55 protein-coding genes and 1 pseudogene (1 of these 56 only partly in view) are annotated in these 57,429 nt (G+C 65.6%); 21 read left to right on the plus strand and 35 right to left on the minus strand.

All coding sequences use genetic code 11. The annotated features are described in order from the left end of the window. The 5 genes and pseudogenes from ABD050_RS09070 to ABD050_RS09090 form a co-directional block, all read right to left on the minus strand. A partial coding sequence (locus ABD050_RS09070) for a transposase (protein ID WP_425542429.1) occupies window positions 1–437 on the minus strand: 437 nt, incomplete at its 3' end. A 409-nt stretch (window positions 438–846) separates the two neighbouring features. Beyond that, window positions 847–1,062, minus strand: a pseudogene (locus ABD050_RS09075) (IS481 family transposase); the annotation flags it as partial. A gap of 103 nt (window positions 1,063–1,165) precedes the next feature. Continuing rightward, window positions 1,166–1,573, minus strand: a complete 408-nt coding sequence (locus ABD050_RS09080) for a ribbon-helix-helix domain-containing protein (RefSeq protein ID WP_343888966.1) — start codon at window positions 1,571–1,573, stop codon at window positions 1,166–1,168. Between the two features lie 106 nt (window positions 1,574–1,679). After that, entirely contained in the window at window positions 1,680–3,626 is a 1,947-nt protein-coding gene (rlxS, locus tag ABD050_RS09085) for a relaxase/mobilization nuclease RlxS (RefSeq protein ID WP_343888967.1), read from the minus strand. A 314-nt stretch (window positions 3,627–3,940) separates the two neighbouring features. Next, window positions 3,941–4,312, minus strand: coding sequence for a hypothetical protein (locus tag ABD050_RS09090; RefSeq protein WP_343888968.1), 372 nt, complete (start codon window positions 4,310–4,312; stop codon window positions 3,941–3,943). A gap of 521 nt (window positions 4,313–4,833) precedes the next feature. On the opposite strand from ABD050_RS09090, the gene ABD050_RS09095 reads away from it, so the two are divergent. Both ABD050_RS09095 and ABD050_RS09100 read left to right on the plus strand, forming a co-directional pair. Further along, on the plus strand, window positions 4,834–5,052 hold the full coding sequence (locus ABD050_RS09095; protein ID WP_343888969.1) for a hypothetical protein: 219 nt from the start codon (window positions 4,834–4,836) through the stop codon (window positions 5,050–5,052). Window positions 5,053–5,117: 65 nt separating this feature from the next. After that, window positions 5,118–6,002, plus strand: coding sequence for a S1/P1 nuclease (locus ABD050_RS09100; protein ID WP_343888970.1), 885 nt, complete (start codon window positions 5,118–5,120; stop codon window positions 6,000–6,002). Here the strand turns inward: ABD050_RS09100 and ABD050_RS09105 are convergent. The 15 genes from ABD050_RS09105 to ABD050_RS29010 form a co-directional block, all read right to left on the minus strand. After that, window positions 5,999–6,610 carry a lytic transglycosylase domain-containing protein gene (locus tag ABD050_RS09105; RefSeq protein WP_343888971.1) on the minus strand — a complete coding sequence of 204 codons (612 nt, stop codon included), beginning with the start codon at window positions 6,608–6,610 and terminating at the stop codon, window positions 5,999–6,001. The genes ABD050_RS09100 and ABD050_RS09105 overlap by 4 nt on opposite strands. Then, on the minus strand, window positions 6,598–7,170 hold the full coding sequence (locus tag ABD050_RS09110) for a S26 family signal peptidase (RefSeq protein WP_343888972.1): 573 nt from the start codon (window positions 7,168–7,170) through the stop codon (window positions 6,598–6,600). The genes ABD050_RS09105 and ABD050_RS09110 overlap by 13 nt, the downstream gene beginning before the upstream one ends. Further along, a complete protein-coding gene (locus ABD050_RS09115) occupies window positions 7,163–7,417 on the minus strand; it encodes a helix-turn-helix domain-containing protein (RefSeq protein WP_343888973.1) in 255 nt (84 codons plus the stop codon). The genes ABD050_RS09110 and ABD050_RS09115 overlap by 8 nt, the downstream gene beginning before the upstream one ends. 133 nt (window positions 7,418–7,550) lie before the next feature. Continuing rightward, the gene (locus ABD050_RS09120) at window positions 7,551–7,871 is read right to left on the minus strand and encodes a DUF736 domain-containing protein (protein WP_343889138.1); all 321 of its coding nucleotides are present in this window, start codon (window positions 7,869–7,871) and stop codon (window positions 7,551–7,553) included. A gap of 506 nt (window positions 7,872–8,377) precedes the next feature. Continuing rightward, the gene (locus ABD050_RS09125; protein WP_343888974.1) at window positions 8,378–8,503 is read right to left on the minus strand and encodes a hypothetical protein; all 126 of its coding nucleotides are present in this window, start codon (window positions 8,501–8,503) and stop codon (window positions 8,378–8,380) included. A 75-nt stretch (window positions 8,504–8,578) separates the two neighbouring features. Then, on the minus strand, window positions 8,579–8,827 hold the full coding sequence (locus tag ABD050_RS09130) for a hypothetical protein (protein ID WP_343888975.1): 249 nt from the start codon (window positions 8,825–8,827) through the stop codon (window positions 8,579–8,581). 247 nt (window positions 8,828–9,074) lie between these two features. After that, window positions 9,075–9,221, minus strand: coding sequence for a hypothetical protein (locus tag ABD050_RS09135; protein WP_343888976.1), 147 nt, complete (start codon window positions 9,219–9,221; stop codon window positions 9,075–9,077). Between the two features lie 165 nt (window positions 9,222–9,386). Next, window positions 9,387–9,854 carry a DUF2958 domain-containing protein gene (locus ABD050_RS09140; RefSeq protein WP_343888977.1) on the minus strand — a complete coding sequence of 156 codons (468 nt, stop codon included), beginning with the start codon at window positions 9,852–9,854 and terminating at the stop codon, window positions 9,387–9,389. Window positions 9,855–10,854: 1,000 nt separating this feature from the next. Beyond that, window positions 10,855–11,871 carry an LLM class flavin-dependent oxidoreductase gene (locus ABD050_RS09145; protein ID WP_343888978.1) on the minus strand — a complete coding sequence of 339 codons (1,017 nt, stop codon included), beginning with the start codon at window positions 11,869–11,871 and terminating at the stop codon, window positions 10,855–10,857. 310 nt (window positions 11,872–12,181) lie between these two features. After that, window positions 12,182–12,589: a MarR family transcriptional regulator gene (locus ABD050_RS09150; RefSeq protein ID WP_343888979.1), complete on the minus strand. Its 408-nt coding sequence runs from the start codon at window positions 12,587–12,589 to the stop codon at window positions 12,182–12,184. Then, window positions 12,558–13,037 carry a hypothetical protein gene (locus ABD050_RS09155; protein WP_343888980.1) on the minus strand — a complete coding sequence of 160 codons (480 nt, stop codon included), beginning with the start codon at window positions 13,035–13,037 and terminating at the stop codon, window positions 12,558–12,560. Before ABD050_RS09155 ends, ABD050_RS09150 begins: the two co-directional genes overlap by 32 nt. A gap of 34 nt (window positions 13,038–13,071) precedes the next feature. Next, window positions 13,072–13,452 (minus strand): hypothetical protein, encoded by a 381-nt coding sequence (locus ABD050_RS09160; protein WP_343888981.1) that lies wholly within the window; start codon window positions 13,450–13,452, stop codon window positions 13,072–13,074. A 60-nt stretch (window positions 13,453–13,512) separates the two neighbouring features. Further along, complete coding sequence (locus tag ABD050_RS09165; RefSeq protein WP_343888982.1) at window positions 13,513–13,944, minus strand: helix-turn-helix domain-containing protein; 432 nt, start codon at window positions 13,942–13,944, stop codon at window positions 13,513–13,515. A 69-nt stretch (window positions 13,945–14,013) separates the two neighbouring features. Beyond that, entirely contained in the window at window positions 14,014–14,436 is a 423-nt protein-coding gene (locus tag ABD050_RS29005) for a DNA -binding domain-containing protein (protein WP_425542430.1), read from the minus strand. Then, the gene (locus ABD050_RS29010) at window positions 14,351–14,806 is read right to left on the minus strand and encodes a transcriptional regulator domain-containing protein (RefSeq protein ID WP_425542424.1); all 456 of its coding nucleotides are present in this window, start codon (window positions 14,804–14,806) and stop codon (window positions 14,351–14,353) included. The genes ABD050_RS29005 and ABD050_RS29010 overlap by 86 nt, the downstream gene beginning before the upstream one ends. 160 nt (window positions 14,807–14,966) lie before the next feature. Between ABD050_RS29010 and ABD050_RS09175 the strand changes: the two genes are divergently transcribed. From ABD050_RS09175 to ABD050_RS09195, 5 genes are all read left to right on the plus strand, one after another. Continuing rightward, a complete protein-coding gene (locus tag ABD050_RS09175; RefSeq protein ID WP_343888984.1) occupies window positions 14,967–15,731 on the plus strand; it encodes a helix-turn-helix transcriptional regulator in 765 nt (254 codons plus the stop codon). Between the two features lie 150 nt (window positions 15,732–15,881). Next, complete coding sequence (locus ABD050_RS09180; RefSeq protein ID WP_343888985.1) at window positions 15,882–16,484, plus strand: GntR family transcriptional regulator; 603 nt, start codon at window positions 15,882–15,884, stop codon at window positions 16,482–16,484. A gap of 199 nt (window positions 16,485–16,683) precedes the next feature. Next, on the plus strand, window positions 16,684–16,803 hold the full coding sequence (locus tag ABD050_RS09185) for a benenodin family lasso peptide (RefSeq protein WP_343888986.1): 120 nt from the start codon (window positions 16,684–16,686) through the stop codon (window positions 16,801–16,803). 42 nt (window positions 16,804–16,845) lie between these two features. Continuing rightward, a complete protein-coding gene (locus tag ABD050_RS09190) occupies window positions 16,846–17,508 on the plus strand; it encodes a lasso peptide biosynthesis B2 protein (protein WP_343888987.1) in 663 nt (220 codons plus the stop codon). After that, a complete protein-coding gene (locus ABD050_RS09195; RefSeq protein ID WP_343888988.1) occupies window positions 17,505–19,244 on the plus strand; it encodes an asparagine synthase-related protein in 1,740 nt (579 codons plus the stop codon). Before ABD050_RS09190 ends, ABD050_RS09195 begins: the two co-directional genes overlap by 4 nt. Here ABD050_RS09195 and ABD050_RS09200 read toward each other — a convergent pair. From ABD050_RS09200 to ABD050_RS09220, 5 genes are all read right to left on the minus strand, one after another. Then, window positions 19,233–21,320, minus strand: coding sequence for an Atxe2 family lasso peptide isopeptidase (locus ABD050_RS09200; protein ID WP_343888989.1), 2,088 nt, complete (start codon window positions 21,318–21,320; stop codon window positions 19,233–19,235). The two genes, ABD050_RS09195 and ABD050_RS09200, sit on opposite strands and share 12 nt — an antisense overlap. A 35-nt stretch (window positions 21,321–21,355) precedes the next feature. Further along, window positions 21,356–23,938: a TonB-dependent receptor domain-containing protein gene (locus tag ABD050_RS09205; protein ID WP_343888990.1), complete on the minus strand. Its 2,583-nt coding sequence runs from the start codon at window positions 23,936–23,938 to the stop codon at window positions 21,356–21,358. A gap of 80 nt (window positions 23,939–24,018) precedes the next feature. After that, on the minus strand, window positions 24,019–24,981 hold the full coding sequence (locus tag ABD050_RS09210) for a FecR family protein (protein ID WP_343888991.1): 963 nt from the start codon (window positions 24,979–24,981) through the stop codon (window positions 24,019–24,021). Beyond that, the gene (locus tag ABD050_RS09215) at window positions 24,978–25,562 is read right to left on the minus strand and encodes an RNA polymerase sigma factor (RefSeq protein WP_343888992.1); all 585 of its coding nucleotides are present in this window, start codon (window positions 25,560–25,562) and stop codon (window positions 24,978–24,980) included. The genes ABD050_RS09210 and ABD050_RS09215 overlap by 4 nt, the downstream gene beginning before the upstream one ends. A 344-nt stretch (window positions 25,563–25,906) precedes the next feature. Beyond that, window positions 25,907–26,116 (minus strand): helix-turn-helix transcriptional regulator, encoded by a 210-nt coding sequence (locus ABD050_RS09220; protein ID WP_343888993.1) that lies wholly within the window; start codon window positions 26,114–26,116, stop codon window positions 25,907–25,909. A 440-nt stretch (window positions 26,117–26,556) separates the two neighbouring features. On the opposite strand from ABD050_RS09220, the gene ABD050_RS09225 reads away from it, so the two are divergent. The 3 genes from ABD050_RS09225 (at window position 26,557) to ABD050_RS09235 (ending at window position 31,728) form a co-directional block, all read left to right on the plus strand. Next, the gene (locus tag ABD050_RS09225) at window positions 26,557–27,192 is read left to right on the plus strand and encodes a hypothetical protein (protein WP_343888994.1); all 636 of its coding nucleotides are present in this window, start codon (window positions 26,557–26,559) and stop codon (window positions 27,190–27,192) included. Continuing rightward, window positions 27,192–28,523: a CsgG/HfaB family protein gene (locus tag ABD050_RS09230; RefSeq protein WP_343888995.1), complete on the plus strand. Its 1,332-nt coding sequence runs from the start codon at window positions 27,192–27,194 to the stop codon at window positions 28,521–28,523. Before ABD050_RS09225 ends, ABD050_RS09230 begins: the two co-directional genes overlap by 1 nt. Before the next feature lie 64 nt (window positions 28,524–28,587). After that, window positions 28,588–31,728, plus strand: coding sequence for a beta strand repeat-containing protein (locus ABD050_RS09235; protein ID WP_343888996.1), 3,141 nt, complete (start codon window positions 28,588–28,590; stop codon window positions 31,726–31,728). A 211-nt stretch (window positions 31,729–31,939) separates the two neighbouring features. Here the strand turns inward: ABD050_RS09235 and ABD050_RS09240 are convergent, their stop codons facing one another. The 3 genes from ABD050_RS09240 to ABD050_RS09250 all read right to left on the minus strand — a co-directional run bounded on the left by ABD050_RS09240 (window position 31,940) and on the right by ABD050_RS09250 (window position 35,270). After that, window positions 31,940–32,896 (minus strand): polysaccharide deacetylase family protein, encoded by a 957-nt coding sequence (locus ABD050_RS09240; RefSeq protein ID WP_343888997.1) that lies wholly within the window; start codon window positions 32,894–32,896, stop codon window positions 31,940–31,942. A 347-nt stretch (window positions 32,897–33,243) separates the two neighbouring features. Continuing rightward, a complete protein-coding gene (locus ABD050_RS09245) occupies window positions 33,244–34,599 on the minus strand; it encodes a sensor histidine kinase (protein ID WP_343888998.1) in 1,356 nt (451 codons plus the stop codon). Next, the gene (locus ABD050_RS09250) at window positions 34,596–35,270 is read right to left on the minus strand and encodes a response regulator (protein WP_343888999.1); all 675 of its coding nucleotides are present in this window, start codon (window positions 35,268–35,270) and stop codon (window positions 34,596–34,598) included. The genes ABD050_RS09245 and ABD050_RS09250 overlap by 4 nt, the downstream gene beginning before the upstream one ends. A gap of 91 nt (window positions 35,271–35,361) precedes the next feature. Between ABD050_RS09250 and ABD050_RS09255 the strand changes: the two genes are divergently transcribed. From ABD050_RS09255 to ABD050_RS09275, 5 genes are all read left to right on the plus strand, one after another. After that, window positions 35,362–36,621: an efflux RND transporter periplasmic adaptor subunit gene (locus ABD050_RS09255; RefSeq protein ID WP_343889000.1), complete on the plus strand. Its 1,260-nt coding sequence runs from the start codon at window positions 35,362–35,364 to the stop codon at window positions 36,619–36,621. Continuing rightward, complete coding sequence (locus tag ABD050_RS09260) at window positions 36,618–39,800, plus strand: efflux RND transporter permease subunit (protein WP_343889001.1); 3,183 nt, start codon at window positions 36,618–36,620, stop codon at window positions 39,798–39,800. The genes ABD050_RS09255 and ABD050_RS09260 overlap by 4 nt, the downstream gene beginning before the upstream one ends. Further along, complete coding sequence (locus ABD050_RS09265) at window positions 39,797–41,230, plus strand: efflux transporter outer membrane subunit (protein ID WP_343889002.1); 1,434 nt, start codon at window positions 39,797–39,799, stop codon at window positions 41,228–41,230. The genes ABD050_RS09260 and ABD050_RS09265 overlap by 4 nt, the downstream gene beginning before the upstream one ends. Window positions 41,231–41,233: 3 nt before the next feature. Next, complete coding sequence (locus ABD050_RS09270; protein WP_343889003.1) at window positions 41,234–41,965, plus strand: hypothetical protein; 732 nt, start codon at window positions 41,234–41,236, stop codon at window positions 41,963–41,965. 293 nt (window positions 41,966–42,258) lie between these two features. Then, window positions 42,259–42,531: a hypothetical protein gene (locus ABD050_RS09275; RefSeq protein ID WP_343889004.1), complete on the plus strand. Its 273-nt coding sequence runs from the start codon at window positions 42,259–42,261 to the stop codon at window positions 42,529–42,531. Between the two features lie 660 nt (window positions 42,532–43,191). Here the strand turns inward: ABD050_RS09275 and ABD050_RS09280 are convergent. The 7 genes from ABD050_RS09280 to ABD050_RS09310 form a co-directional block, all read right to left on the minus strand. Further along, window positions 43,192–43,779: a DUF4337 family protein gene (locus ABD050_RS09280; protein ID WP_343889005.1), complete on the minus strand. Its 588-nt coding sequence runs from the start codon at window positions 43,777–43,779 to the stop codon at window positions 43,192–43,194. Between the two features lie 91 nt (window positions 43,780–43,870). Next, the gene (locus ABD050_RS09285; protein ID WP_343889006.1) at window positions 43,871–44,413 is read right to left on the minus strand and encodes a DUF1003 domain-containing protein; all 543 of its coding nucleotides are present in this window, start codon (window positions 44,411–44,413) and stop codon (window positions 43,871–43,873) included. A 404-nt stretch (window positions 44,414–44,817) separates the two neighbouring features. Beyond that, window positions 44,818–46,209, minus strand: coding sequence for a hypothetical protein (locus tag ABD050_RS09290; protein WP_343889007.1), 1,392 nt, complete (start codon window positions 46,207–46,209; stop codon window positions 44,818–44,820). A 3-nt stretch (window positions 46,210–46,212) separates the two neighbouring features. Next, window positions 46,213–46,497: a hypothetical protein gene (locus ABD050_RS09295; protein ID WP_343889008.1), complete on the minus strand. Its 285-nt coding sequence runs from the start codon at window positions 46,495–46,497 to the stop codon at window positions 46,213–46,215. Between the two features lie 871 nt (window positions 46,498–47,368). Beyond that, window positions 47,369–48,463 (minus strand): magnesium transporter CorA family protein, encoded by a 1,095-nt coding sequence (locus tag ABD050_RS09300; RefSeq protein ID WP_343889009.1) that lies wholly within the window; start codon window positions 48,461–48,463, stop codon window positions 47,369–47,371. Then, a complete protein-coding gene (locus ABD050_RS09305) occupies window positions 48,444–49,544 on the minus strand; it encodes a sensor histidine kinase (RefSeq protein WP_343889010.1) in 1,101 nt (366 codons plus the stop codon). Before ABD050_RS09305 ends, ABD050_RS09300 begins: the two co-directional genes overlap by 20 nt. Window positions 49,545–50,171: 627 nt before the next feature. Further along, window positions 50,172–50,465, minus strand: a complete 294-nt coding sequence (locus ABD050_RS09310) for a metal/formaldehyde-sensitive transcriptional repressor (protein ID WP_343889011.1) — start codon at window positions 50,463–50,465, stop codon at window positions 50,172–50,174. Between the two features lie 446 nt (window positions 50,466–50,911). Here ABD050_RS09310 and ABD050_RS09315 point away from each other — a divergent pair, with 446 nt between their 5' ends. The 6 genes from ABD050_RS09315 to ABD050_RS09340 form a co-directional block, all read left to right on the plus strand. Continuing rightward, entirely contained in the window at window positions 50,912–52,264 is a 1,353-nt protein-coding gene (locus ABD050_RS09315; RefSeq protein ID WP_343889012.1) for a carbohydrate porin, read from the plus strand. Between the two features lie 12 nt (window positions 52,265–52,276). Continuing rightward, window positions 52,277–52,537, plus strand: a complete 261-nt coding sequence (locus ABD050_RS09320) for a hypothetical protein (protein WP_343889013.1) — start codon at window positions 52,277–52,279, stop codon at window positions 52,535–52,537. Window positions 52,538–52,574: 37 nt separating this feature from the next. Further along, the gene (locus ABD050_RS09325; protein WP_343889014.1) at window positions 52,575–54,272 is read left to right on the plus strand and encodes an ABC transporter permease; all 1,698 of its coding nucleotides are present in this window, start codon (window positions 52,575–52,577) and stop codon (window positions 54,270–54,272) included. Window positions 54,273–54,299: 27 nt separating this feature from the next. Then, window positions 54,300–55,604 (plus strand): ABC transporter ATP-binding protein, encoded by a 1,305-nt coding sequence (locus tag ABD050_RS09330; RefSeq protein ID WP_343889016.1) that lies wholly within the window; start codon window positions 54,300–54,302, stop codon window positions 55,602–55,604. Window positions 55,605–56,015: 411 nt separating this feature from the next. After that, entirely contained in the window at window positions 56,016–56,861 is an 846-nt protein-coding gene (locus ABD050_RS09335; protein WP_343889017.1) for a universal stress protein, read from the plus strand. A gap of 132 nt (window positions 56,862–56,993) precedes the next feature. After that, window positions 56,994–57,429, plus strand: partial view of an NRAMP family divalent metal transporter gene (locus ABD050_RS09340; protein WP_343889018.1) — the beginning only. 764 nt of this gene lie beyond the right edge of the window; only the first 436 of its 1,200 coding nucleotides appear in the window; it begins with the start codon at window positions 56,994–56,996; its stop codon lies off the right edge, out of view.

Here is a 57,429-nt window from a genome sequence, read left to right on the forward strand (position 1 = left end):
CTCTCGTTCGCAATCGAAAGACTGACGGCAACCTGACAATTATCCTGCTTGCCGAGCTGACCGCAATCTTGGCGTGCGACACCGACGGAATGCTTACCCTTCTTTGGAAAGCCTGTGTCGTCGACAATCCAGGCGGCGATCGCACCACCTCGCTCGATCATGCGCGGCAACGCCCAATCCCGAACGCGCGCCATCAACGCCTCGTCCGACCAGGGCGCTTGACCCACGAAATGCAAAAGTGACTGATGCTTGGCAGAAACACGCGACGGCGCCGTTACCGCCGCCAACGGCTCCACGCTTTTACGCGCAACCGGCATCATCAGTCCTGTACAGTAATCCCGAAGCGGCTCCGCCCGATCGGCATGACCGATCACCTCGATCAGCGCTTCCACATACCCGTCAAATGCCGTTGCTTCGCTTCCATCCTCGCTCACCATGGCGCTCATCCATCGCTGTGTATCAGCAGCCTATCACAACGAAGCGCCCCGCGAATCCCCCGACGTCCACTTTCGTGACTCAGTAAGACTAGGTGGTCGCGACCACATTTCGTCTACACATTTCCCAGATTTGACGGCACAACGTGAGACTGCAGCGAAGAAGTCTCAGCCACCCGCTAGCCAAGGATGCAGTGGGTTGGACACCGGCGCCTTCGAGCAGGGTCATTAGCGCCTCAGGCCAGCAAGTTGTGAGAGCGCAGATCGGAACGCGATTCAAATGTTGGATCGCCACGCAATCTTCAGATCTATCATTGGTTTGCTTTTCAGAGGAATCCATGCAGACCTTGTTGCGCGGAGCAGACAAGATCGCGATTACGCACTGCTGGGTGGCTAGCGTCCGATGCGGAGCCTAGTTGTTTAGTCCCGGCATTTGATGTGTCGGGTCGAGTGTGAATCGATCGGGTTCGATTGTCCAGATTTTGCAGATGTATTCGAAGGGCGTGAGCCCTTTGAGCGTCTTGAGTCGGCGACCGAAGTTATAGGCGCCGATGAAATCGCGGAGGTGGGTGTCGAGCTGTCGATGGCTTTCGATCGGTATCAATGTTATGGTGCCGACCTTGATGGTTTCGATGTCGCCAGCGCCGATCAGTTCATAGAGTTTCGATCGGCCAATCCCGGTGATCCGGCTCGCCTCACGGATCCTGACGGTTATCACCGCAACGCGCGGTTCAGGCATCGCCGCCGACTCCGGGCTGCGACTTGCCACCCCGCGCCGCAAGCGTGCGTTCGACCTGGCCCATGAACCGATCGTACCGCGCCCTGCCCAGCCGACCGGTTACTTCATCGATCGGCGGCTGATGCGCGACCAGCGTCATCTGATGGGCAACGAACAGTTCGAGCACCGCCACAACATGGTCGAGCCTGACCTCCATCCGGTTGCTTGCGCGCATCTGCCGATCGAGTCGTGGTCCAAACCGCTGATCGAACTCGTCGCCGGCCTTGCGATCCAACCAGGAACGCAGAGCGTCAGTCAGGATCGTGGTCTTGGACGAACCCGGTTTTGCGGCGAGCCCCTCGAGGCGCTTCGACAAATCGTCGGGCAGGTAGAATTGGTGGCGGGTCTTGAACGTCTTCACGGGCACGCTCACTCGATCATCTGATGCCGACAGAATGTGCCCAGGAGCGTCTCGACGCGATAGTGCTGAAGGGCGCTGTCGGGCCAGTTGCGGCGAGTTTGATCAGTCAGGAAATGCCCAGCCCTCTGGTCCGGCCGATCGTCCAGCTGATTCCGCTTTCGCGCACGATGCCGGAGACGGTTTTCCCGGCGGAGCGCTCGAGCACCGGCCGCCAGGGTACGAGCGTGAACTCGCGCGATTTTTCGATCAGCGCCAGCTTGCTGTCGCCCGCCTGGATCGCTCGCCGGCAGATGCCTTCGACCTGCTGCCCCGATCGCGCCTCGACAAACGGCTTGTCCAGCTCGCCCGCAAGCCCGCTCGCGACCGCGCGCAACTCTCGTAGCTGGAGGACGGCCAGCGGATTGCGACGGTAGCGCACCGTATCGCCATCCACCTCGGCGAGGTCTTGGGCGACCAGCCACTGGCGACGGAGGTCGAACGCCCGGCGCACGTCAGCGCCGAACCCGCGACCGAGATCGGTCGGCTTGTCAGCGGCCAGTTCGCGGTCAAGCCATGTCACCCCCTCATGCGTCGGAAGCTTCGACAGCGGCCGCTCCGACAAGGTCTCGATGGCGACCGGCTGTCGCCCGGCGCGGGCGCGTTCACAGGCTCTGACGCGCGCCAGATGATCCAGCGCGATGGTCCAGCTGCCATCGGCGTTCCGCTCAGCCCCGCCCGTCGCCCGGCGGATGGCCTCAAGCCGGCGGACATGGGTTTCGGCGAAGGCCGCGGTCGCGGTCGGGTCATGGCGGAGATGAATGTCCGGGCTGTACCGTCCGCCATTGGCGGCGGCGATCTCGGCGACGGTGCGATCGACCGCGCGCGAGCTCGTATCGGCAGGTGTTACCCGCACGATCGAGTGAGCAACGGTCGGCGGGGCATCGATCCCGATGTCAACATAATGGCTGTAGCCATCCACACCGTCGATGATCAGATAGTGGCGATCGGCATGTTCGTCGGAGAGACCGCGCTCAACGATCCGGCCGATGATCGGCGCGGCTGGGCCCGCCGTCGGCTCGAAGATCGCATAATCAGCAGGCGAACGTTCGGGCGCCTCGGCGACCATGGCGCGCTGCATCGTGCGGATGATGTCGCCCCGCTCGCCCATCCGGGTGAGCATGTCGCGCAGATTGTCGTCCAGCCGCCACGCCCCGCGCCGTTCCTCGAGCGCCAGCCCCATGCGCTTCAGGGTCTGCAGCCGGCCTGCGCGAAGACTCTGCTCGACGCTGTCCTTGTGCGCGGCGCTCACGACCCCGTCATCGCCACGCGCGGCAAGCAATCGCCGATCGATATCGGTCAGCCGTTCCTGGTCGATCTCGCGCCGGTCAGAGCGCTCGATCTCGGCCTGCGAGCGCGGCCCCAGATCGAGGTCGACCAGCTCGGCCGCGCGGGTGCGCAACCCCTGGGTCAGATACTCGCGGGCAATGATCAGATCCTTGCCGAGATGATCCTTGCCGCGAACGATGACATGGCTGTGCGGATGACCGGTATTGAAGTGATCTACCGCTACCCAGTCGAGCTTCGTGCCAAGGTCCTGCTCGACCCGACCCATCCAGCGCCGCACCAGCGGCTTCAGGTCTTCATATTCAGCGCCGTCCTCGGGCGCGACGATGAACCGGAACTGATGCCGATCGCCGGCGCCGCGATCGAGGAACGTCTTGCCGTCGACCGCGTCGCTCTCCGGCCCGTAGAGCGTCCCCCGCTCGCCCTCGCGCGTGGTGCCGTCGCGCTGCAGGTAGCGCAGGTGCGTCGTCGCGCTCGCCAGGCCCTTGCCGACGAGCTTGACGATGCTCGTCTTGACCACGACGCGGCGGCCGGTCCAGCCACGCCCGCCGGCTGTACCGCCGAGCACGCGCCCGACCCCGCTCCCGCGACCAATCCGCGCACCGGTGAAGCGGCTTGACTTAGGGCTTCGCAGGCCGCCCGCGCGATTGATCGCGGCGCGCACCCGGTGGCGCATCGGGCCATCCTTGCCGATATGGCCAAGCCAGATATCGAAGTCGTCATCAGCCATGAATCGACCCTCAAAATCACCCATGAGGGGATTGCGAGAGGAGCCCGCAAGGGCCTCCATCGCCTGCGGCGGAAGACCGCAGGTCTTGGTACTCTTGGAGGCATGGCCAACCTCATGCCTCCATCACAAACGACATGCAGACGCCACTTGCCGACACGCGTGGAGGCAAGGCTTCAATCTTGCCTTACACCGCCCTGCCCGCATCCCCGCCCGTTCCAGACTCTCGTGCCGTTTCCCTCCCCGGCTGCCGAGGACGAAAAAAGCCGGGATGCGATGCCTGTCGACACCGTATCCCGGCCGCGATCCGGTCTTGATCATCGCCGGTCCGCGAATGCCCTGCGCGCCGATCGAGGCCGCGCGAAAGTCCGCTTCCCGACCATCCCGTGGGCACACCCTTCGCCGTCGATGATGATTTCCGCGACGAACCAACGGCCATCGATCCGCCCCAGGACCGCTACGCGATCGAGCTCAAATTCCTGTCCGTCGATGCTTTCATAGGAGCCCAGCCAGCGCTCCTGGTCCCGCGCATCCCAGTGAAAATCGCATTCCTCAGCTGCCAGAAAGCGCTGCGCAAGACCTTCTGTCCCCCGGGTCCCGAACTCGAGCTCGAGCCCCGCCACGAGCGCTTCCATCACACGATCAGCGCTATGCGATACCGGTTGAAACATGGTCATGTAAGCCTCCATCGATCATCGTCTTCCTCATCGAAGACGGCCTCTCGACGGCGGCTGCCGGTGTGACTGTCAGGGCTGCCGGAGCGCAGCGCAGGCACCGCGAAGCGGCGGCGGAGGAACCGATTTTGTTGCGTCGAAGTCAGACAGACTCGCGCGCGCAAGCGCGCTCCATGTCGCGGCAAAATTGGAGGGGCCGCCGGCCTTGCACAGGCACGCCGGCAGCCGCCATGCTCGGACGATCCGAGACGAGCCCCTCCCCCGCTCCCGAGAATAGCCGGCGCTCGACACCTTCCTTCGGCCCGGGGCTGCGATCGGTTCGTCGAGGCCGCAGATCCGCCAGACGGTGATGCAGTGGCGGGAGGCGACCATCGCCCTCACCGTGCGGCGCGCCACTGCTTTTCACCATCGCCATGGCGGCGGCGTAGCGCCCGTCGCGCGACCACCAGCCTCGCGGGGCGTCTTTCGGTTCCCTGGCCGCTTGATTTGCGCGCTCCAGGGTTCATGATGCTCCTCTCACTTGAAGGGAATCACCGATGCTTCGCCTCTCGCTTGCACTCGCCACCGTCGCCATGCTCACCGCGCCCGTGAACGCCGCGACCCGGTGCAGGGACCCGAAGACGAAGAAGTTCATGGTCTGCCCGCCACCGCCTGCCGCAGCCGCCACGGGCGGGGTCACCAAAGACAAGAACGGCAAATGCCATATTGCGTCAGGGAAAAACAAGGGCAGGTTCACCCCATGTCCCAAGGCCTGATCAATCGTCCCGTTGCGTAACGAGCGCACACGCTCGCCACGACGCTGCTGACAGATGATGCAATGATGAAATTCCTGACGGGCGCCGCCACGGCGCTCGCCCTTTCGGCCGCGATGCCGTCGCCGGCACTCGCCTGGGGCGCCGAGGGCCATATCCTGATCGCCGCCATTGCCCGCGCGCGCCTGACACCTGAGACCCGGGCCAAGGTCGATGCGATCCTCGCCCAGGATCATGACAGCCTCACCCCGCCCGACATGCTGTCGCGCGCGACCTGGGCCGATGCCTGGCGGGGCGCCGGGCACCGCGAGACGGCCGAGTGGCATTTCGTCGATATCGAACTCGATCATCCCGATGTCGACGCTGCCTGTTTCGGGCATCCGGCGGCGGCGACCCTGGCCAGCGCCGGCCCGGCTGATGCCTGCATCATTGACCGGCTGACACAGTTCTCGGCAGAGCTCGCAGCGACGGAAACATCGCCCGCCGAGCGGATCCTCGCGCTCAAATATGTGCTGCATCTGGTCGGCGATCTTCACCAGCCGCTTCATGTCGCTGACAATCACGACCATGGCGGCAACTGCGTCCACATCTCGCTCGGCGACCAGCGAACCGCGAACCTGCACGGCTATTGGGACACGATCGTCGTGCGCGAACTCGGCGACAAGCCCGACGCGCTGGCCGCCCAGCTCGAAGCCGAGATCACGCCGGCGCTGGCGGCGTCCTGGATACAGGGCGACGTCTCGCGCTGGGCCGAGCAGACCCATGCGCTCGCGGTGAGCACCGCCTATTCCTTCCACACCTCGCCGCGCTGTGAGCGCGACGACCCGCCGGTGGACCTGCCGAAGGGCTATGATGCCGCGGCCCGGCCCGTCGTCAGGCTACAAATCGAACGCGCGGGCGTCAGGCTCGCCGCACTCCTCGAAAGGGATCTTGGACCGCTTTCCGGCGCCTAGGGTTTCGCGGAATCGGCGCCCGGGAGGATCGCGAACAGACCGACCTCGGGCGGCAGCGTCCGCGCCGACGGATGGACCGGCGCGGCCACAGCCAGGGGTACGAACAGCCCGTTTGCATGTGGCGCCACCGAAGCCACAGAGCGGGCGTTCCCGACCGAAATCAGATAGGCCCTGGTTTCCTCGGGCAATCGCCGGCGATCCGCCAGATAGGCGCTGTAGCGCTTCGGTCCGGCATTATAGGCAGCGAACAGGCCGGGATAGCCGAACCGATCATACATCAAGCGGAGATAGGCAGTTCCGGCAAGAATATTGTCATGCGGGTCGAACGGGTCGCTACCCAGTCGAAGCAGATCGCGCATCTGCTGCCACGTCCCCGGCATCAGCTGCATCAGCCCCATTGCGCCCTTTGGGCTGACGATCGGCACCCCGCCAAACGTCGTGCGTCCGCCGCTTTCGACCAGCATCACCCGCTCGATCCAGGCGACTGGGACACCGAAGCGTAGCGACGCCTCGACGACGACGGGGCGCCAGTCGGCAACGGACTCGGCCCGGGCGGGAGACGCAAGCGCGAGCAGCGCCGCGACCACGAGCGACCTCAGCGAACCCATAAGGGCGTTGCCCTGCCCACGACATCGCCTACCGGCGTCGGCCCGAAATAGCGCCCATCGAACGAGTCCGGCGACTCAGCCATCAGCAGGAACAGCCCGCCTTTTCCGAGCTTCCGGCACCCGCTCCACCAGGGCAAGGGCCGGCCGAGCCGATCGCGCGCGCGCCGGGCCGCGACCACCCTGTAATTGATGGTGACCGTCGTACCGACAGCGCAGACCCGATCGCCGCGCACCCCGGCAACCCGCTTCACCAGGGGCACATTGGCGGGCACATAGCGCCGGCGAGCAGCAAGCACGCGCACCGGGCGCGGCGTCCGCGCGATCACCATGTCGCCGCGCGCGAGCGGGGCGCCCGGCGCAACCCGGTAAAGGCCGACCCGCGCGCTGGCGCTCGTATTCCACACCAGGCGGGGCAGCGGCGGCAGGGCGATCGTCGCTGCGAGGCTGGCGCAGCCGAGCGCGATCAGCGCGCCGCGGCAAAGGAGCTGGCGACGGCGCCGGCGCCGCGCGCCCAGCGCATCACGCCAGGCGAACAGCGGCAGGTCACGGCGCTCAGCCACGCTTGCCGCCGCGCTTGCCGGCGTTCGACCACGCCTCGATGTCGTCGATATGATAGTGCCAGGCGCGGCCATGGAGGCGGCAGACCGGCCCCTCGCCTCGCGCCCGCATGCCCTTCAGCGTGCTGGGCGACAGACCGAGATGGAACGCGGCCTGCTTGGTGGTGAGGAATGGGCAGGTTCCGCGGGCCCTGCGGGCGCGCTCGGCGGTGTCGTCCATCGCTCCCTTGTCCGTGCTCGGCGACGCCACATCGCGCCGCCCGGACCCTCACATGGACGCTGAAAGCCTTGCCCGGCAGGGTCGAAAGCGGATGGCCGCCTTTTCGACCCGGTACCAGCCGGGATGATCCGCGCCCCGTTCAGAGCGCGGACCACCGTCTCGGTCAGTCGGCCGGGTTCCAGATAATGGCGAAGGCGTCGTCATCGTCCTGGTTCGCGGCGCGGCCAAGATTGGCGTAGAGCCGGCGGGGGCCGAACTCGGGCGCGGCCAGGCTCAGCGACACATAGTCGTTGCCGCTCGTTTCGCTGCGCCGGACCCAGCCGGCCCCGATCTCGACGCCGCCAGCCGAGACCCGGTAGTCGGGCTGCGCGTCAGCGGTCTTGTGACCATTGGGAATGATGACCACGTCTGCACGGATCGAGAGCGTCCTGAGCTGACCCTTGAAGCCCTTCCCGTCGCGGGTGACAAAGCCGATTGCAGGCATTTCCATGTCCTTTCCGTTCATCACCCGGACCGTTCCGGGCGATGGGCGGACCGAAGGAACGGACCAGGCGGGCATCCGAACCGCAAGGCCGCAGCGGCAGCGGAGGACCGGAGCCGAAAGGCTTATTTGAAAGCGAAGCGGCCGCGAGGAGCCCAGCGCCAGCGGGCGGGGAAATAAGCCGCCGGGCGATGGTTTCGGGAGACCAACGGCCGTTCCAGGTCTACGCCCAAGGAGCCGAGAACGGTTCGATCCGATCGGAAAGCGCCAGCCGAAAGGGAAGCGACTGCTCCCCCGGCGGCCCGGCGGCAGGCAGATCCGGTCCCGGTCCCCACCACAGCTGGTCCCGGCGATCGCACGCGCGATGCCCGCCGGGCGTCCGGTCGAAGCGGTACACGAGGAAGATCGATGCGCCGGCGGGATCGCCATGAAGGCGGCCGTTACCGGGTCCGACCGGATCGCCAGATCCCGGCCCGCGCCTGGTCAGCGCTCAGCCACCGCCGCGCCGGTCAGCGCCTGCGCAACGCGCCGCACACGGCGTCGACCAGGTCAAGATAGCGGCGCTCGAGCTCGCCCTCACTCAAGGCGAACAGGTCCGCCGCCACCGACAGTCCGAGCAGTGTCGCGACCGCCATCCCGTCACCCCTGGGGACAGCGAACGCTCCCGCCTGTGATGATAATATTGTCGTTCGAGTCCCTATTCCCCCTGCTCATTTTTCCGCGCAGGAGTTCAGTATCGGCGTCATCGCTTTCACATGCGCGTCGATACGGTCGAGCACCGTCGCAGGGGCGACGGCGCGTTCCGGCAGATGCCACCAATGCTCGTTGACGCGCGCCACCGTCTCCACCACGGCTTGAAGAACCGCCGGCTCGGGCAACCTTGCCCGGTTCGCGAAGGATTTCCAGCGAGGCGCCGACAGCGCCCTGAACGACCGTTCGCCACCAAGCGACAGCGCCATGCTGTCCGAAGGAATGTAAGGGACGGTCGACAACAGATCGTAGATCGGCGCGAGCGCCCGGTACGTCAAATTGGGATGATCTCTTTTCGTATCAAAATAGACTAGATAGATATGCAAACATATCAAACCTGATGGCGTCGTCGTTTCATGGGCGAGGCGAAAGAGGCGCGCGGCCGGATTTTGAGGTCCGGAAAAGGCACCTCTTGATCGCGGAAATGCTTGGAAAGCCGGGTTCCCCGCGCGTCCCTCACGCCGCCAGCGTCTCGGGCGGCTCGCCGTTGTCGTTCGCCGCCTGCACTTCCTCGCCATCATCCGGCTCGGGGAGAAGCGCCGCCGCGCCGGGTGCGGTCGGATCGCGGTCACCGTCAAGATCGGGCTCATACCGCGCCGCCATGACCCTGGCACTTGCCCGAACAATGCCGACGCCCGCCCCGTTCGGTATAGGCGGCGGGCGGAAAGCCCTTCCATTTCGGGACCCAGTTCTCGACCTTCGCTCTCCCGCCAACGCCTTGCAGAGGGGCGGGACCGGCTTCGATTGCGGGCGAGACCCGCCCGCGCGTCAGCCGCCTCCTGTGTCGGAAGGCGGAAGCGGGTCGGGGTTCGGCGTGGTGGCGTCGCCCGGGTTGTCGGCAGCTTCGGCGCGGGCGCGGTGATGCGCCTCGACGGGCCGCAGCAGATGCTGCGCGCCGAGGATCGATCCCGCCTGACGGGCAAAGTCGGCCCAGATCGACAGCGGCACGACGCTCGAAAAACCGATATCGCGCTCGATGCCGAGGCCGAACGGCAGGCGTAGCGCGGCGATCTCGGACAGGCTGAAATAGCCCAGCTCAGGGTAGCCGAACCCCAGATCGGCGAGCCCGAACAGCGTGTCGCCGTCGCTGTCGAGTTCGGTCGCAAGCCATGTCGCGGCACCGAGCGGATTGAACAGCTTCAGGAGGGGCGCAGGGTCGTACGCGCCGTGAATGGCGATGGACGCGGCTGCGTTGGCGCGCAGGCCGATGCGGATGTCCGGGGTGAGCAGTTCCATGGTCAGGACTCCCTCTTCAGGAACAGGTCAAGCTGGTTGCGGGCATTGAGATCGGACAGGTCCCCGGAGGGATCGCTCCCCCCGAGCGGTTCCGCCGTCCAGGGCTGGACGCACCGGAGGTGGCCCGCCTCGAGCTCGGCGATGATCTCGGCCGTCACTCGTAAAGATTGGCGCGCGGCGGCTCGCCGGGAGGCTCGGCCCCTCCCCGCGCGCGGCGCTGGTTGCTGACAGGCATCTTTATCCTCCAATGCTCCCCAAAATCGCACGGCCGCTCCCGGAAAGCGGAGGGTGGGCGGCAAGCGACCGAAGAGGCCCGCGCCGAGCGGACGGCGGCACCTCCCGGGGTCCCCGTCGCGCTTGCGCGACGGGGCGGAGCAGAGGGCGAAACGCAGTGGAGCAGCCGCAGCGAAGCGCAGGCTTGCCGCGGGCCGTGGCGGGCCTAGCAGGGCGCGCCGACCACCAACCGCGCGTCCGGGAAGGCCACACAAAAGGGTCCCCACAAAGTGGTACTTTGTGGGGTGCCCCCAACGCCGCTGCGCAGCAGCGCCCGCACCTACGGCGGCACAGCCGCCGCCAGCAGGAACGGGCTCTCTCAGGAATGCGCGCCGATCAGGCGGCGCTGGGTCGGGCGTCGCGACAAGGCGGCAATTGTCGCCGCCGCGACCCCGGGCGCGCCGCCCGGCGTGCAGGAAAGCGGGCCCGCGGGCTACAACAAGGCGCCGGGCCCTGCCGTAAGCCTGCGTCGGCAGCGCACGACAACAGCCCGCGCCATCAGGGCCGGCGGCATGCCGGCCCGCGCCATCTGGCCGTCACCGAAGGCCGAGAACCCGATACGGGGCTCGGTGGCGAGGTCGTTTGACCGAGCCATAGGACGGGGTCGTGCGGCGACCAGCCGCACGAGGCGCTGTCCATCACACGATGATCGAGTTCCCAGCGGTTCAGATATCCCGGAAGGCGCGATGTGAAAGTGGGGCCCATGGCCAAGGATCAACTCGCTTGATCACCGCCACCCGAGCGCTGGCGCCACATCGGTGAGAATCGCCTTCAGGACATGCGCGTTATAGTCAACGCCGAGCTGGTTCGGCACGGTGAGCAAGAGCGTATCGGCCTCGGCGATCGCTTCGTCGGCCCGCAACTCCTCGATCAGCTGCTCGGGCTCAGCTGCATAGGATCGTCCGAACACGGCGCGCATATTGTCGATGACGCCGATCTGGTCGCTGCTGTCGCCGCGGCCGAAATATGCGCGGTCGCGGTCGTTCATGAGCGCGAAGATCGACCGGGAAACCGACACGCGCGGCTCCCATTGGTGGCCGGCCTCCCTCCAGGCCGCGCGATAGGCCCGGATCTGCTTCGCCTGCTGGACATGAAAAGGCTCGCCGCTCTCATCGGCCTTCAGGGTCGAGCTTTGCAGGTTCATGCCCCGTTGCGCGGCCCAGAGCGCGGTCGCGTTCGATGCCGACCCCCACCAGATGCGCCGGCGCAAGCCCGCCGAATGCGGCTCGAGCCGCAACAACCCTGGCGGATTGGGAAACATCGGCCGCGGACTTGGCTTGGCGAAGCCCTCTCCCTTCAGCAGGTCGAGCAACACCTCGGCATGGCGCCGGCCCATATCGGCGTCGCTCTCCCCCTCGCTCGGCGCATAGCCGAAGTACCGCCAGCCCTCGATCACCTGCTCGGGCGATCCGCGGCTGATGCCGAGTTGAAGCCGACCCTGGCTGATCAGATCGGCAGCGCCGGCATCCTCGGCCATGTAGAAGGGATTCTCGTAGCGCATGTCGATAACCCCGGTGCCGATCTCGATTCGGCTGGTCCTGGCGCCAATCGCAGCGAGCAGCGGAAAAGGCGACGAAAGCTGCTGCGCGAAATGATGGACCCGGAAATAGGCACCGTCGGCGCCGAGCTCCTCGGCTGCAACGGCTAACTCGATCGACTGCAGCAACACGTCCGACGCGGAGCGGGTCCCGGACTGGGGCGAGGCCGACCAATGCCCGAACGAGAGAAATCCAATTTTCTTCATGTATGTTCCTGCCTTAACGTCCGGTGCGATTCAGTCGACAAGGACTGCGGGCAGCCACATAGGTCGCCCGGATGGCGAGTACATCAGCGCCGCGACATGACTTCTGGAAACGGAGCTTTTCCCGCGCGATGGGAGCTGAGGAAGTCGGTTGCCATGACGATGCATGGAACAGCAAAGATGGTCACCGGCATCAGGCGCCGATCAAGCACGTCCGCGCAGCTCGCCGGAAGGCGCAATCAGCCCGCTCAGCGACGGGCTTATATTCGTGGCCGTCGAACCGGACAGGGCGGCGAATGGGGACGTGCCTGCGCTATTCAAACAAGATGCGAGCGATATCGGCGTGGAGCGCAACGAGCTGGCCGGTCAGCGCATCCCGCCCTCGCGCGCTCAGCCCGACCCAGGCGCGGCGGCGATCGCGCGGGTCGGGCACCCGTTCGACGAGGGCGAGGTCCTCGAGGCGGAGGATGCAGCGAAACGCGGTCGTCACCGGGACGGCCGCGGTGCGACACAGGGCCGAGAGGGACAGGCGCTCGCCGCGGGCATCCGCGCCATAAAGCGCCAGCAATAGAAGCCATGCGGGATCCGCGACCGGGGGGAGGGAGAACCCCGCCGCGCGCGTCACCGCGTGGCGATAGAGGATGTCGGCCAGGGCCGGGAGCGCGCTCCGCGGTGGCGCGCCCCGAAGATCAGCCTCGATCGGACCGAGGAGTTGCCGCAAGGACGCCGGCATGTTCGGGTGCATGCTCATGCCGGCCCTGCCGGCGCACATGCCGCCATGCCCCGATCGCGACGACCAGCATCATCGGATAGGCCCAGAAGCCCTGCATGAGCGCATAGCCGAAGGGCAGGATCGCCGGGTCGATCCACAACGCGGGATGGGTGAGCACGGCGATCAGCTGGACGCTCGCGACGGTCAGCGGCCAGAAGCGCCTGCTGCGCAGGGCGAGCACGACAAGGCCAAACAATAAGCCGATATCGACGGCGAGGACACCCAGCTGCGGCCTGTGCCAATGAGTATTGAAAGCATCGCCGACGATGCGGGTGAGCAGGGCGGCCACGCACATCATGGCAGCCGCCCAGCGCTCGTCGGCCGCGCCCGCGAGGCAGCTCCATACGGCAAACGCGACGAGGATCGCCCAGAAGCCGTAATAGAGCAGGTAGAGCATCAGGCAGGATCATCGGCCTGCGCCGCCGTGCCCGTCAAGACACGGCGACCAAGTGAACGGGCGGTGCCGATTCCTCAGCAGCAGCCGCTTCCGGCGCTCCACGGATCTCGCCCTTCCACAGACCGCCGCCGAAATCGACCGTGCGCAAGCCGATATCGTCGCGGAGCGTAGCCAGCTGCTGGTGGACGGCGATGGTCTTGTCCATCCCCGTGACCAGGTCGGCGTTCGCGCTGGAAAGCGTCGCCACGACGCCGTGGGTCACGAGCGGCGAGATGTTCATCGGCGCGCCGGCGCGAATGACGCTCGCCATCAACTCGGCATTTGCCGCAATCGCGCCATGAAGGTCGGTCTCGGCGGGGGTGAGGCGGGAGGTGACGCCGCGGATCACATCGAAATCGAGAACAGGCTTTGACATGAGTTTCTCCAACGCGCGCCACGAGCGCGGCGCGCGACCAGCATGAAATGGAAAGGAAGATCAGGCTGCGTGTGCGATCAGGTCGCCGATGTTGCGGACCAGGCTCGCGATCGCGAAGAGGATGAAGGCGATCATCGCCGCACGGCTGACGATCACGATCAGGCGATGCGCTATGTCGAGGTCATTGAAGCGCCTCCCGCTCATTTCAGGGACGAGCAGGTCGACCAGAACGGCGATGCCCGGCGCAACCGGCAAAACGCGCTCAGTCGTTTTTGCATGGGGGCCGAGCGCCTCGCGCCGGGCCAGCGCCATGGCCGCTTCACCCGGGCCGCTGGCGCCGAGCTTGCGCGCGGCATTAGCCAGATGCGTATAGACGGTGCGCTCCGAGAGCCCCAGGCGATTCGCGATCACCTTGGGTTTCAGACCCTCCGCGGCGCAGCGCAGAACCTCGAGCTCACGCTGCGTCAGCCGATCGAAGTCCTTGTCATCCACGAAAATAGTCCTTCGGCGCTTGAGTCGTTCGCTGCAACGCCGATTGCCCCCTCAGTGGTTGCTTATGTCTTAGTCGTCACCATCGCTTTGATGCGGCGCGGCGCGCAGCAACCGGCGATAGCCGCCGGCGGCCATCGCGCGCGCATCCCGCACCAGACGGCGGACGCGCGACCGCAGCGAGTCGCTCGTCTCACGCCAGTCGGCGCCGATCCCGTAAAGTGCGCCCGCGATATCACGCTGCGTCGCGCCGGCCGCCTCGGCATCATGGACACGCAGGAGCAGGATCCAGCGCGTCATGCGCGCGTCGCGGACGAACAGGCTTTGCGCGAAACGCCGATGCCGGCACAGATAGAGCAGCCGCCGCAGCGGCAGGAGCTTCGGTTCGACTGCGGCGATTCCGGCAAGCTCATAGCGCAGGATCACGGGCACGCCCGCGGCCAGGCTTCCGGCGGCGACGTCCAGCCGAATGCGATGAAACCCGTCGGACAGCACCGCATGCTCGGTGCCGTCGCTGCCCCGTGCGATCCTGAGCCAGCGCGCCAGTTCGCGCGGATCGAGCGACTCTCCATCGCTGCCTGGTGGCACCGGATCGGCCGCCACGGTCAGGATGCCGGGATCGAGATCGGCGTGCCAGATGATCGTGGCATCCGGCGCGGCGACGTCCGGCTGCTCCGCGAAAGTGCAGCCCCCATGCAGGTGACGGCTCGACGGGGCCGGGACCTCGGGTCGCCTGGCTCGCCCTGACGTACCAGGCCACATAGTCCGGATCGCGCCGCAGCCATTCCCACATCAGGCCCGCGCGATCCATGCCGAACAGCCGGGCGTAGCCGCCCGGATCCCGCCAATCAGACGGCTCGCCCATTGCGCACCGGGACGGGGAAATTCATTTCAATGTGAAAACATTGGAACGTGCCTGGCCGGCCAGCGTCGATCCGGTCTGATTCTTCAACCGGCGCGGTGGCGGCGTGAGACCCCGACATGGCGTATCGACAAGGAAGGACGCGTGACGGGAATCCGGTGGCTTGAAACGCCGCCCGCGCGCGCGATCGATGGCGATGCGCGTGCTGACAAGTCTTGCGGCGACGGTCGAGACGCTGCTCCAGGTGCAAAATAGGCAGGAACTCGAAGCGGTGCTGGGCGCGCTCGCCGCGGTACTCGACTTCGAAAGCTACGCCCTGCTCATTCCGCCGGACGGGATGGGCGCGCCCGGCGCTGCCATTGTCTCCGAGCCACTGCTCTGGGTTGCCGGGCAACTGCACCTCGATGCCATGGCTCTGCTGCGCCGCGTCTCCGTGCACGCCAGGTTCGGATTTGCCTGGTCCGAGATACCTGGTCTCACCCCGCTTACCCCGGCCGATCGCCGCTTCCTCGCTGCCGCCCGTGCTCATGGCTTCCGCTCAGGATTCACCGTCCCAATATATGGACCCGGCGCCTTGGGCGGCTCCTTCTCGTTCGCCGGTAACGGCACACGCCCGGTCTCGGCCGCACAGCGCGTCGTCGCGCAAAGCCTTGCCCCGTTCGCCTGGGAAGCGGGGCGCCGGCTGGCACTCGCCGCGGCGGGAGCACCGCCGGCATTGACCGCCCGGCAGCGCGAGTGCCTGCTCTGGGCAGCCCGGGGCAAGACCGACTGGGTGATCGCCCGCATCCTCGATATCGGAGAGGACACGGTCGAAAGCCACCTGCGACAGGCTCGGACACGATATGGAGTCGACAAGAGGATCACGCTGATCGTCCGCGCACTGTTCGACGGGACGCTGAGTTTCGAGGAGGTCCTCGAACGTGCCTAGTCCGGTTTTCCGGGATAGCGTGCCAGCGCCGACCGGTCGATCATGGCGTCGTGGACCGGAGGGCGGCATGATTTCTGGGGCAAGCTTCAGCGTCAAACCAGTGAGCCCCCGGCCTCGCGCGCCGGCCGGGGCCGAACAGGGGCTTTGGCCATGAATTCAGGCGCGACGGCTGACCGGGTCTATGACGCGCTCAAGCGGGAGCTGCTCTCCGGCGCGGTGCTGCCGGGAGAGAAGCTCGATCCGACGCGATATGCCGAGGCATTGAACAGCAGCGTGACGCCGGTCAGGGACGCGCTTCACCGCCTTGCCGGAGAGAGGCTGGTCGAATCACGACCAAGCGAGGGCTTTCACCTGCCGATCGCCACCGAACCAGCGCTGCGCGATCTCTATATTTGGAATGCATCGCTGCTGAAGCTGATGGTGCAGAACTGGCCACGCGACGCGGGCCGGCGCGTTGTCACGCAACTGCCCGCGGATCTGGATCGCGCGCCGGTCGCCCTGTTCGATGCATTCGCCGCCCGCGCCGGCAAGAGCGAAATGTCAGCGCAGCTCGACAGCGCCAACGATCGCTTGGCGACAGCGCGCGCAGCCGAGCGGCGAGTCCTTGCAGGGCAGGAGGCTGAACTGCGCGCTCTCGCCGTGGCTGTCGACCATGAGCCAGCAGCAGCGATCCTGCGACTCGTCACTGCCTATCACCGTCGCAGGCTTCACGTCGTGCCGGACCTCATCCGCGCGATGTATCGCCGCACCTGAAGGGCACAGCGGCCGAAAAGTCGGCGGCAGCGCGTGGCCGAGGGCCTGTAACCCCGCCGAAAAGGGCACCTTCCGGAGGACGGGCAGGGGACCCGAAAACATTCTCGATATAGAATCAGTATAGAATTCGGATAGCGTCCGACGCTGCCTACGCTCCCCCGACCGCAGCCATTTCTGCGGCAAGTAGAAGGAGCGTGTTATGGAACGGGCAAACGACCTGATCGACCTCGGTTCGGCCTCGGAAGAGACCAAGGGTCTTCCCTTCCCGGGCGTCGACGAACGGCTCGGCGGCATCCAGACCGGCCTGGCCGACGACTGAAGGTGCGGCGCGCGGCGCAGGCCGCGCGCCAATCCCGGGATCATGACCGGCTATTCGCTTTCTCCGGGTATCAGCGCGTGCCGCGTCGGCGGCCGGCTTGTCTTCCTCGACCTCCCGAAGGATCGCTATTTCGCGCTGCCGGCAGCAACTGACGCCGCACTCGCGCGGCTCCTGGACCGAAGCGCGCGCGTTGCAGGCGACGAAAGCCATATCAAGCGGCTGATCGAGAAAGGCGTGCTGCGCCCCGATTCGCGCTGCGAAGCGCCAGAATTGTGCGACGCCCCTCCTGCGGCGCGTGCCAGCATGCTCGATGAGATCTTTCCGCAGCGCGAGTTCGGACACGCGGTCGGCGCCGTGTCCCGCATCACGCTCGAGCGGCTGCGGCTTCGCGTGCGCGGCCTGGCGGCCACCATCGGCCAGCTGCAGCGTGCACCCCACCGCGACATCGCCGCTGACGACGCTGCGCTCCGCGACATCGTCAGCGCATATGCCAGTGCCGGAGCCTATGCTTCACAGCGCGATCGATGCCTGCCGAGCTCGCTCGCGCTCGCGCGGCAGCTTTTTCATCGCGGGCTCGGCGGCTCACTGATCATCGGCGTGGATCTCCGCCCCTTTCGCGCCCATTGCTGGGTGCAGTCCGGGGAATGCGTCCTCAACGACCGGGTCGACTCTGTCCGGGTTTTCACGCCGATCCTCGTCGTGTGAGCCAGCGTTTCCTCCTGACGGTCTCGTCCGGCCCGGCGGCGGCAGAGGATCGGCTTTCGGTCGCGGCACGCCTGCCCGACTGGCATCAGGTGGCAATCGCAGACGGCGTGATGCTTCACGCCCCGCCCCAGGCCCGCCTTCTCGTCTGGAGGCTGGGCGTGGTCATCGGTCCGGTGTTCGAGCGCGGCGCCGACCGGCCGTTACGCGATCTCAGCCCGGACGTGCAGTCCTCGATTTCCACATCGGCGGGACAAAGCCTGATCGACCATGATTGGGGCGGCTATGTCGCGATCCTGGCCACGGCGCCGAACGCGGTCGCCATCGTTCGCGCACCGTTCGGAGACCTTCCCTGCTACTGGGTCCGACGTGACGGGGGCTTCGCCGCCGCGTCCGATCTTGACCTGCTGAGCCTGGTGAACCGGCGGCCGAGCGTCGAAGCCGAAGCCCTTGCGCGCTATCTTGCTCAGCCAGACCATCTTTCCGGTGAAACATGCCTTCGGGACGTCCGCGAGGTCCGGGGCGGTGAGCGTCTTTGCCTTGCCTCGGGATCGGTACCGGCAACCGATGCCCTCTGGTCGCCATGGACCTTTGTGCAGCACGCGCCGCCCGCCATTGCGACACGGGAGGAAGCAGTCTCCCGGCTGCGCGACAGTGTCAATCTGAGCGTCGCCGCGCGCACGGCGGGCCACGACCGATCGCTGCTCCTGCTCTCGGGCGGCATCGACTCTTCGATCGTTGCCGCGTCCCTGGCGCGCGCAGGGCGGGACTTCGCCTGTCTGACCCTGGTATCGGGCGACCGCATCGGGGATGAACGCGCCTATGCCGCCATGGTCGCCAGGGCCTGTCGCGTGCCGCTCATCGTCGGCCACCGTGACATTGCCGGAATCGACCTTCACCATTCGGCCTCGGCCGAGCAAGCGCGGCCGGCCTCGCGCGCTTTCCTGCAGGAAAGCAGCCGGCTGGCGCGAGACGCCGCGCGTGAAAGCGGCGCGACGATCCTCATCGACGGCGGCGCCGGCGACAGCGTCTTTTATGGCTATCTCGCCGTGGCGCCGCTTGTTGATCTCTGGCGCCGGGAAGGGCTGAGCTCAACCGCGCGGGAGCATTTCGCGGCCATGGCCAGCCTCTCGGGCACGAGCCGGCTGCGGCTTGCCGCGCGCACGCTGCTGCGATCACTGCGGCCCGCCGCTGCGTCCCGCCCGGACGAGCTGACCTTCCTGTCGCCCGCGGCCCGCGCAGCGGCGGCCGACAGGGTGCAGCATCCCTGGATGGCAACTCCACCGGACGCGTGGCCGGGCGAGGCGTCCTATGTCGCCGGCCTGCCCCCCGTTCAGGGATATATGGAAAGCGCGGACCCGCGAGGACAGCTTCCATCGCTGTCACCGCTTGGCTCTCAGCCGATCATCGAGACTTGCCTGAAGGTCCCGACCTGGCTGTGGTTCGAACAGTGGAACAGCCGCGCGCTGGTGCGCCGGGCTTTCGCCGATCGGCTTCCCCCCGAGGTCATTGCTCGCCGCTCGAAGGGCACCCCCGCCGGTTTCATGGGCGAAGTCTTCGAGGCGCGGCGCGCTGAGATCCGGGAGATGCTGATGGGCGGGGCTCTGGCTGATGCAGGGCTACTCGATCGAGCAGCACTCGCGCTGCATCTCGCGGCCGAGGCGCCGCTGCGCGATTTCAGCTTCGTCCGGATCATGGCCCTGGTCGATGCCGAGGCCTGGATGCGCTCATGGGCCTGATCCGGCTACCCCCGCCCGGACCGAGGTGCGCATCGCATCCCAGCGCCGATATTGTGCTGTCTTGGCTGGGTCGGCGTCGATCCGGCCAAGCAGCCAGTAGGCGAACCAGTCGATATTGCGGCGGTAGATCGCCTGGCGATGCGCGGGCTGCCATTTCAGATGAAACTCGTTGGGAAAGACGTACATCTCGACCGGCTGATGATGTTCGCGCAGCGCCGTGACCGTCTCGAGCGACAGGAGATATTCCCGGTCGGCAAGCTGCATCAGCAGCGGCGTCGTCATGCGCCCTGCATTGAGCACCATCGAATAAGGCCGCCAGAATGCCTCGTCCTCGTTCGACGCCGGCGGATAGCCCATTGACTTGTTGAACTCGGCCCAGGCGATACCGCCATAGGTCATGGTCGTCCGCATCTCGACGCAGCAGGTGCTGATGGCGGCCGCCTTGAAGACGAGATTGCTGTTGATCAGGGCGAAACGCACGGTCGATGAACCGTCGCTCAAGCCGGTGATCCCGATGCGCGCGGGGTCGATCGCGCCAGTGGCGATCGCGGCGCGGATGCCGGTCTCCACCGAGGATAGCTGGCTTCGCCGTTCGCCCCAGTCCTTCTGGAACACGACATAATAGTCAGCCATGGTGCGGACCTTCGGATCCGCCTGCGCAACCGAGATCGGCCGCTCGATGCTCAGCACCGCCATGCCCTGCGCGGCGAGCGCGTAGACGGGATATTCATCGCCGGTACCGCCGCGCAGAAAGCCTTTCGAATCATATTGGACGATAACGAGCGGTACCTTCTCGTGCGGCCCGATGTCAGGCGGCAGGACGAGATCGCCCCATGCCTCGAGGCCGAGATTGTTCTTCCAGCGCAACCGCCGGACCGCCCCGAAGCGCCACGACGCGACTTGCGGGTTGGGATCGAACACGGTGCGCGCGCTGCCGGACCCAAGGTCGATCAGGACAAGCCGCCGCGGCGCGGTCGCATTCTCGCGCAGGCAGAGCAGGCCCGCCGGCAGCAGCTGGCACCCGAGCAGTGCGTCGGTCGTGGCGAGGACGAGGCGGGGCGTGCCGGACGATGCCGGATCGATGACATAGAAGGCGTTCGTCTCGCGATTCCAGCCTTCACGCCGCTGCAGGTAAAGCCTGGTGCCGTCCGCATTCCACCAGAGGTGCTGGACGCCGCTCGCGCACGCGCCTGCCCTGCAGGTGACCCTTGCCCTTCCGGGCCGGTCGATATCGATGACCGTCGGCGCGAAGAACAAGGCATCGCCGGTCTTGCGCACGCCAGCGCGCGCGCCGGTGGCGGTCACTGCCGAAATTGCCGCACTGGCGCCGAAGGCGAGCTCGGGCGGCAGCAGGCCCGCCTCCTCAGGACCGGCATCGCGCACCGTGCCGTCCCCCAGGGAAACGAGATGCGCCCTGCGTCCGATCGGCCCGGCCACCATCGGCCGTGGCCCATAGTCGGGAAGGATCGACGCGTCGTAAAGCCATCCCGAGAGCCCGGCGGAATCGATCGCGGCATTCGCCACTGCGACCCCAGGCCGATCCGCGAACACGAGTACGCCGTCGCCGGGGGCCCAGGCGATGGCGTCCACATCGACGGTGTCGGCAGTCACCGCACGTGCGCCGCTCCCGTCGACATTGGCGACCCAGGCCTGGGTCACGCCACGGTCGCGGCGGCGATAGGCAATGCGCGATCCGTCCGGCGACCAGACCGGCACGATCGTCGGCTGGCCGCCGTCGGGCGTGTAATAGCCGTTAAAGGGATCGCTGTCGGTGATGAGGTCGCCGCCGGAATCCACCAGCCTGGGCCGCTCCCTGCCCTCCAGGTCGACGATCACCAGACCGCGGCAATAGCTGTTCGAAGCCGCCTCGGCCCGAGACAGGACCAAGGCGGCATGCCGGCCATCCGGTGCGACCGCGACCGGGCTCGGCTCGCCATAGGCCACCGCCGGGAGCCCGATGTCGCGCAGCCCAAGCAGGTCATCGGGCGTGACGGCGTGCTTGCCCCTGTCGAGGCGCTCCGCTGACGGCAGGACGGGGCAGGACGCATATGCGCTCGCCGTGTCGAACAGCAACATTGCGCACAGAGCGGCGCCGAGGCGATGGGCGCAGCTCACCATTTCTTCGACACTCCGATCGTCAGGACCCGGCCGAGCGGCGAGTAATTGGTGGAATCATAGGGCGTGTCGTATCCGGCGGTGGTCGCAATCAGGCTCGGGGCTGCGTCGAACAGGTTCTGGGCCGACAGGATCAGGCTGACCCCGCTGAGCGCGGTCCGCACGCCCGCGAAACGATAGCCGGCGGTCAGGTCGAAGGTCGTCATGCCTGGGATATGGACGACGGGACTCCTCCGGCTGTCGTCGACGCCGCCGATCCGGCTGAGATCGCCGGTCACGGTGAGCGGCCCGTACGCCCAGGACGCGGTCGCGTGCCCACGCCAGTGGGGCGGGTTGAAGATGATGCCGGCAAGCGGCGTGACGGGTTGGCCGCTGCTCAGCTGCTGGCTGCTGTCGAGATAACTCGCATTCAGGGCGAGGCGCAGCTTTCCGCCCGCCAGGGGCGCGACATAATCGGCGAGCAGGTCGACCCCTCGCGCATCCTGCCGCCCTGCATTGAGGTTGCTGTTGTTGACGATCGCGACGACCTGTGTCGGATCATAGCTCCCGCCGGTCAGGCTCGCGAAGCTGAACGCACTGGCAATCACGGCCTGCTGCGACGCTGCGCTCGGGTTGCGCGCAATCAGGTCCTGATAGATCGGATTGCTCAGCGCCTGGGAGAGGAAGGTGATCGGCGTGACGATGCGATCGCGGTACTGGACATTGAAATAGCTGATCTGCAATCGCGCACCGCCCGCAAATCCCGGATGCAGATCGAGGGTCGCGGACCAGGTTTGCGCGCGCTCGGGCTTGAGGGCGGGATTGCCGCCGAGCACGAGAAGGGTTGCCGCCGTTGCGGGAAGGCCCGTTCCCCCAAGTGGGGCGGCCGGGTACAGATAGACGATCTCTGGCTGATATTGCTGGTAAAGCGTCGGTGCCCGGAACGACCGTCCCCAGCTTGCCTTGATGCTGAAGTCAGGCGTCGGCGCGGCGATCACCCCGAGCTTCGGGGTCACGACCTCGCCGATACCGGGATAGCGCTCGTAGCGGAGCGCCGCGCTCAGCTCGAGACTGTTGAGGAACGACCAGCCCTGCGCGGCATCGACCAGCGGCAGGCTGAGCTCGCCAAAGGCGAAATAGCTGTCCTGCGCGTGCAGCGTGTTGACGGGGCTGCCGGCGCCTGCATCGCGGCGAAAGCCGATCTCGCGATAGCCCGCACCAAGCGCGATCCTGACGTCCCCGCCGGGCATGGCGAACAGGGGCCCGTCGGCATTGAGCTCGGCTGAGCGCTCCGTATTGCGATAATAGCCGCCGCTGCCGACGCCGCACAGGCCAAGCTGGCACTGGACGCGCGTGGCGTCGACATGTTCCTTCCCATAGCTGCCGTCGAGGGTGACCCGCCACGCCGCGCCCAGCTTCAGCGCGAGAGACGGTGCAACGCCCCAGCTATGATCGAAGGCCGTATAGATCGAGCGGCTGACCATCGGGTCGCCGGCAATATTCGCCGGCGAATAGGTCGTGCTCTCGCGGCTGTTGAACAGGGCGTCGACCGAGAAGGTCAGGTTGTCGGTGAGCGCCTCATGGCCGCTCAGCGCTGCGCTGTGGTGGCGCATCGGCGGAAACAGCGTGAGGCCGCCGGCATGATGGCGCGCATAATCCCGCTGGTCGGACAGGACGCCGCGCGCATCGCCATACTCATAGGTCGCGATGATCCCGCCACCATCCCAGCGATGGCCGCCGACGACATCATAGTGCTGCTGGAAATCACCGCCGTCGGTCGCCCAGCCCAGCCGGGCGCCGGTTTCCAGCCCCTCATAGTCCCGCTTGAAGATGATGTTGGCGACGCCGGCGACCGCGTCGGACCCGTAGAGCGCGGATGCGCCGTCGGGCACGATTTCGACGCGATCGACGATACCGATCGGAATCGCCGAGACATCGACGCTCTGGCGCGATGCGTTATAGGCGAGGCGATGCCCGTTCAGCAGGGTCAGTGTCGCATCGCTGCCCAGTCCGCGCAGGTTGATCGACGAGGCGCCGCTGACATCGGCACCGCTCGCCGACGGCACATTGCTGCCGAGGCCCGGATTCTGTCCGCCGCCGAAGCTCTGCGGCAGCGCGCGCACCACGTCGCCAAGACCGGTCTGGCCGGAATCGCGCATCGCTTCAGCCGTCTCGGTGATGACCGGTGAGGCGACCGGCGTGCCGCGGATGCGCGATCCGGTGACGATGATGTCCTTTCCCGGCGCGGCGTCGCCGTCGGCAGGCGCTGGCGTGTCCTGCACCGCTTCAACCACCAGGCCATCGCCCACCGTCCGCGCGCGCAGGCCTGAACCGGCCAGCGCCAGTTGCACGGCGGCGTCGGCCGAATAGCTGCCCTGGATCGCCGGCGCCGTCTTCCCCTTGAGCAGGGCGGCGGGCGCAATGATCGCGCGCCCGGTTTGGGCAGCGATCGCCCGCAGCGCCTCGGCCAGCGGCTGGGCCGGCAGATGGTAGGCCTGGGGCTGTCCGTCCTGTGCCCGGGCCGGCGTCGCCGCAGCGACGACCATGAGGGTAGTGAGCGACGCGGTCGCTGTGAGTAGAGCCTTTCGAAGGTTGCGCATTCATCCATCCCCGCGGCGATGCTCAGGAAGCGGCATCGTCCACAGGCGTTGACCCGCGACGGCGCGCGGACCCTGGGAATTTATTTCGCGGGGGTCGGGGATGCCTGAGGCGGAAGGGAGAGCAGATAGGTGCCCGCCGCGTCGCGGGTCAGGCGCAGATGAAAGGCAGCGGCGAGCATCCGAGCGAGGCTCGACGGATCAGTCGGCCTGAAGGTGCCACTGAACCGCAGCGCCTGGACGGTGCCCCCGACAAGCGAGATCTGGGTGACATTGTAGCGGTTCGCCTCCCGCACGACCTGCGCAAGAGGTGCGTTTTCAAAGGTCAGCATGCCCGAGGGCCAATGCGTGGCGGCCGCGGAAACCGGCTGCGGCGCAAGCGCCGGATCAGCGCCGATGGCGACGTTCTGGCCACGATCGAGCCGCAAGGCGGCGCCGTGCTCGGGATGGATATCAGCGTACCCGCCCAGCACCGCCACGGTCATCGACATATCGATCAGGGCAATGTCGAGCCGGGCATCGGCTGCGCTGACCGATCCCGGCGCCGCGACGATGACAAGGGGTCGCCCAGTGCCGGGGGCGACCGCGAACCTTGCTCTGCCGCGCACGAGGCGAACCCGCCGTTCGCGCGCCGACATGGTCGCCTCGATCACCGTGTCGGTGTCGAGCGTCACCGCGGTGCCGTCCCCGAGCCGGGCCGTGCGAATCTCGCCGACCCGGCTGGAAAGGGTAATCGCCTCGGCCGGGGTCTGGCCAAGCCCGGCGTAACTCAGCGCCGCCATGCCGGCGATCACCAGCACGGCAAGAGCGACGACCATGAAGATCGAGCGGGACGATCGGCCGCGGCGCTGTGCGGGATGGCCCTGCCCCAGCCTACCCGCCGCGTCCCATGTCGCAAGGACGCGTTCATAGGCATCTGCATGGGCGGGATCAGCGATGAACCAGTCTTCGAAGGCGGTCTGGTCGCCAGGATTGCCCGCGCGCAGGCGAACGAGCCAGGCTTGCGCTTCCGCGTCGAGCCTCGCGTCGCTGCCGGAGTCGATCATCGATGTCCCGCTGCGCGGTGCAGCGCGGCAATCGCCTTGCTCATGTGCCATTCGACGCCCTTTACGCCGAGGCCCATGCGCTTGCCGATCTCCGCATAGGTCGCGCCCTCAAGCCTGTGCGCCATGAATATCTCTCGAGTCTTTGGACTGAGCTTGAGCATAGCGGCCTGGAGGCGATTTAGCATGTCCCGTGCTTCCAGGTTCGCCGTCATGTCCGTCGAACGGCAATCGGCCAGGTCCGGATCCTGCGCGACCATGGTGCGGTGATAGGCTGAGCGCGCGCGGTTGCGCAGCAGATTGGTGGCGATCGTGGTGAGATAGGCTTCGGGCTCGTCCGGGCCGTCGGCGCTTTCCGGAAAGAAGCGAACGAGGCGCACGAAGCTGTCCTGGACCAGGTCGCTGGCCTCCTCGCGATCGACCCGGCGGGTCAGCATCCTCAACAGACGCGGCGCCTGGAGGCGATACAGCATGTCGAAGGTGCGCTTCTGGGGCACCGTCCTGCGGTCGTCCGGGGGCAAGGGATCCCCGTCGGTCAACCGCGCCAGGATTGCGTTTCCGCTGACATCGATAAAGGGCTTCATCGCCGCGCCCCGCGCCCGACCGCAAGACGATCATGCCTGTCCGATTCCCTGCGCATAGCTCAATCCCACCAGCAGCGAGGCTGACCGGCATGAGCCGGGTGTTGAGATCATGCTTGAACATGCGCCGACGCCTTTAGCCGCGAACGGCCTGGACATACGCGTCGGCCACCCGGCCGCGCTGGGGCGGACTGGTACCCTTTCAAGCAAGGTTCTCAAGCCTCGGCGTCGGATTTTGCCGACGCATCGGATATCCTAGAGTCTGCGCAACAGGATGCAAGCGAGCAGCCAGTCGGGGATTCAATGCTAGCGTCCGGAGGCGGCAGCGGTTGGCGATCAAGCCGACCTCAGTCGGTACAGCTGCGCGACCAGGCCTGAAGGTCGTCGATATGATATTGCACCATCCGCGCATGTCGGCGCGGCGGCGGCCCGGTACCCCGCGCCCGCATGCGCTCCATCGACCGCACCGAAATGCCGAGAAAATGTGCCGCCTGGGCGGTATTCAGGAAGGGGCTGCCGCGCTTCGCATGCTGTGCCCGCTCGATGGCGTCGCTCACGGTATCGCCCTGACCCTTTGAGGCGGCTGGCCGCCGGATGCAATGGGTTTGGCATGGCGCTGCATCACGGCGGAGGGTCGAATAGGAGGAGAAGCCTTTTCGACCCTCCGGCCAGCTGAGGCAGGCACGCCGCGAGGCACTACGGCATGTCTTTCGACACGATCGCGCCGCGCCGTCGAGCGCGTGCGGTCATAGCCTGCCTCTTGCTGCCGGCGCCGGCTTCCGATCGCCGCCTCGAACTGCGCTGCGGCTGTGGATCGGAGCCCTGGGCAATACCCCCCGCGGGGTGGGGGGAGATTATTGTGCGCCCGACTACCCATTCTCCACGCTGGCGGGATGTGGCGGTATCTGGCGGCCTACGGCACCTCACACCGGCGTGGGCGCCGCGGCATTGTGGCCTTCGGGACCGAGGCTCCCGGAAACCACAGTAGAGACAGTCGATGCCGCAATCCAATGCCGAGCCCGGCCAGGCCGAGCGTCAGCCACGCAGTCTGTTCGTCAAGGCCATCACGCCGATTCCAGGAGAGCATCACGGGCGCGGCGGGCGGCCATGGCTTATCGTCCTGCTGGCCTTTGCCGTGCCCGGCACCCTCGCGCCGATCCCAGCTCAGGCCAACAATTATGGCGAGAGCCTTGCCTGGCAGTTCAGGACATCGACCGACCGGGTCAATCAGGCTGCTTTGCTCGACCTGATCGCGAAGAAGCGCGGCGGCTATTATGCCGCCCCCATCTACACCACCAATATCGCGCGCCAGTATGTCTGCTCGATTACCGCCAGCGCGACCGGCAACAGCAATGGCCAGTCTGCGGTGGCCAACTCGCCAGCCGTGACCGGCGCAACTGCCACCGCGAGCGGCAATGACAGCGCGACGACCATCGACAGCGGGCGGGCGGCCACCGCAGCCGACACGGTGCAGCGCAACAGCGGCGCGGTCAGTGCGGGCGTAAACGGATCGACCATGACCGCGGTTCGCGGTGTCGCCTGGCAGGCGCTCAATTCGAGCCAGTCGAATAGCGGCAATCAGTCGGCCAGCGTGCTGGGCAGCAGTGCCTGCGCTTTCGGAGTGCTCAACTGATGGGCACATCGACCAGCCGCATCCGGCGCCTCGCCGGCGCCGGACTGCACGCGACCTATGTGTCGCTGCTGGCGGTCGGCCTGTCCGGCTGCGTCCACCTGCACCAGGCAAGGCTCGGCGCCGGAGAGGAGCCGACCCTGATCGGACCGGCGGTGCGCGACAACCGTACGCCCATGGATCCGGCGCTGTCGTGCCTCGCGAGCGATATCGCCGCGACGCACAAGCGGCCGGTCCTGATCGGGGTCGGCGACGTGCGCGACTATACCGGCAAATATTCAGTCAATGAGGGCAATGCCATCACCCAGGGCGGCGCGCTGATGGTCACGTCGGCGCTCGGCAAGCTGGGCGGCGCGGTCGGTGTCGCCGAGCGGTTCGACCCGACGATCGCCGAGCGCGAGCTCGGCTATACCGACAGGCGCCAGCTCGGCGACGGCGACGTCCACGAGGTTGCGGGCCCCTCCGGCACCGGCCACGTCCCCTGGCTGCCTTATTATGGCGGCAGCATCGCGGCCTCGGACTATTACATCGTCGGCGGCATCACCGAGCTCAACTATGACATTCGCTCGGGCGGGATCGACACCGAGGTCAGCCAGCTCGGCCCCAAGGCGCGGATCTTCACGCAAGGCGTCGCGATCGACCTCAGGATCGTCGATACCCGCTCGCTGCTGGTGGTAAAGACGGTCAGCCTGACCAAGCAGTTCACCGGCTATGAAGTCGGGTTCAACCTGTTCCGCTTCTTCGGCTCGGACCTGTTCGACATCAATGCCGGCGCCAAGGGCCAGGAGCCGCTCCAGCTCGGCATCCGCACCGCGCTCGAGGAGGCGACCCTTCGCCTCGTTTCAGCCGTGACCCGCATCGATCCAGCCCGCTGTCTTGCACAGCAGAGCTGGTCCGTGGAGCCCGCGCGCATGACCCTCCCGCAGCGGATGGCGCTGCCCGTCGCCGGCGGCCCGAAAGCCGCCGATGCCGCCATCAATGCGACGCGCGCGGATGGCGGTCGATCCGGCGATAGCACGGTCCAACTGCCGTTCGAGATCGGATCCGCCGAACTGTCCGGCGCCGCGCTGGCGCTCGTCGATCGCATCGTCTCCGCACATGCGACGGGGCCGGTCGAGGTCGTCATCGTCGCGCGCGACAGCGAGGCACCGGATCCCGGCAAGCGCGATGTGCTCGCTGACCAGCGCATCGCGGCCCTGACTGGCGCGCTCACCGCGCGCGGCATCGCGCCAGCCGCAATCACGCCGGTGTGGCGCCCCGATCCGTCCGACAGCGCGATCCACCATGAGGGCCCGGGCCTTCAGGCCATCGCCCGGCTTCGTATCGGCGGCTGAGCGCTCGCTCCGGGTCGCCTCCGGCCCGCTTTTTTCTTCCCCCGGTCAACAGCAGGAGTTTATCATGACCATCATCCTTTCAAAGCATCGCCCCGCGGCACGGCACCTCTTCCTTGGCAGCGCAACCATGGTGCTTGCCGCGATTCTGGCGAGCCCCGGGGCCCAGGCGCAGGTCACCGGCGTTCAGAGCACGGCGTCGCAGGCACTCGTCAGCGACCAGACCGAGCGGGGCGCGACCAACATTGCCGATGGCAGCGACGCGCTAGTGACCATCGCCACGGCGGGGACGGTTGCGGGCTCGACCGCGACCCTCTCGGACAATGCGGTGAGCGCGACGACCCGCGGCAACAAGGTGACGCTGAACCTTGCACCGGATGTTGGAAATTCAGCAGCGAGCATCCAGCCAACGCATCTCGAAGCCGGCAGTGCGGGCGTCGCCGCGGGCGCCGACAGCGTGATCGCGGCGAGCCAGCGCAATCAGGGAACCGTCAACGGCGCCCTTCTCGACGGGTCGCGCGTGACGCTTGATGCCGGCGCCGTTTCGGACGGCGCTCTCGCGGTCGAGCACAACAGCCAGGAGACGATTGCGCTCGGCAATGACAGTAGTGCCGGCCTCGCCCTCACCGGCAGGAATGCGGGCGGCGCCGGGATCGTCAGCCTTCAGTCGGGCAACGGCGCTGTCGACGAGACCGACGACGCCTCGCCCGTCGGCGCGCACAGCTATGGCCAGACAGCGCTTGGCGCGGGTGCGGTCTCGGGAAGCACGCTGTCGCTCTCCGGCAATCTCGAACGCGCGATCGGCTATGGCAATGCGGCAGCCAATGCGCTGAGCGTACAGGCGGTCGGCGTTGCCCCCGGCGCTGACGGCGGCCCTGCCTCGATGGTGCCGGGCCTGGCCGCGGATGCCGCGACGGTCGATGCCGGCTACGGCGTGCTGAGCAGCCAGGTTCTCGGCGCGGCCGTCAAGGCCCGCGCCGGCGAGTCCGGGACCGGGCCAGCCTTTGCCGCCGCGATCGCCGGCGAGCTGACCGGTTCTTCGCTCGCGAACGACGGCAATACGCTCGCGGCCGGCGGCTATGGCAACCAGTCGGCGAACGGTGTCTATATCGCAGCCGTGTCGATCGCGCGGGCTACAGGCAGCGGTGACGGCAGCACCGGCGCCGTCGCGAACGTGACCGGGGTCCAGCGGCTCGGCGATGATGGTCGGGTCATCGCGTCCACCTATGGCGGGGCGGTCACCGCTATTGCCGGCAATGTCGACGCCTCCACCGTGTCGGCCTCGCAAAACGCTATCCAGACCCTCGCAGCCGGCAACCGCGCCGGTGGCAATCTGTTGAACGTCAAGGCTGACAGCATCGATACGGCGGGCGACACACCTTCCCATACGGTCGGCACGGCGCTTGTCGGTGCCGACGGAACCGCGACCACGACGGCCGCCCTGAGCGTCCAGAATGTCCAGGATTCAGGTGATGTCGCGATATCCGCCGGACAACGTGGCGGCCGGACCGAGCTGATCATCGGCGGCGCGGTCAGCGGATCGGTCCTGACCGCAAACTCCAACGCCGCGCGCGTCTCCGCGACGCGCAATGACGCCACCAACGCCGTGACGATCGCCGCCACTGATATGCGCACCAGTGCCGATCTGAACAATTTCCAGGTCGGCAGCGGCAGCCTGATCGCCTCGCTCGGCTCGATCGCTGATCCGGGCGGTGCGGTGATCGCGCTATCGGGCCCGGTGACCGGCTCGAGCCTCACGGTCAGCGGGAACAGTCTCGACGGGGCGGCGACCGGCAACAGTGCCGCCAACACCCTGACCGCGACGGGCGTCACGATCGCTGACGGCAGCGGACATGACAAGGCTGAAGCCGGTCTTCTCGCTGACGGCATCGGTGCGGCGGCGACGTTCGCCCTGGCGAACCAGCAGCAGTTCGGCGTGCCCGAGAGCGGGATCGCAACGCCGCTGGTCAGCCAGGTTGCCGGACGGTTCGCCGCGGCGGCGCAGAGTGGCGCCCAATCGTCGCTCGCGGTCGATGACAATATGCAGCAGTCGATCGCCTTAGGCAGCACCGCGGTCAATCGTCTCGCGATCACCGCCACTGACCTCGGCGATGATCAGTCGCCGGCGCCCGGTTCTGCCCTGTCCTCACTGCAGTTCGGCTCGGCGTCTGTTGTCGCAAGCTCCGCCATGGACCTCGCCGCCAAGGGTACTGGCGACAAGGCGTCGCTGTCGCTCATCGGCAATGCCAACCAGGCCAGTGCCGCGATCAATCAGGCGGATAACGGCCTGAGCGTCGCCGCGATCAAGGCCGACGATATGTCCGGCGGCACCGGCCCCGTGCTCGCTGCGCTCGGGCCGGTGAACGCCACCGGCAATCACGTGCTTATGAACTGGCAGGTCGCTACCGGGCGTTCGGACGCCATAGCGGCCACGCGGTTGCTCACGGGCGGTGCCGGCGATGTAGATCGATCCGATGTGTCGATTGGAAACAATTCGACGAGCGCCGACGCGGCAGCCAACCGGGCGCTGAACAGCGTCTCGCCCGCTGCAGTCTCGGGCGACGTGCCGACGGTCGGCCTCGTCAGCAACCAGAGGAGCAGCGCCGATGTCAGCGCCAAGGCAACGACCAATGCTGCGCTTGTCGGGACCGATGCGGCGGGTCTGACTGATATCGGCGGATCCTCAGTTGCGCTGAACGGCAACGCGACCACCAGCCTCGCACGCGGCAATGTCGCCGATAACGCGCTCACGCTCTCCGGGACCGGGGCGCCGGCACCGACGCCGGCGGGCGCGATCGCAGGAAACGCGGCAAGCGCGCAAGCCGGCGCGACGCTTCTCAATGTCCAGGCCAATTCGGGGACGATCTCGTCGAGCGCTGCCTGGACCAGTTATGCCATCCCCCTGAATGCCGGCAGCGCCACGGTTTCCGGTTCGAGCGTCGGCGTGACCGGCAACACAGTTTCTGCTGCCGCTTACGGCAATGCCGCGAATAATGTGATCACCGCGACATCGCTCGGCGGCATGCCGGGCGTGGCCTTGGCGAGCAGCCAGGTCAATTCCGGCGCCGTGTCCGCCCAGGTAACAGGGGCGGCCGATCGCCTCCTCTCCAGCGCGGTGAGCGGCGGCGCGCTGTCGGTATCCGGCAACCGGATCGTCGCGGCTGCTACGGGAAATCAGGCCGCCAGCACGATTGCCGCAACGCGCTGAGGATTCCACGCGGGCGGGCCAGCGCCTCATGCCTGGCCCGGCAAGCGGGAAGGGCCGCCGCGTCCGCCCTGCGTGGCGGCCCTTCGAGTAGGAAGACCGCGCTTTCAGGCAATTGATCGCGCCGGTGTTCGGCTCGGGCGTGGGGGAAAATGCGGAAAAAGGCTGTGGTGAGCGAGGAGGCGTGCCCACCGCGCCGCACCCTATATCCGTGTCAGCGGTCCGGATCGATCCTGTCATATGCAATCTCGATCTCCTTTGGCACCTCGCTGAAGCTGTCCCATGGCAGCTCCTTGTGCAGTGCCATCGACCAACGCTCGAGCCACTCGATTCCGTCCTTGCCGGCATAGGGATCGCGGATGCGATAGGCGGGATCCTTCATTGCCTGTCTGAGCGTGATCGGCCGCATGTTCGCGCGCTTCAGAATAGCGGCGAGATCATCGATTGAGTCTGCGTTGAGGCGCGTCGCGTGCAGCAGCATGACATAGGCGATGTCCCTGCCAAACAGCGCGCGAGCCGCCGCACGATACCAGAGGATCGTTTTCGCGGTGTAGTCGAGATACACTCCGCGGATGCGCTTACGCCCCTCCTCATCGTGGCGAACGACAGCATCGTCATAGGGTTCAGCGAACTCCCAGTCATCGGCATCGATGGTGACGGGCGCGATGCGATAGCCATGGCCGCGCAGCCACGCGTCGATCTCCCGCTTCACCGCTTCGGGCGTTCCCGTCTCGAGATAGGGATGCCGGAACCAGCCGAGCCGGCGATGCCGCTGCGCGAGGAGGCCACGTGTCACCGGCTCGCCCCGAGCGATGTCGGCAATATAATCAGCAGCGCCCAGCGTGTTGGGCGATTCATGGGAAAAAGTGTGATTGCCGAGATCCATCGAGGCATCGAGCCATTGCTCGAGCACGCCGATCTGCTGCGGCCTGTCGAGGTCATCGAGCTTGGATTCATTTACGAACCCGGTCGCCGGTATCTTGTGTCTCTTCAGCCCACGCAGGAGCATGGCATTCAGATCGTTCACATATGCCTGGTCCTTCACGATCGTCAGCGCAGGAAGGTCATCGAACGTCAACGCGACGGTCGCGCGTTCAGTCCGCGCTTCCGCTGGACCAGCAGCAAGCAAGACAGCGCCGAGGCACGCCAGGGTCAGGTTGAGCAGCTTCATCGCGACCGGGTTCCTTCAATTCAACGCCGATATTGTCCATCCATCCAGGGCTCGGACAGTCAAGCTTCAGGCGGCCGCCAGCTTGCCCGGGCGAGCTCGAAAATGACACTTATCTAACTGGAGCAGATCCGGACGGGCAAGCGCGAGCCGGCGCGAATCAGAGCGATCGCAACGTGCACTATTGCGACGGCGCAGCACGGGCAGAGCTAGCAATCGTCGGCGCGACCGTCTCTTGAGTCCGACGGCTGGAGCGATCGAGCGCGGTGGAGGAAAGGCGTATAGGTGCTGCGTCCACACCCGCCTGGACGTTCGTCACGCCTGTCGACGATTCCGTTCCCCTCCCCTTTTTACGTCGCGCCCGACGCGGGCGGAAAGCCAAGGCTGAAGATGGCGCCCCCACCCGGCCGGCTGGACATGGAGAAGAATCCTTCATGAACGTCGACGATGCGCTGCACGATCGACAGTCCGAGCCCGGCGCTGTCGGAGCGCGCGCGGTCCGCACGCCAGAAACGCTTGCGAACCTGATGCTCGTCGCGGGTGGTGACACCGGGGCCGTCATCTTCCACCGAGAACCCGCGCGGGAGGAGAGTCACCGTTATGGTTGTTCCTGCCGGCGTGTGGCGTACGGCATTGTCGATGAGGTTGGTCAGCGCGAGGCCGATCAACGTACGGCTGCCGGCAACGGTGACACGACTGTCGCCGCCCCTCAGTTCAATCGCATGCTGCTCTCCCAGAATCGTCGGGACCATGTCGGCAATGATTTCTCGTGCAAGGGCTCCAAGGTCCACCGCCTCCCGCTGATCGGCCGTGAACCTTTCAAGCGAAGCAAGGTCGCGAACCTGGGAGACCACGTGCGACAGTCGTTCGACCTGTCTGTCGAGCGCTAAACGCACCGCGGCATCTTCGACTGAATCAAGCCGTACGCGCAATGCAGCCAATGGAGTCCGCAGCTCATGCGCCACGTTGGAGACGAACTCGCCCTGCTGCCGAAAGCCCGCCTCCAGCCGGTCCAGTAACCGATTTGTCGCATGGACAAGCGGCAAGATCTCGTCCGGAATTCGACTTTCGTCCAGTCGCATGTGCAGGCGCGTCGTGCTGATGTCAGCGGCGCTACGTGAGACCGCGCGGACCTCGAGCACCAGGCGGCGGATCGCAAGACTGTTGATGATCGGCAGTAGCAGAAGGATGGGAAGCAATATCCCAAGATATTCCCAGAGAAAGGACCGGGAGACGTCGTCAATGATTGCGCCTGGACCGCTTTCATCCTGCGAAACGATGATCCAGAGAGTGCCAAAGGCAGTGAAGACGGGCAGACTGACGCCGACGAAGTGACCTGAGCGAAATTGCGACGGGATGGTGCCACGCTGGGCGTCATGCCACGGAATCGCCCTGCCGTTCAGGCTCGTGGCCAGGATAGTGCCGGCATTGTCCACGATGATGAAGGCGCGCCCGTCATATCCCGTTGCGTAGATCGGCTGAAGCGCGCCGGTCAGCCGCACCTGAACGGTGTGCGGGCCCGCGCGGTGCAAGGCAGCGGCGATTGCCTGGGCCTGATCGATCAGGATGCCCTGTTCGTAACGCGCCGCAGTCCGGTGGAGTACGGCGATCAGGAGAACAGGAAGGGCGAGGGCGACAACGAGTATCGTGACACCCTCGGCAAGAAGGATGCGCGCGATGAGGGACCTAGGCCGCGAAAATTTCATGCGATGAGCCGCATCAGATAGCCCACGCCGCGGATGGTATCTATGCGCGTCGCAGCGCCAGCCCGTTCAAGCTTCTGTCGAAGGCGATGCACATAGACCTCGACTGCGTTGGAACCCAGATTGTCGTTCATCCCGAAAAGCTGATCCTCGGCGAGGCGTTTCGGAACGACCCGGCCGTCGCGTCTGAGCAAGAGTTCGACAAGCTCGGTTTCGCGCACCGACAAGGCGAGCACCACGCCGTCGACCAGCAGCTCCCGCGTCGCGATATCGAACTGAAGGTTGCCGAATGTAAGCAGATTTCCCTGGAATCCGCCCTTCCGGCGCAACACTGCGGTAAGGCGGGCAAATAGTTCGTCGAACTCGAATGGCTTGATGAGATAGTCGTCCGCCCCGGCGTCAAGGCCGGACACCCGGTCGCCGAGATCACTGCGCGCTGTAAGAATGATGATCGGCACCGGATTCCCATGCGCGCGGAGATGTTGCAGCAGGACGAGCCCGTCCCCGTCCGGCAGGCCAAGATCAAGCACGATCGCTGCATAATGCGCTGACGCAAGCATCAGCTCGGCATCACCCGCGGTTTCGGCGCGATCACTGGAAACCGAACGACGCGCAAAGGCACTGGCGAGCGCGGCCGCAAGTTCCCTGTCATCCTCGACGATGAGCAGCCGCACGCCACCTCCTGCGCCGTAAGGTTGATGTAAGCGCGCCCGACTAGTGCCCGGCGCGATTTCCAGCCGCAAGAGGCTGAACGGCCAGGGGCACATGTTCGACCATCATATTGAAGCGCTGCCGGCCATGCCCGGCCTTTCGAAGTCCAAGCAATTTCGCGTCCTGGGCTGGGCCGCTCTTGCCATTCTCCTGACGTTCGGTCTGGTCACCTTGATCCACTGGATCTCGACACCGACCCCAGCGGCACCGGAGGTGCTTCCGCCCGGCGCCTTCCGCGCGACGCCGGATGAACTCGCCCAGCTCAGGATCGAGACTGTTCGCTACGGGCCGGACCCGGGACAGATCAGCGCGACAGGCACGATCTCGGTCGACGAGGACCACAGCACGCCGATCGTGCTGCCCTATTCAGGACAGGTCGGCGAGGTGCTGGTTCAGGCTGGACAGCATGTTGAGCGCGGCCAGCCATTGCTCAAGATCGCCTCCTCCGATTTCGTCGAGGCAAGGAACACGCTCTTCGCCGCCGCCGCGCAACGGGCTTCTGCAATTGCCCAGCTGAAGACCGTCAGCGAGAATGAAAAGCGTCAGGCCGCGATCTATCAGACAGCGGGCGGCGCGCTGAAGGACTTTCGCCAGGCGCAGACTGATCTGGTCGCGGCGCAATCTGCAGTGAGAAGTGCCGATGCCGCGCTCGGAGCTGCTCGCGACAAGCTCGCACTGCTCGGCAAAACCCCGGCGGAAGTGAAGAGGCTTGAGGCAGCCGGCGAAATTGCCGGCATCTATGCCGAGACGACCTTTCACGCCCCGGTCTCCGGCATTGTCGCGGGCCGCAACGTCGCGCCCGGCCAGTATGTGAGCGCCGGCGGCGACAAGCCGCTTCTTACCATCGCTGATCTCAGCCGCGTATGGCTGATTGCCCAGATCGCCGAGAGCGACGCGGCAAGCGTGCACGTCGGTGACCCGGTCGAGGTGACCACGCCTGCCTTCCCGGGCCGAGTCTTCCATGCGGTGATAGACAATATCGGCGCGGCACTCGACCCGACCAGTCACCGCCTTCCGGTTCGTGCGACCGTGACCAATGCGGATCTGGCGCTCAAACCCGACATGTTTGCGAGCTTCGCCATCCAGCGCCATCGCGGAAGCTCCGCGGTTCTGGTGCCGGCTGCGGCCGTCATTCATGAAGGCGATTCAGCGCGAGTGTGGGTCCTTGGCAAGAGCGGCCTGCTTTTCTCGCGCAATGTTGTCGTTACCGACAGCGTCGGCGGGTGGGACAAGATCGGTGCCGGGTTGAGGCCAGGCGAGCATATCGTCACGGCCGGCGCGATCTTCGTCAACGAGGCGGGCCTTGCCGCGTGAACAGGGTCGTCGAACAGGCGCTTCGCCAGCGCATGCTGATCCTCGCCCTGCTCGCCGGCCTGATCGCCGCGGGCGCGATCGCTTTCGCGCACCTCAACATCGAAGCCTATCCCGATCCGGTGCCGCCCATGGTCGAAGTGGTCACCCAGAGCCCCGGCATCTCGGCCGAGGAAATGGAGCGCAACGTCACCACGCCGATCGAAGTGCAGATCGCCGGCATTCCCCATGTAGCGACAGTGCGATCGATATCGCTGTTCGGCCTGTCGGATGTGCGCATCCAGTTCAGCTATGACGTGAGCTTCGAGCAGGCGCAGCAGCTGGTGCTCGGACGCCTCAGCCAGCTCGGCACCCTGCCGGGCAATGCTCAACCGCAGATATCGCCGACAAGCCCGATCGGGGAGATCTATCGCTACCGGATCGTCGCACCCGCCGGCTATTCTGTGATGGATCTCAAGACGCTGCAGGACTGGGTTCTGCAGCGGCGATTCAAACGCATCCCCGGCGTGGTCGACGTGACGGGGTGGGGCGGAAAGCTGCGCAGCTACGAAGTGACGGTCGATAATGACCGGCTCGTCGCCCACGGGGTCACGATCGGTCAGGTCCTCTCGGCGATCGGCAGGAGCGACGGCAATGTCGGTGGCGAGACGGTCAATTTCGGGCCCCAGGCGGCCATCGTACGGGGCATCGGACTCATTCAGTCAACCGACCAGATTCAAAACGTCCTGATTGCGACCAATGGCGGCACGCCGGTCCTGCTGAAGGATGTGGCGACGGTTGGGGTCGGCAACGCGCCGCGTCTCGGCATAGCGGGCGAAGGCCGCGACGATGACATCGTCATGGGGATCGTGCTGATGCAGCGCGGCGCTCAGTCCATGCCGGCGATCACCGCCGTGAAGCAAGAGGTCGAAACGATCAACTCGACCGGCGTCCTGCCCCCCGGCGTCAGGCTCGAGCGCATCTATGACCGGTCGGATCTGATCGCGGTCACCACGCACACGGTGATGCACAATCTCGTCATGGGGGTTCTGCTCATCTTCCTCCTGCAATGGCTGTTCCTGGGCGACCTGCGAAGCGCGATCATCGTTGCGGTCACGATTCCATTCGCGCTCGCCTTTGCCGTCCTTATCCTGACCCTACAGGGCGAGTCCGCCAACCTGCTTTCGGTCGGGGCCCTTGATTTCGGGCTGGTCGTGGATGCCAGCGTGATCATGGTCGAGAATGTCTACCGCCACATGGTCGAACGATCGGCCCATATTACCGGCGGTCGCGGCCACGCGACCCAGGCAAGCCGATTCTCGGCGATTCTCCACGCATCCAGTGAGGTCAGCCGCGGGATCTTTTTTGCGGCCGCGATCATCATCGCCAGCTTCCTGCCGCTGTTCACGCTGACCGGCGTGGAGGGGCATATTTTCGGCCCCATGGCCAAGACCTATGCCTATGCCATCGCGGGCGGCCTGATCGCGACCTTCACCGTCTCTCCCGTGCTGGCTGCCCTTCTGCTCCCGGACCGGATAAGCGAGGTCGAGACCCGGATCGTCAGGAGCCTGCGTCGCCTCTATGAGCCGGCTGCTGCCTTTGCGTTGGCCAATCGCGTGCTGGCGGTCGGCGGCGGAGTCCTCCTCATCGGCGCGGCACTGATCGCAGTGCGCACCCTCGGCGTCGAGTTCCTGCCCCATCTCGAGGAGGGCAATCTGTACATCCGCGCGACGCTGCCGGCGTCGATCTCGCTCGAGGCAGGTCAGCCGACCGTCAACGGCATCCGCAACATCATCGCCAGCTATCCCGAGGTCGAGCGCGTGATCTCGACTCATGGCCGCCCCGACGATGGCACTGACGCGACGGGATTCTTCAATGCTGAATTTTACACCCCGCTGAAGCCCGCCGCTCAATGGCCCTCCGGTATGAGCAAGGATATGCTGACCGCAGACCTTCAGCAGCGCCTGCGCACGCGCTACCCCGGCGTCGATTTCGAATTCTCGCAATATATCGAGGACAATGTCGAGGAAGCGTCGTCGGGCGTGAAGGGCGCCAACTCGGTGAAAATCTTCGGCCCGGATCTGAAGACCCTCGAGAAGCTGGCAGGAGAGATCCAGGACCAGATGGCCAAGGTGCGCGGCATCGCCGACCTCGGCGTGTCGAATTCGCTCGGACAGCCCAGTGTCCAGGTCGAAGTCGATCGACTGGCCGCATCCCGTTACGGGCTGACCCCTGACGACATCAATACAACGGTAGCTGCCGCCGTCGGCGGCCAAAGCCGGGGCGACTTGTATGAGCGCGGCACAGATCGACATTTCCCGATCGTGGTGAGGCTGAGGGCGGAGCAGCGCGACAGCCTCGAGGCGATCCGGCGTATCACAATCGGCGCACCGGCCCCAAACGGCAGCGGCCTCATTCAGGTCCCCTTATCCGAGGTCGCATCCGTGCGGCTCACGTCCGGGGCCTCCTTCATCTACCGGGAACATCAGGAGCGCTATGTCCCGATCAAGTTCAGCGTGCGCGACCGCGATCTGGGCAGCGCCGTCGGCGAAGCGCGCTCCCGAATCGCCCGCAATGTGAAACTGCCATCCGGCTACCATCTCGAATGGGCAGGCGAACTTGCGAATCTGACCAGCGCGGCCGCTCGGCTCGAGATCGTCGTACCGATCAGCCTGGGGCTGATCCTCATCCTTCTCTACGCCAATTTCACCTCGCTCATCGACACCATGCTCGCCTTCTCGGTCATCCCGATGGCGATCGTCGGCGGCGTCCTGGCCCTGGCGCTGACCGGCACTGCCTTCAGCATCTCGGCCGCGATCGGGTTCGTCGCCCTGTTCGGCATAGCGGTCATGGATGGTATCCTGATGGTCACGACGTTCAACCAGGCGATCGGGGAAGGCGCTTCGCGAGCGGCCGCAATCGCGGCCACGGTACACAAGAGCATGCGTCCCGTGATCATGACCTGCCTCGCTGCCGCGATCGGCCTGCTGCCGGCCGCCCTTTCAAGCGGGATTGGTAGTCAAGTGCAGAAACCGCTCGCACTGGTCGTGGTGGGCGGCATGACGCTGGCGCCGGTGCTGATCCTCCTCTTGCTGCCGGTGCTGATTGACCGCTTCTCGCGCCGGATCGCACGCCATGATCAGGGGGCGCATGGGCGGTATGTCGGCCACGGCCCCCATCTTCCTCCAGGCGATCCAGCATGAAGCGCTTCTTCCTGCTCGCACCACTGACGCTGGCTGCCTGCAACCTGGGGCCCCGGCATCCCCAAACGGCGATCTCCCTACCGCCTCCAGTCGCCGAATCCGCAATTGGGCCGGCGTCCGGTCCCGCCCAACGAATAGAGCCTGGCGCGCGCGTCAGGGCCGACTGGTGGCGCGCGTTCGGCTCGGATGCGCTTGATGAGCTGGTCGACCGCGCGCTCCGCACGAACAACGATCTCGCCAGCGCCGAGGCATCGCTGCGGCAGGCGCGCGAACAAAGCGCGGTGGCGGCGGGAAGCGCGCTGCCGCAGGTCGATGCCAGCTATCAGACGCAGCGGCTTAGGGCGTCAAAAACGCTCGCGAATCCGCTGCCGGACCCCAATATTTACCTCTACACATTGCACACAGCACAGCTCACGGTCAGCTATCCTCTCGACGTGTTCGGCCAGGGCCGCAGCAGGATCGCTTCGGCACGAGCGGCAGCGGAGGTCGCGCGGTATCGCCTGCTCGCTGCGCGCAACACCGTCGTCGCCAATCTCGTCGGCGCAGTGATCACCCAGGCATCGCTGGCCGCCCAGATCGATGCCGCGCGCGCCGGAATAGAGTCCAACGCCGACCTGCTCGCCCTCCTGCGCAGGCGTCAGGCGCTGGGCGATATCGGCGCAGTCGACGTCGCTGCCCAACAAACGCTGCTGGCGACGGCGGAAGGCGCCCTGCCGCCGCTGCTCCGGCAGCGCGAGCACCAGCTTGGCTTGATTGCCACGCTGACCGGCACCGCACCAGGCGGCGCTCCGCCACGGCTACCAACGTTAGCGGATCTGAAGCTTCCGCAAAGACTTCCAGTCGCCCTGCCTTCGGCGATCATCGACAACCGGCCCGACGTGCGCGCCGCCGAAGCGCAGATGCGGGGTGCCGCCGCCGATGTCGGAACCGCCATAGCGGCGCGATTGCCGAGCTTCAGCCTGGGGGCGACGCTCGGCGGGCAGGCCACGCGGATCTCGGACCTATTTGCATCGGGAAATCCATTCTGGTCACTGCTCGGCGGCGTCACGCAGCCCCTGTTCCACGGCGGCGCCCTGCGCCATCAGCAACGGGCAGCCGAGGCAGCTCTCGACGGCGCCGAGGCGCAATATCGGTCAACGGCGATTCAGGCCTTCGCCGACGTCAGCGACGCCATGGCCGGTCTCAAGACCGACGGCGACGCAGTGGATGCAGCGCTCCGCGCCGATGAGGCAGCCACGCAGAATCTCCGTTTCTCGCGACGTCAGCTCGAACTCGGCGGCGTCGGGACGCTTGGACTGCTGAACGCGAGCGCGGCCGCGGCACAGGCATCGCTGCAACTGATCCAGGCTCAGTCAGCCCGGCTCAGCGACACCATTGCGCTGTTCCAGGCACTCGGCGGCGGCGTCCTATCCCAATCTGGTGAGGAATAAGTCATGAGTGGTGTCATCGGAGCGGTGAGCAACAAGTTCATTCTCATAACGGCAACGCTGATATTGCCCGTGACCATCAACGGGCACACTGCTCATGGCGCGATCGACCCGGCGCTGAAGGACACGGTGGTAAGCCCGCGGTTCGCGGCCAGGCTTCATTTGGGCAACGAAGCCGCCCCGTTGAAGGGAACCGTCGCAAAGCTTCGTCGACCTCTCACTATCGGGATAGGCGCCGAGAATTTCGACATCGACACAGTCGAGATCGGGCGAGATCAATGCTGCGCGGATCGCGACTTCGTGATCGGCCGGGACATTCTCGCCGCACATGTGTTCGAAATCGATTTCGTCCACCGCACGATACGGCTCGTGCTTCCGTTCGAATATCGGCGTGCAACGCAGCACCTCCAATCGATTGCTCTGATGCAAGGTCCGGACGGATCGCGCATGCTCCCCATCCAAGTCGGCGATTCCCCGGCTGTCGAGGCGGTGCTCGACCTAGCGGATCCCGGCGCATTGAAGGTCGACCGGGCCACTCTTTCAGCCACGCATTCTCTGAGCGCCGGGGAGCCTCGACCGGTGAGGAGTGGCGATGCGACAATCGGTAATCTCGAGTTAGGGCTTGCGGACGGGAAGCAGCGCTTAGCTCCAGCTGCGATTGGCATGGGCGCCTTTGCCGGTTCACGGATCATTCTCGACCTCCCGCACGACCAGCTCTGGGTCGCACGGAAATCCTAGATATGGACTCTCGATTAGCGGCTTTCTGGCACCCGTCGGCCGGACACGTTGCCCGGACCCGAAAGGCTGAAGATCCTGGGGCGGGCAGGTCAAGCAGAATTGCGCAACGCGACATTCGCGCGCGGTTCACCTTACCAGCCTCATTCAACGATTTGGCCGACCGGTTGCTGCACCGGACGGGCAGACGACGTCACCACTGCCCTTTCATCGCCATCCTTCCCCTCCTCGCGCTTTGTGCTTGCGCGACGGTGCCGAGCTTACCGATACCGACCAGCAGCATTGCCGGGCCGCATATGCAGATCGTTGGCGTAAAGGCAGTGCCGGTCAAGGGCGGCCTGGGGATCACGGGGGAGGTCTATTATTCGACGATCGATTACGGTCCGCTATCGGGGCATCTGCACGTTACGGCCCACCGGTCCAATGGACGACCTGCGATCGAAGTGGACACCAGGTGGGAAGCGCTTTCTCCGAAAGGAGTTGGATATGCGCACTTCGGAGCATTGATCAGGACCGCCGATTATCACGAGATAACCGGAATCAAAGTCGAGTACCGGCGACCGCGATGAGATCGATCGATCAGTGGTCCGCACAGGCAGTCCAGGGCGTCGAAGCGATCCGTTGGGCGCCCCCGCATGGAGACTTTGCTTACAAGCCACTCGCGACGACGCCTCTGCGCCGGACAATCACAAATGCGGGCAAACCGGTTGTTCGCATTGACCGCCATGCCCCGCCATATCGGTCCAGCCGACCGTTGACCCAGATCGACATCTCTCCCCGCGCCCGACTATGAGGCCCCGGAGCCGTGATTGTCGAGACGCTCGCTGGGCCGCAGATCATGGCGGCCAATTGCGGCTGAGCATGGCCGGGCTTCTCGATCAGGGCGGCCACGGTATTCTGGTCAGGCTGGGTGACCGTGCAGGTCTCGGTGAGACGAGGCGCACGATGGCCACCTCATGCCCGTCGGCAGACGCGCCAATTGAATGGCGGCCCGATTGCAATGAACAGCGCCGGGCCGCGATAGCTGCCTCATCTTCGGATAGCTTTCCTCGCGGTGAGGCTCAGTCATCCTGCCCAGGGCGAGATTGCCCATCCAACGGGTTCGGGATCGGGCGCCGCGGCTGCCGTGCGTGCTTTTGGGTAACGCGCTCTCGCTTTTCCTAGGCTGCGATTGCTACGTCGAAGAGCCCGGCGGTTATCTTCGCGCGGGTATCGCGGTATCCATGAAGTCAGAGGAAGATGCCGGCGCTGGTAGCGATTGCGGTCGCGACGCCGAGGCCTGCAACAGCAGCGGCACCGATGGCGATCCACCGCGACCGCGCGACCATCGCGATCGATAGCAGGACGATTGCCATCTGGAGCGCGGTTTCGCCGAGTTCATAACCTTCGCCGCTCCTCGCGGCACGTTCGCCGGCAGCACGCTGGCTGGCGCCAGCGGCCTCAAGCTGCCCAATGCCATGACCAGCTGCGTCCGGGCGCCGGAGACGCACAGCTTCCTTTCGCCATCCTTCACGATCGGCAGGCGCAGCCCCGGTCTCGGCCGCAGCGGTCTTCAGTACTGTTTCCCGGACGATCTTGGCCTGCATATAGGCGAAGGCATCGGATGCTTCGATTCCCTTGAGGAGACTCTCGCGCTGTGCCCCCGCTGCTGCCATGTGGACGATCGCCAGCGCCACGGCGAACCCACCGACCATCAAGGAGACACGGTCCCTGAAGCGTCGCTCCTGGTCACGCTCGGCGCGTTCTTCGGCCCCTTGCCGCTCCTCGACCCGTTCGATGGCCTCGTCGATCAGATCTTTTGCATCGGCCGGTTCCATTGGCATTCTCCGTTTCCACATCAATGCGATTGGCAGGCCCGCGGACCAGCGCGCGCGGAGCCAGTCTCGCTTTCGCATGCCGGACCGCAAGTCACGCCGGGGAGGCCGCCTGGGGGTCAGGTGGCGCACACAGGCCCGAGCGGTTGAGCAGCTCGGTCAGCTCACTCACTGCCTTGGTCAGGTACAGAACTTCGGTCTCGCGCAACTTATCGAGCTTCTGATGGAGCAACTCGATCTCGAGCTCGGCCTTGATGTTGATCTGGTGATCGGTCTCGGCGGCCTGGCGGTCGATATCCTGCTGGCGGTTCTGGCTCATCATGATGAACGGCGCCGCGTAGGCAGCCTGGAACGACAGAGCGAGGTTAAGCAGGATGAAGGGATAGGGATCCCAACGCTGGATATAGGCAGTGACGTTCAGCACGATCCAGAAGAGCAGGATCGTCGTCTGTATGATAATGAAGCGCCAGGAACCCATCGTCGAGGCGACCGTATCAGCGATCCTCTGACCAGCGGTCAGGGTCAGGCCGGGTGCGCCGGCGCCCGGCTCGGTCCGGATGGTGCGTCGCAGCGTGCGCAGCTGAGCAAGAAGCGCTTCTTCAGCTTCGTGGATTTGATAGGCAACGCCTCGGTCCACACGCAATCCTTTTCCATGCCTTCCAGATTCTAACGTGGATTAGTGACAGCGCCTCGGCCCGTCTCATGAATTAATCGTCATGCGGCGCGGCCTCGACGCGCTCAGCGCCGAGAGGCGGTGAAGCGCCGAGCCATTTCCCTAACTATCTGCGATGGCTCGGAAAGAGGCAGGTCCGCGAGACGCTCGACTGGGATCGACACAAAGCCAATCATTGCCCGGTAGGCGGCCCGTCAAGGATCAGCATCCTTGCCCTCTGGATCAGGATCAGCGCCACCTGATCGAAGCTTCGCCCATGGCGACCCGCCGGGTCAGGCCCACCGATATGAATGCCCGCTCGAGCAGGTAGCCCGACATGGCAGGTCACGACCCGGCCCGATTCCGATTTCCGTCAAGCAATCCGACGGCTAGAAGGCGATCCAGGTAAAAAGCCGCACGGTATTGTTGTCGGCTGCGTTGGCACCGGCACCGTCATAGTTGAGCCGCGCCCCGTTGAAGCGGGTATAGGCGGTATATTGCACGCCGACGCGCATGTTGAAACGCTGTCCGAGCGGCGAATGGTTTCCGCCAAACGGCGTTCCGTCGAGTTGCAACAGAATCCCCGAACTGTCTGGCCGCGCGGTGCGGCTGTCCGGGTAAAGCGACGGGTTGGCCGTCCCGGCCAGATCGAACGCGCCGATCGTCGCCCCGATCTTGTTGTGCCAGTAATAGGAGGCGTCGGCGCGCACCTCGTGCAGCGAGCCGTCGGCGCAGTCGCCGGGCGGCACCGGATCGATCGATCCATCAGCGATGCCGAGCGCACAGGTCGCACGGAGCGACCGGTGCTCATGCGTGTAGCGGGCGTTGAGCGTCAACGTGTCGTCTCCGATCGTGCGCAGCCAGGAGGCATCGACGCCGACATCGGCATAATGATCGGTGAGCTGCGCCGAGCGGTCGCGCCCCGGCCACAAATCAGCCTTGAGCAGGAAGGCGCCCACCTCGAGCGTGCCGCCGCCAATCTGATTCTCGAACGCGACCCGCCCGTACGGAGCGAGTCCGTGAATATCACCGGGATCGAGCGGATCAGCGCCGAGCCAGCGCAGGGTGCCGGCGCGCGGCGTGCTGTACCCGCCCGCCTCGAGATAGAATTTGGAATCGAGCCAGGCATAGGCAGTTACGCCGAGTACATTCTGGGCAAGCCCGCCGGCGATCAGCGGCCCGCTCGCCGGCGCCGGCGCGAGGGCGGAACTCGTATAAGGATATCCCCAGGCCGGCAGCGTATTCCATACGTCCTGCACAGTCGGGCTGTTGTTGATGCTGAGCCCGTAGACGAGGTCCTTGCCGCCGATCTTCCCGGTGCCGACCGCACGCAGATCCAGGTTGTCCCAGCTCCAGCTCTTGGCGACGCCATCATAGGTGGTCTGGACGAAGCCGCCGAAATGCGATCCGATACCGCCGGCAAGGAAAATACTGCCCTGGTCGAACGCGGTATTGTTGTTGGTGTCGAAGCCGTCGGCCGGCGGCGCTGCCTGGGCCCGCTTCGTGCTGGTAAAGGAGGCGACCGCCATCGCAGATACTGGGATGCTGGCGCTGGTACGCAGCGTGTAGCCGCCGAGCTTGAAAGCGCGACCAAACGGCGTGAGTTGCGGCCCGAATCCGCCGACGTGACACGCCTGGCAGGGTTGCCCGGTCTGCTGCGCGAAACTCGGCACCGCGCGCGCCGGTGCGCCGATCACCACTGCAACACTCACCGCGAGCAACGCGCCTCCGAGGATCGCACAGCTGCGCCCGGACACGGGCGGCGACGTATCTATAGGCATCACCTAGGCCTTGGGCACGGGCGCATAGATCATGCACCAGCCTGCCGGGCTGATCGGGCCGTCGACCAACTTGCATGCGGCAGGTGCCTGCCACTGGCGACAATTATCGCACCGCGACTTACCCTTGGGCGAGTCCTGATACTGGACCGCTTTCTTCGCCACCTTGCCTGACGCCATCGCTGACGAAGGTATTGCTACGGCAAAAAGCAGGCCGCCTCCCGCAAGGGCGAGATGCAGGAGGTTGCGCCGTGAGAGATCAGCGGACGGCGCGGTGTGGTCGGTGCTCACTGGTCTTCTCCTAGATGGCGTCCAATGAGCGGAGTTTTCGCGCGCCGCGGGCGGGCGCGATATTGGGGGTGCTACGTAGGCCATGACTCACGAATAGCGGCGCCGCGGCTCCACGACGGCGCGGCTCGCGATCGATGGAGGCGTCAGGTTGGACAGTGGCGAGGCGCGCGATTGCGGACGACGCGTGACCACATGCTTCTTTCCCTAAACACCTGAGGTTCCGCCCGGAGTGAGTGGCGAGGCGATCATCGCGGGCGCGCCCAGCAACTGGAAAGCGGAACATTGCGCGATTGAGGAAGAATGGCAGCCGCTCAGCTGAGGGGGCCAAGAACGTCGCTTAAGGCTTCCAATCATCGCCAATGAACTGGCCGGTCGCCCTGTGCCACCGCCTCTCTTCCTCTTCTCGGCGCATCTGGCGTGCTCGTCGAAGGATACGGCGCCGCCGCATCAGGATCAGGCGCCGCGCCGCCACCAAGCATAGGGCCAGGACCAAGGTCGGGAGCAATATCTTGATCATCAAATTGCGTGTCGGCTACGACGCATGAAGCGGGGGTGACAGCCTGGTAAATTCGAAGAAGATCCTAGCGCGCCGCGACGTCGGAAAAGGGGCAATGGGCGCCGCACCCGCGCTGAAGGAATAGATCACACCTTTCCCACTCTCGTCCGCCTGTGGTTGCCGCCGCAAGGGCATGAGGACATGGTGAAAATCATCCCTGAGCGGCTCAAGACTCCGATGGAAGCCGCCTTCGAAAGCCCGACAGCGCGATCATGACGGCCTCGATGCCGCAATCCACACTTCTGCGATTCTGCGACTATTGCTGCGCCACGATGTACGTTCCGGGTCGATCGCGCGACGGATCCACCGGGCGCATCAGATCCATTTTCGTACGCGGGCCACGACAAGGGCCAGAATCGTTGTCACAGCGATGAACCCGACGATCATCTCGAGCTCGCCATCGCCGCCCTCAAATAATGACGATTTGAGGTTCATGCCGAACACGCCAGCCACCGCGCCGACATATCCCAGGATCGCTGTGATGATCGTCAGGGCCTTGATCAGCGCGTTGGTCTGGAGTCCGCTGCGCGACGTGAAAAGATCGAAGCTGCCGTTGATCAGATCGCGGACGCGCTCGATCTCGTCCAGGCCCCGCTCGAAGCGTGCCACCAGCATCATATAATGTTCCGCAGCGTCCGATTGCGACACGATCGAACAGTCGGGTCGCGAGAGGCCATAGAAAACCGCTCGATTTCCGACGAGCGCAATCCGGAGGCGCGAGGTCTTGCGCCGCAGCATGACGATGCGTCCGAGCAGCGACTTGTTGGCCCTGTCGCGCAGGACGCGTTCATCGAGGGCGTCGACGTCGATCGCGATCGCCGATGCAGCCTCGAAAAAGAGACCCAGATGCCAGTCGAAAAGGGCTGCTGCCAACGACGCCGGACTGAGTGCCCCGATCATCGTTTCGGCACGATCCTTGTCGCGAAACTGCTCGAGCAAGGGAGCTTTTCCAGCGTGCGCCGTGACAAGCCACCGCGAACTGATGAGAAACAGCGTCGTATCGTTCGAGTCGGCTAATCGCGGCTGGTCATTCTCGGCGCTCAGCTCGTTTGTACGGGGCAACGACAAGCGTATCGAAAGGAATGCGCCAAAATTCTGCAGTCTTGGTTCACCAGGATCAGCGACGCATGCAAGGCTGCTCGGCAGCTCTATGGCAAGCAACTCGGCGACCCGCTTCCTCTCTTCCTCCCCGACATCCTCAAGATCTATCCACAAAAGGGTCTGATCGGTCATCGAGCCGGCGTCGACCTCGTCAATCGAGACCTCTCGATCATGCCCTGCGGCGTCATAGAGATAAGCCCGGATCGTCACCGGGACTTCATGGGCCATACGGTTTGGCAAGTCGAGGTTGACGAGCCTCGATTGTACTGGCTGTACCGCCAATCGGGCGTCAGACGCGATCTTCCCCATGCGCCTCGCTGGGTTGCTCTTGGCGGTGAGCCGGCCTGGCTTCGCCGGATCCCAATCGTGAATCGACATCAGCGCGGATTACCGGGACCGCCTCCAGCCGCGGCGCGGGCGGTGCCGGAAATTGCAGCGTCGCGACCGTCGTCTGCAATATCCTCGAATAGAAGAGTGTTCCGCCGATCTGGCTAGCCAGCATGCTCAGAAGATTTGAGCCCGAAGCTTCGCGCCGGATCATGCCACCTGCAAAGCCTGCGCCGTCGTCAGTGACGACGAGCTCCAGGCAATTCGGCAGAAATACATGCCGGTGAAGGTAGAGCAGCACCTGTCCGCCATCTCGCTCGGGATAGGCATGCTTGCGCACATTCGTCAGCAACTCGTTTATGATCAGTCCGACGACACTCAAGGTTCGGATCGGCAGGCGCACCATGTCATCAACGTCAAGCTGCAAGGCCAATGAACTCATACTGAGCGTCGACAGCTGCAGATCGTCGCACAGGTCGTAAAGGAACTCGCGGGCACTGACATTATCGTCCTGATCGCGGTCACGTACGTCAAGGCGCTGATAGACTCGCCCAAGCACGACGAGCCTCTCGCCTAAGTCGTTGAGCGCTTCGCGCGTCTCAACGCTCTTCGCCTCGCGACCTTTGAGCGACGCCATCGCCACCATGATCGAGAGGTCGTTCGTCAACCGATGAGTCAGCTCGGAATGGGCCACGCTTTTCCAGTTCGCGATCTGGCTGCTTGTTCTGACATCCTCCCTCAGTACGTCGACGCGTCCCACATACCAGGCGATCAATAGACCAGTCGTGATAGCTGCGATCAGGCTCAGAGCGTCGCCCGGGTTGCTGACGGCGAACCCCTCCCCCGGCAGTACAAAGGCCGACTCCAGCGCCCCTACGGCAATCGCGGCCAGTGCCGCAGCGCGTCCTCCGAGGATCGCGGTTATTGCAAAGGCGAGACATATAAGGGCGAAGGCAGGCGCCGCGCTGATCGGCGCCGCAATCGCGTAACCCAGAACGACCAGACTGACCAGCGCGACCGACAGGAGCGAACGGACGCTGAGACGAATTCTGCGTGACGACACCGGCCACTCCCGATGAGTTAGGCTGCAACAGCCGGACGAGCGGTCGGGCAAGGTCCGCGCAACGTGTTCGGCTGGAATACGCTTCAAGCCTTACAGGCACCTTACAAGTGGCGATCACCGAAAATTGCGTCCGCTGGATGTTCGGCCGTTCGGGGGGGTCACGTCAGGCGCTGTTCAGGAAACTCGCCGGACTGTCAGGCGCTCGATGTAGGCCCGGTTGCGCGCGACACGCAGCGGAAGACCTGGCTTGGTCGGGATCGCATGAATTCCGGGCATCGAGATCGACACGCGTTCCTCGGGCGTGAGAGCGCGGCGTCGCGGTGCAACAGCTTTCGAGCCGTCATGCCCGCAATTCGCGAGCGATCGAGGTCTCGGCGATCTACCGCCCAGCCGAACCAGCGCGAGCCCGAGCACGCCTGACAGGGTGCGGCCGCGCCACGCGAGCAGCGCGAGTGAAATGGGCGGCGAGGTCGAACAGCACCTCCGCGATCACGAACGCTGCATTGAGTACGATGCGATGATGAATGCGCGGTCGAAATTGACTGAGACGCGGCTTTGAACGTGGCCAGCATGGGCGTCGGGATGTGCCACCGGGTGGTCGTTTCGGTGGAGGTAAGAACGGATCGCTCAGGTCAGATAGGCGTGGACAATGGAGACCAGCTCTTCCGCGGCCTGGGTCCGGGGATCGTCGCGCGGCGCCTCAGGATCGACCATGTGCTCGCGAATATGGTCCTCGATCACCTCGGCGATGAACCCGTCGAGCGCGCCGCGGCACGAGGTTGCCTGCTGAAGGACGCACGCGCACTCGGTGTCCGCCTCGACCGCGCGCTCGATCGCTTCGAGCTGCCCGCGCAGTCGCTTGAGCCGGTTAAGCAGCTTCTGCTTCTCTTTCGCGACGTGACTCACGGTGCTGGTTTCCATGCCCCTTGATAATATAGTCCCCTAGGGTATAGGACGCGCCATGTCGAGTCGCCGGGTGGCGGCCCGGCCAGCGTCGCATGCCACGCCGCCACGACACGAGTATGGGAACCAGAGTGAGCAGCCGATCCAACCCCCCGTCCGGCGAAGGAGACAGTCGAGGCTCGGCCTCGACGCCTGCCATCGCCGTGAACGACCGGGTCCGGAAAAGGCCGTTGTTCGAGCGTTTGCCCAAGGGCTGACAGTTCGGCGGCGCCTTTCGGGGCTCGGTGCCATCCGAGTTTCTGACAAGGAGGTCGCCTCATGACCCTGACTCTTGCCCTGCTCCGGCCTGTCGCCCATCAGTACGTTTCGATGATCGTCCCGGCCTGCCGGCGCCCTGCGCAGATGCGCGCGTCGCACCGAATGTCACGCAGCGCTGCTAGAACGGCGGCGAGGGGGATCATCCAATGACCATCCGGACCTTTTCAGGCGCAATGGCGCTTTGCCTAACGCTGGCAATGCTGTCCTCTGTTCCGGCGGCCGCGCAGGACACAGCGCAGCCGGCGGTACGCCCGGCGCCATCCGCGCAGGATGTGGCGATTCACGCCCAGGCGACCTTCGTCACGCAAGGCGTATTCGATTTCCGCTCGCCTTATGAGGCAGCCAACAGCCTCGCCCCCGGTCAGGTGAAGGAGACGTTCGATGCGACGCTTTATGCGGGCGTGCGGCCGTGGCGCGGCGCGGAGCTGTGGGTCAATCCCGAGATCGACCAGGGCTTCGGCTTGTCGAATACGCTCGGTGCGGCCGGCTTCCCGAGCGCGGAGGCCTATAAGGTCGGCAAGTCCAGCCCCTATGTCCGCCTCCAGCGGCTGTTCTTTCGGCAAAGGATCGACCTCGGCGGCGAGTCCCAGGACGTGGCAGGCGTCGCAAATCAGCTCGCCGGCAGTATGACCGCCAACCGCCTCGTGCTTACCCTCGGCAAGCTTGGCGTCGGCGACATATTCGACACCAACCGCTACGCGCATGATCCGCGCGGCGACTTCCTCAACTGGTCAGTCGTCGATGCGGGCAGCTTCGACTATGCCGCCGATGCCTGGGGCTACAGCTATGGCGTCGCGGCTGAATGGTATCAGGGGCCGTGGACGCTGCGGCTTGGCGCATTCAACCTTTCCAAGGTGCCTAATGGCGAGACGCTCGAGCGCGATTTCAGCCAGTATCAGCTCGTCGCCGAGACTGAGCATCGTCACTCCATCGCCGGCCATTCAGGCGCGGTGCGCGTGACCCTGTTCCGCAACCGCGGCAATTTCAGCCGGTTCGACGATGCGGTGGCGCTTGCGGCGACGACCGGTCGACCGGTCGACCCCAGCCTGACGCGGCGGCGCATGACCCGGCTCGGCGGGGACATCAATATCGAGCAGGAAGTAACCGATATACTCGGACTGTTCGCGCGTGCCGGGATCACCGACGGCGCGATCGAACCCTATGACTTCACCGACATCGACCGCACGGCGTCGCTGGGCGGCGCGTTGAAAGGCAAGAGCTGGGGCCGCGCTGCCGACACGCTTGGCTTTGCCGCCATCATCAACGGCATTTCAAAGGCGCACGAGCGCTATCTGAGCGCGGGCGGGGTCGGCGTTCTGGTGGGCGACGGCAAGCTCCCGCATCCCGGGCCGGAGATGATTGCGGAAGCCTATTATGACTGGCAGCCCGTGCGCGGCGTCGATGTCACGCTCGACTATCAGTTCATCGCCAATCCCGCCTACAACCGCGACCGCGGCCCCGCCAATGTGCTGGCCGTTCGGCTACATGGTGCCCTTTGAGATGGCTGGCTGATGGCTCGGCGACGCCACGCATTGTGGTGGGAGGCAATGATGCCTGCCGGCATCTGGCTGCTCGCCGCCCGTCTCGTGCAGTCTGCCACCAGGCTGAGGCTTCGCGTCGATTTCCGATGGCCGGCGCTGACTGTCGCTGCCCTGCGCCTGGCGTCGCGGCTGTCGCAGGCCGGCTTCCGCTCGTGGCGCTTCTGGCGGCGAAAATGGCGATGCCCGCGCCGCCTGTCCGAGCAGTCCGCCGAGGTGAGATATGAGCCCTGAAAAGCAGCCCCTGCGCGCATTGCCGCCTTTCTCGCGGATGCTGCGCTTGACTCAGCCCAACCGGGCCGACGGGATCGCGTTCGTGATTCTCGCGGCGTTGGCGCTGCTGGTGTTCCGCGGCGCCGAAGGGGCGGTCGAGCCGTTGGCGAAGCTCCACCTCGAGCCGGTGACGCTCGATCCCGCCTACCTGCCATATTATGCGCTGCGCACCGTCATCCGCATGTTCGCAGCGCTCGCCGCCTCGACTCTCTTCACCCTCACCGTCGCCACCCTCGCGGCGCGCAGCCGCCGCGCAGGGCAGATCATCGTCCCCGCGCTCGACATCCTCCAGTCAGTGCCGATCCTCGGATTCCTCACCTTCACCGTCACTTTCTTCATGGGGCTGTTCCCCGGCAACATCCTAGGTGTCGAGCTCGCCGCGATGTTCGCGATCTTCACCAGCCAGGCCTGGAACATGGCGTTCAGCTTCTACCAGTCGTTGCGCTCGGTCCCGTCCGATCTCGAAGAGGTGACTCAGGGGTTCGCGCTCTCGCCGATCCGCCGCTTCCTCCGCCTCGATCTGCCCTTCGCCACCCCGGCCTTGGTGTGGAACGCGATGATGTCGATGTCGGGCGGCTGGTTCTTCGTCGTCGCCTCTGAGGCGATCACCGTCGGCAACACGACCGTCACCCTGCCCGGCATCGGCTCATGGCTGGCGCTCGCCATCGAGCGGCAGGATTTCGGGGCGATCGGTGAGGCGGTGGCGATGATGGGGCTCGTCATTCTGCTCTACGACCAGCTCTTCTTCCGTCCGATCGTTGCCTGGGCCGACCGCTTCCGCTTCGAGCAGACGGCCGGCACCGAGCGGCCCAGCTCCTGGGCTTATGACCTGTTGCGGCGCACCCAGCTGCTCCCGCTGCTCTTCGCGCCCGTCACTGCGATCGGCCGGCTTCTGCTCGCGATCGACCCGGGGCGGGCGGCCACGCGGATCGCGGCCGAGCGGCAGCCCCATCCGGCCATCGAGCGGTTGTGGCAGCTCACCGTGCTGCTTGCGGTCGGTGCGGCCTTCTGGTGGTCGGCGCGCTTTGTGCTCGCCACGCTTGGCATCGGCGATATCGGCCAGGCGTTCGGGCTCGCCTGCCTGACGATGCTGCGCGTGATCGTGCTGATCGCACTGGCGAGCATCGTCTGGGTGCCGATCGGGGTGTGGATCGGGCTCAATCCCAAATGGGCGGAACGACTCCAGCCGGTGGCGCAATTCCTCGCCGCCTTTCCGGCGAACGTGCTCTTCCCCTTCGCGGTCATCCTGATCGTCCGGTGGAACCTCAGCCCGGATATCTGGCTCTCGCCGCTGATGATCCTCGGCACGCAGTGGTACATCCTGTTCAACGTCATCGCCGGCGCGAGCGCGATCCCCAATGATCTGCGCGAGGCCGCCGGCATGTTCGGGGTCAGGGGCTGGCAATGGTGGCGCCAGGTCGCGCTGCCCGGGATTTTCCCTTTCTACGTGACCGGTGCTCTTACTGCCTCAGGCGGCTCGTGGAACGCCTCGATCGTGGCCGAGGCGGTTTCCTGGGGCAGCCGCCACCTGGAGGCGCACGGCCTCGGCACCTATATCGCCAAGGCCACCGCCGCCGGAGACTATCCGCGCGTCGCGCTCGGTATCGTAGTCATGTCGGCCTTCGTGCTCAGCTTCAATCGGCTGGTGTGGCGGCCGATGTACGCCTTCGCCGAACGCCGCCTTCGCCTCGCCTGAACCATTTGAGCATCCGGAGTCCCCGCCATGGCCACCATCCCCGCTCCCCGTCCGCTCGTCGAAGTCGAGGCGCTGCGCCATTATTATGGCCCGGTGCCCAGCGGCCATCTGGTGCTCGAGGACGTTAACCTCACCCTCGTCGAGAATGAGATCGTCGGCCTGCTCGGCCGGTCGGGCTCGGGCAAGTCGACCCTGCTGCGTTCGATCGCCGGCCTCATCCGTCCGCGCGAGGGAGAGGTACGCTTCGATGCCGACGAGGCGGGCCGCGCGCCCACGGTCAGCATGGTGTTCCAGACCTTCGCACTCTTCCCCTGGCTGACCGTGTTGCAGAATGTCGAGCTCGGCCTCGAAGCGCTGAAGGTCCCCGCCGACGAACGCCGCACCCGCGCCCTCGCCGCGATCGACCTGATCGGTCTGGACGGGTTCGAGAACGCCTATCCCAAGGAGCTGTCGGGTGGCATGCGGCAGCGCGTCGGCCTCGCCCGCGCCCTGGTCGTCAATCCGTCGCTGCTGCTGATGGACGAGCCCTTCTCGGCGCTCGACGTGCTGACCGCCGAGACTCTGCGCACCGACCTGCTCGATCTCTGGTCCGAAGGGCGGATGCCGATCAAGTCTATTCTGATCGTCACCCACAATATCGAGGAAGCGGTGCTGATGTGCGACCGCATCCTCGTCTTCTCCTCAAACCCCGGCCGGGTGGTGGCCGAGATCAAGGTCGACCTGCCCCAGCCGCGCGACCGGCTCGATCCGGCCTTCCGCGCCCTGGTCGACGATATCTACGCGCGGATGACCGCGCGCATCCCCGCCACGCCAACGCGCGACGGCCACTTCCCGGGCACGGGAATCTCGATGATCCTGCCCCGCGTCTCGACCAATACCCTCGCCGGCCTGATCGAGGAGGTCGACGCTGCGCCGTTCGACGGCCGTGCGAGCATGGCCGAACTGGCGGACTCGCTTCAGCTCGAGATCGACGAGCTGTTCCCGATCGCCGAGACCTTGCAGCTTCTGCGTTTTGCTGACCTGCAGGGAGCGGATATCGTGCTCACCGCCGGCGCCCGCCACTATGCCGAGGCCGATGTCGATCATCGCAAGGCGCTGTTCGCCAATGCGCTGCTCGCCCATGTCCCGCTCGTCCAGCACCTCCGTCGCATCCTCGACGAACGCGCCAGCCACACCGCGCCAGCGCGACGGTTCCGCGACGAGCTGGAGGATCATATGTCGCCCGACTATGCCGACGAGACGCTGCGAACGGCAACGCTCTGGGGTCGTTATGCGGAGATCTTCGCCTATGACGAGGACAGCGACCAGTTCAGCCTCGAAGACCCGGAATGACCGCGCGCCTCCTGTTTCTGGCATTCGGGGCGGCCTGGGCGGCGCTGTTCGGATTGTACTGCCGGCGCTATCCTAATCGGCGCAGGCGCAAGGGATCTCGTCGAAATCGCTAAAACGCCCGCGCCTCCCCGGAGGAGCGCAATCCGAAAAGGGTGGCCCATCGCGGCGCCTGGTGCGGGCGCCATAGGCTGGAAGATCCCTTTTGCGCCGGCGATCTGGTCATACGATCGCGCACGGATTTCCCAGAGCTCACTGTCGCCAGAGAATCATCCCGGCAATTGGCTATCTCACGGTACGTAGAGTCGCCTATATTCGCCGAGTTTCGCAGTCTCTACGAACGGGGCTTGATCTTGAGCGGCGTGATCGCCGCGGGATTGCCGGACCGGATCGATTCAAGGCGGCTCGGTCGAGATGGAAGGGCGAAAGGCGACGGTGCTACGTGATCTGCTTGTCCATGTCGATGGAAGTCGGGCCGGACGGCGCAGGGTGCGCTTCGCTTCAGCGTTGGCGGCCCATTCCGGAGCGCGGCTGAGCGGATTGCATGTGACGCCGCAGGCTGAGGCGCCGCCGGTCTACAAGCCGAGCGTCGTCGCCGCGGCTGAGCGCAGAATCTCCACAAGACTGGCGCGGGACGCTGAGGCAGCCGAGATGATCTTCCGCGAAGAAGTCATGCAGGCAATGCCGGACTCACTCTGGATCGGCACTACCGGCGACGTCGTGCGAGGGGTCTGCGCTCAGGCCCGTTATGCCGACCTTGTAGTTCTCGGGCAATATGAAGCGCAGGGCTCGCCGGAACGCCATCCGTTGCCGGTCGCCCACGCTGTCGTATCGCGATGCGGCCGTCCCGTACTCGTCGTTCCGGCCGAAACGATGTTTTGCGGCTTGACGAAAGTCGCGATCGCTTGGGACGGTAGCCGCGAGGCGGTCAGGGCGGTCCATGACGCCCTCCCGCTTCTCAGCCTGGCGCGTTCAGTCGATATCGTGACGGTCACCAATCCCGCGGTTGGTCCCGACGAGACCGACGCCGAGCGCCTGTCGCAGCATTTGGCACACCACGGCATCAACATCTCCGAAGATCGGCGACAGATCGTGACCGTCGATGAGCATTCTTGCCTGCGCGATGAGCTCGAGAAGGGGGGCTATGAGCTGTTGGTGATGGGTGGATATTCCCATCCGATGTGGATGGAGTTCGTCTTTGGCGGCGCCACCCAGTCAATTCTCCTGACATCGAAAACGCCGATATTCATCTCGCACTAGAAGAGTCTGAACGACATGGGCAGTTCCGAAACGACCGTCGATGGGCCGCCGCCCAGAAGCGCTGCCCAGGTCGCGTGGAGCCGCCTAAAGGAACATCCGCTCTCTCGGCTAGGTCCCGGCCTGATCACCGGGGTGGCCGACGATGATCCGAGCGGCATCGCCACCTATTCCCAGGCGGGCGCCCAGTTCGGGCTCAGCATGCTTTGGACGATGCCCTTGGCCTATCCCCTGATGAGCGCGGTTCAGTCAATGTGCGCGCGCATTGGCCGGGTAACCGGCAAGGGCCTTGCCGCAAACATCAAGACCGCCTTCCCCCCGTCAGTGCTGAAGGCGGTCGTGTTGGCATTGCTGGTCGCCAATACGCTGAACATCGCAGCGGACATTGCGGCGATGGGCGAAGCGGCGGAACTCGTCACCGGTCTCGACCGGCACCTGATGACGCCGGTGTTCGTGGTCGGCACCCTGGTGCTGCAGATCCTCGTTCCATATCATCGCTACGTCTTCTTTCTGAAATGGCTGACCCTGTCGTTGCTGGCCTACGCCGCCGTACTGTTCACCGTGCATGTGC

It is taken from the genome of Sphingomonas oligophenolica (assembly GCF_039522915.1).
GTDB lineage: Bacteria > Pseudomonadota > Alphaproteobacteria > Sphingomonadales > Sphingomonadaceae > Sphingomonas > Sphingomonas oligophenolica.

Coding starts and splice junctions, on each gene's coding strand:
- rlxS (WP_343888967.1), bottom strand. CDS start 3,626: ATGGCTGATGACGACTTCGATATCTGGCTTGGCCATATCGGCAAGGAT.
- ABD050_RS09090 (WP_343888968.1), bottom strand. CDS start 4,312: ATGGAGGCTTACATGACCATGTTTCAACCGGTATCGCATAGCGCTGAT.
- ABD050_RS09095 (WP_343888969.1), top strand. CDS start 4,834: ATGCTTCGCCTCTCGCTTGCACTCGCCACCGTCGCCATGCTCACCGCG.
- ABD050_RS09100 (WP_343888970.1), top strand. CDS start 5,118: ATGAAATTCCTGACGGGCGCCGCCACGGCGCTCGCCCTTTCGGCCGCG.
- ABD050_RS09105 (WP_343888971.1), bottom strand. CDS start 6,610: ATGGGTTCGCTGAGGTCGCTCGTGGTCGCGGCGCTGCTCGCGCTTGCG.
- ABD050_RS09120 (WP_343889138.1), bottom strand. CDS start 7,871: ATGCCTGCAATCGGCTTTGTCACCCGCGACGGGAAGGGCTTCAAGGGT.
- ABD050_RS09125 (WP_343888974.1), bottom strand. CDS start 8,503: ATGGCGGTCGCGACACTGCTCGGACTGTCGGTGGCGGCGGACCTGTTC.
- ABD050_RS09130 (WP_343888975.1), bottom strand. CDS start 8,827: ATGGCGCTGTCGCTTGGTGGCGAACGGTCGTTCAGGGCGCTGTCGGCG.
- ABD050_RS09135 (WP_343888976.1), bottom strand. CDS start 9,221: ATGGCGGCGCGGTATGAGCCCGATCTTGACGGTGACCGCGATCCGACC.
- ABD050_RS09140 (WP_343888977.1), bottom strand. CDS start 9,854: ATGGAACTGCTCACCCCGGACATCCGCATCGGCCTGCGCGCCAACGCA.
- ABD050_RS09145 (WP_343888978.1), bottom strand. CDS start 11,871: ATGAAGAAAATTGGATTTCTCTCGTTCGGGCATTGGTCGGCCTCGCCC.
- ABD050_RS09155 (WP_343888980.1), bottom strand. CDS start 13,037: ATGCTCTACCTGCTCTATTACGGCTTCTGGGCGATCCTCGTCGCGTTT.
- ABD050_RS09160 (WP_343888981.1), bottom strand. CDS start 13,452: ATGTCAAAGCCTGTTCTCGATTTCGATGTGATCCGCGGCGTCACCTCC.
- ABD050_RS29010 (WP_425542424.1), bottom strand. CDS start 14,806: ATGGGCGAGCCGTCTGATTGGCGGGATCCGGGCGGCTACGCCCGGCTG.
- ABD050_RS09180 (WP_343888985.1), top strand. CDS start 15,882: ATGAATTCAGGCGCGACGGCTGACCGGGTCTATGACGCGCTCAAGCGG.
- ABD050_RS09185 (WP_343888986.1), top strand. CDS start 16,684: ATGGAACGGGCAAACGACCTGATCGACCTCGGTTCGGCCTCGGAAGAG.
- ABD050_RS09190 (WP_343888987.1), top strand. CDS start 16,846: ATGACCGGCTATTCGCTTTCTCCGGGTATCAGCGCGTGCCGCGTCGGC.
- ABD050_RS09200 (WP_343888989.1), bottom strand. CDS start 21,320: ATGTTGCTGTTCGACACGGCGAGCGCATATGCGTCCTGCCCCGTCCTG.
- ABD050_RS09205 (WP_343888990.1), bottom strand. CDS start 23,938: ATGCGCAACCTTCGAAAGGCTCTACTCACAGCGACCGCGTCGCTCACT.
- ABD050_RS09210 (WP_343888991.1), bottom strand. CDS start 24,981: ATGATCGACTCCGGCAGCGACGCGAGGCTCGACGCGGAAGCGCAAGCC.
- ABD050_RS09215 (WP_343888992.1), bottom strand. CDS start 25,562: ATGAAGCCCTTTATCGATGTCAGCGGAAACGCAATCCTGGCGCGGTTG.
- ABD050_RS09225 (WP_343888994.1), top strand. CDS start 26,557: ATGCCGCAATCCAATGCCGAGCCCGGCCAGGCCGAGCGTCAGCCACGC.
- ABD050_RS09230 (WP_343888995.1), top strand. CDS start 27,192: ATGGGCACATCGACCAGCCGCATCCGGCGCCTCGCCGGCGCCGGACTG.
- ABD050_RS09235 (WP_343888996.1), top strand. CDS start 28,588: ATGACCATCATCCTTTCAAAGCATCGCCCCGCGGCACGGCACCTCTTC.
- ABD050_RS09240 (WP_343888997.1), bottom strand. CDS start 32,896: ATGAAGCTGCTCAACCTGACCCTGGCGTGCCTCGGCGCTGTCTTGCTT.
- ABD050_RS09245 (WP_343888998.1), bottom strand. CDS start 34,599: ATGAAATTTTCGCGGCCTAGGTCCCTCATCGCGCGCATCCTTCTTGCC.
- ABD050_RS09255 (WP_343889000.1), top strand. CDS start 35,362: ATGTTCGACCATCATATTGAAGCGCTGCCGGCCATGCCCGGCCTTTCG.
- ABD050_RS09265 (WP_343889002.1), top strand. CDS start 39,797: ATGAAGCGCTTCTTCCTGCTCGCACCACTGACGCTGGCTGCCTGCAAC.
- ABD050_RS09270 (WP_343889003.1), top strand. CDS start 41,234: ATGAGTGGTGTCATCGGAGCGGTGAGCAACAAGTTCATTCTCATAACG.
- ABD050_RS09275 (WP_343889004.1), top strand. CDS start 42,259: ATGCAGATCGTTGGCGTAAAGGCAGTGCCGGTCAAGGGCGGCCTGGGG.
- ABD050_RS09280 (WP_343889005.1), bottom strand. CDS start 43,779: ATGGAACCGGCCGATGCAAAAGATCTGATCGACGAGGCCATCGAACGG.
- ABD050_RS09290 (WP_343889007.1), bottom strand. CDS start 46,209: ATGCCTATAGATACGTCGCCGCCCGTGTCCGGGCGCAGCTGTGCGATC.
- ABD050_RS09300 (WP_343889009.1), bottom strand. CDS start 48,463: ATGGGGAAGATCGCGTCTGACGCCCGATTGGCGGTACAGCCAGTACAA.
- ABD050_RS09310 (WP_343889011.1), bottom strand. CDS start 50,465: ATGGAAACCAGCACCGTGAGTCACGTCGCGAAAGAGAAGCAGAAGCTG.
- ABD050_RS09315 (WP_343889012.1), top strand. CDS start 50,912: ATGACCATCCGGACCTTTTCAGGCGCAATGGCGCTTTGCCTAACGCTG.
- ABD050_RS09320 (WP_343889013.1), top strand. CDS start 52,277: ATGGCTCGGCGACGCCACGCATTGTGGTGGGAGGCAATGATGCCTGCC.
- ABD050_RS09325 (WP_343889014.1), top strand. CDS start 52,575: ATGCTGCGCTTGACTCAGCCCAACCGGGCCGACGGGATCGCGTTCGTG.
- ABD050_RS09330 (WP_343889016.1), top strand. CDS start 54,300: ATGGCCACCATCCCCGCTCCCCGTCCGCTCGTCGAAGTCGAGGCGCTG.
- ABD050_RS09335 (WP_343889017.1), top strand. CDS start 56,016: ATGGAAGGGCGAAAGGCGACGGTGCTACGTGATCTGCTTGTCCATGTC.